The sequence below is a fragment of the Sorangium sp. So ce1014 genome, assembly GCF_051521505.1.
In the GTDB taxonomy this organism is placed as follows: domain Bacteria; phylum Myxococcota_A; class Polyangia; order Polyangiales; family Polyangiaceae; genus Sorangium.
In genome coordinates this window covers 4,187,573-4,245,243 of sequence record NZ_CP150356.1, presented here as the reverse complement: position 1 = coordinate 4,245,243, position 57,671 = coordinate 4,187,573, and the positions used below count along the sequence as shown (strand labels likewise).

Sequence of the window (57,671 nt, the reverse complement as noted above, 5' to 3'; positions counted from 1 at the left end):
CGAGGCCCCGCACGCGCTCGAAGAGCGCCGCCTCGCGCTCCAGCGCGCGCGCGCCGGCGTGCTCGATCTTGTCGGCGAGCTCGTCGAGCTCGTCGCTCGTGTACCGCTCGCCGGTCGAGACGGTCTGCTTGCGGCGGAAGCTCTCCGGGACCTTGGCGACGTGCGCGCGCGTCACCTCGATGTACCAGCCGAACACGCGCGTGTACTTGACCCGGAGCGACGGCGCGCCCGTCTGCGCGCGCAGCTTCGCCTCGAGCGCGAGGATGAGCTCCGTCGCGTTCTTCTCGACGGCGCGCGCCTCGTCGAGCTCCTCGTCGTAGCCCTCGCGGAAGATGCCGCCCTCGCGCGCGTTCGGCGGCGGCCGCTCGATCAGCGCGGCGGTGAGCTCGGCGCCGACGTCGGCGACGACATCCACCGCCGCCGCCTCGGCGAGCAGCGGCGCGGCGCCCACGTCGCCGAGGTCGGGGATCGACCGGACCGCGGCGACGGCCCCCGGGGCCGCCGTGAGGCCGTCGCGCAGGCAGCCGAGGTCGCGCGGGGTGGCCTCGCCGAGGAGCGCGCGGACGCTGAGGCGCTCGAGGTCGCCGACGCCGCCGAGCGCCTCCCGCAGCTCGCCCCGGGCGCGCGGGTGCGCGACGAAGAGCTCCACCTCGTCGAGGCGCCGGCGGATGGCCGCGACGTCCGCGAGCGGCGTGAGCAGGCGGCGGCGCAGGAGCCGGGCGCCGCCCGGGGTGACCGTGCCGTCGATGACGTCGAGCAGCGTGCCGCGGCGACCGCCGTCGGCGGCCCGCGCGAGCTCCAGGTGCGCCTGGGCGGTCTCGTCGATGCGCAGCGTGCCCGAGGTGTCGTGCGGGGCGATGCGGCGCACCGGGATGCGCGCGCCGGGGCTGCAGCGGCGCGCGAAGCGCAGCGCCCGCGCCGCCGCGCGCACCGCCGGGAGCGGGTGCTCGGCCAGCGCCGCCGCCGAGATCGGCTCGATCGCGGCGTCGTCGAGGATCGACGCGACCTGCGCGCTGTCGAGCTCGTCGTCGTCGCGCAGCGCCGCGCGGCAGGAGAGCGAGGTCGCGGCGGCGCGGATGTCCGGCAGATCCCGGGCGATCAGCGCCTCGCGCGGATCCGCGCGGGCGAGCTCCGCGAGCAGCGTCGTGGCGTCCGGGAGCGAGGTGGCCGAGAGCTCGCCCGTGGAGAGATCGAGCAGCGAGAGGCCGTACGGCCCGCCCGCGGCGCCGCCGTCGCCGCGCGGCACGCCGCCGCCGTCGACGGCCGCCAGGTAGTGGTTGGCGCGCGCGTCGAGCTGATCGGTCTCGGTCACGAGCCCCGGGGTGACGACGCGCACCACCTGCCGCGGCACGAGCCCCTTGATCTTCGACGGGTCCCCGATCTGCTCGCAGATCGCCACCTTGTGGCCGAGCGCGAGGAGCCGCGCGATGTACCCGTGCGCGGCGTGGTGCGGGACGCCGGCCATCGGGGACTCCTCGGGCTCCCCTTTGTTGCGGCTCGTGAGCGTCAGGTTCAGCGCGCGCGACACGAGGACCGCGTCGTCGTTGAACATCTCGTAGAAGTCGCCCATCCGGAAGAAGAGGACCGCGTCCGGGTGGAGCGCCTTCGCTTCCTCGTACTGGCGCATCACCGGGGTCAGCTTCTTCCTGGCCGCAGGCTGCTCGGACGGCTGCATCGCCGGCGTATTAGCCGCGGCGCCCGATGAGGTCTACGCGGGATTCGAGCGTTATTTCAACGCTCGCTCCACGTTTTCGCCACGTTTTCGTGGAAAAATTGGCGAGGAGATCGGAATGGCGCGCGGGCGGGGCGAGCGGCTCAGTGGAACCGGCGCACGACCTCGGCGCCGCTCCCGCCCAGCAGGATCAGGCCCTGGAGCGAGCCGTCGGTGACGGCGAGCTCTCCGGTCGCCGGGACGAGCCGGATGGCCTGCGGCTGGAGCTCCGCCTCGTTCACGAGCTCGACGAGCAGGGGGTCGAACGCCCCCTGGGTGGTGAAGCGGAACTGCATGTCCTGCTCGGGCTCGGGCGCGCCGCCCGTGATCGCGAAGCGGAACATCGGGTTGACGAACGCGCCCGGATCGCCGTCGGTGACCCGCCCGTCGCCGGGCGTGTGCACGACGCGCCCGTTGAGCCGCGCGAGGCGCGCGTCGCACGAGTTGCGGCAGGCGCCCGTGGCCGGATCGGCGATCACGTGGTGCAGGAAGCCGGCCGCGTTGCTCCGGACGACCCACTGGCCTCCGGCGCGGACACCGACCTGCACCTCTCCGGGGAAGCAGCACGCCGCAAACGCGACCTCGGGGTCGCCCTGATCGAGCTCGAGGTGGTCGTCGTAGGCCTCCACGACGCGGAGCCCCGGGCGCGACGTGATGACGTTGCCGTATTTCGCGTTGCAGCTGTCGAACGAGCACACGGCCTCGTCGACGTCGGCCCAGTACGGGGTGTCCTCGCCCGGGAGCTCGGACGTGATCTGCACGAAGTCGGCGAGCTGCGCGGCGTCGACGCCCGCGGGGACCGGCTGGTCCTTGACGCTGTTCAGGCTCTGCACGCCGCGACGGCAGAAGCGGGCGTCGCCGCTCCTGAGGTGGCCGTCGCCGTCGAAGTGGACGAAGGTCCGCGTGAACCCGGGGAGCACCCCCTCGTAGGTCACGGTCCACGTCTCGTTGACGAGGTGCACGCGGGGGTCCTCGATGTTCATCGTCAGCGCGTGGTGCGGCTCGCCGGACCTCAGCACGAGCCCCTGCTCGTCGAGCGCGCTCTCGACGCCGTCGACCGACGCGATCGCCAGGGGCTCGACCCCCACCGCGAGCGTGAGCGCCGGCGCGTCCGCCGCGTCGGACGGGAACGTGGCGCGCATCTTCGGGCTCGCCGCGGAGAGCTGCACGACCGCGCCGCTGCGATCGTAGAGGATCGGCAGGCCCTGCACGCCGGGCTCGCGCACACCGACGGCGTCGCTCGTCGCGACGTAGCTCTCCGAGCGGAGCGCGTGCGGGAGGACGACGTTGCAGGAGGCCTCGCCGCTCGTCTTGAGCCGCGGGTCGCCCTCCGAGGCGCCCTCGGCGCAGCCGGCGCGGAGGCTCGGCTGCTCGGGCCCGCGGCAGGCCGCGTCGAGGTCGTCGACGTCGACGACCGCGACCTGGCCGTTCGTGAGCACCAGGTACGCGAACGAGCCGCGGAGCTTCAGCGGGCCGGCGCCGGCGTCGCGGTTCGCCGACGTCCGGTACAGCGTCTCGAGGTCGCACGAGGAGACGTTGCTGTCGCACGGCTTGAGGCTCGGATCGGGATCGCACCGGAGCCCCTCCGGGGCCACGCCCGTCGCGGGGAGGATCGCGGGGGCGTCGCGCTGCACGATCACGAGATCGCGGACCGGCGCGGTCAGGCGGATCCGGTCGGGCGGCTGGAACGGGTTCCACTCCGGATGAGGGCGCACGAGCGGCGACTGGCCGGACGCGCCGTCGCTGACGTCGAAGACCATCACGCTGCCGTCGCCCGCGTCGACCGCGTAGAGGTAGCGGCGGAAGTCGGGCGGCAACGGCTGGCTCACCGCGAGGCGGGTCGTCGTGACGACGCGCTCGGGCTCGAGCGTCGACGCGGGCAGGAGCGGGGGCAGCTCGGTGGGCTCGCAGGGCGTCGGGACGTCGACGACGTGGATCACCGGGGCGTCGAGATCGGCGATGAACAGCCGGTCGCCGGCGAGCGCGAGCCCCCGGGGCCGCGGCGTCCCGAGCGCCTGCGCCGGGCTGGTCGCGGCCGCCGGCTGGACGCACGCGGCCGGGCCGTCCGGCGCCTCGTCGGGCGGCGCGGCCGGCGGCGAGAGCGGCAGCGAGGCCTGGAGGGGGACCCACCGCTCGACCTCGCACGGCGCGAACCCGCCCTCCTTGTACCGCTCGTCCTGGAGGAGCGCCTGCGCGTCGATCACGGCGAAGCCGCCGAGCTCGGGCAGGGTCACGAGGAGCTTCTGCCGGCCGAGCCCCTCCTGGCTCAGGTCGCCGCTCCCGCTGCCGCAGGCGTCGCCGCCGGCCTCGGCCTCGGCGGGGCTCGTCGGGTCGAGGTCGTAGTCGCTCGAGCACGAGGCCCGCAGCTTGCCGTCAGGTCCGGGCGGATCGGAGACGAGCAGCATCTCGCCGGGCGGCGACGGGAGCGAGCACGCCGGCCACGAGACGAGCGACGGGACCGGACAGCCGCCGCGCGGCAGCACCTTCGCCGACGGGAGCGCGAAGATCCCCGCGCGCCCCGGCTCGGCGACGGCGACGAACGACGCGGTGCCCCCGGGCGTCGCGGCGATGTCGACCGGCTGCGCGCCGACCGGGAGAAAGCTCGCGCCGGGCGTGCCCGTGTCCTGATCGAGGATCGGCGAGCTCTCGGTGGTCATGTCGACGACCGCGATCTCGCCGCGCAACGTCTGCGTCACGAGCGCGTAGAGGTGCGGCAGCGTGGCCTTGCCCCCGCTGCCCTCCTCGACGCCGAAGTCGCCGGGCGATTCGACCGTGCGGCTCGAGCAATCCGTGATCGGCAGCGAGCGCACCACGCCCGGCGCTTTCGGGTCCGGCCGATCGACGGCGAGGCAGACGAAGGCGCTCCGGCCGGACTGCGCCAGGGCCTCGACGGCGACCGGCTCGATCTCCTCGCCGCACCCGGCGAGCGCCAGGACCGAGGCGGGGGCGATGAGCGCAACGCGCAGCTTCATTGGGACTCCCGGGGCGGGACGGGGGTGCCCACCGTGAGGATCATCGTTCCGGACGTGTTCTTGCGCATGTCGAGATCGACGACGCCGAGGTACGAGTCGGTGAAATGTGCGATGTACATGAAGGAATAGGGCTCGCAGCCGTCGCTGCCCGGCGCGCAGTCGCAGCGCTCCTTCTCGTCGCCGCAGGTGTGGCCCGTGTCGAACGCGAGCGCCTGCGGTCCGCGCCCGGTGGAGATGACGGGGTCGAATTCGCGCGCTTCCGGGTCGTAGGAGAACACGCGGCTGGAGTCGAACGCGATCGCGAAGATCCTCCGGTGGCGCTCGTTGTCCTCGCCGATCACCTCGCCCACCTCGACCCGCGACGGGTAGGCCGCGAGCGGCACGGCGTCGCGGATCTCGAGCCTCTCGTACGCCGCGGCCCACGTGGTCTCGGGCCTGGCGGGATCGGCTGCATCGTTCTCGACAAGCGTCGTGCTCACCTCGCCGATGAGCAGCGAGTTCGGGAACCGATGCGCCACGAACACCTGGAGCGGGATCTCCGCGCACCGGGCGAGGCACGCGTAGTCGACGTCCCCGCAGCCCGCCTCGCACACCTGCCGGTCGTGCGCGTCGACCGCGATCCCGCGGTTGTCGGTGCCGCTCGTGAGCGCGGTGATCCGGGTCGTTGCCGACTGGTAGAGGAGCGGCGGCGCGCCCTCGAAAGGTTCCCGGTAACTGATCAGATCGAGCTGCGGCGCCGCGATGAACGTGAGCGCGAACGCGGGCTGGTAGTCGATCTCCTGGTCTGCTGCCTTCACCTGGGTGATGAGGCGCGGGGGCGGCACGGCCGCGAGCTCCGTGGGGCCGAGGGCGAGATCCGGGAGGACCGCGGCCAGCTGCGGCCTCTTCCCTTTCTCCCACGGGTTCACGATGACGCTCACGGCGTCCGTCGTCTGGTGCGAGATGACGACGCTCGTCCCGTCCGGGCCGGCGGCGATCCCGAGCGGCTCGAGCGGCAGCTTGCGCCGGAGGAGCTCCTGCCCCGGATCCTCACCGATGCGGTGGTCCCTGCCGCAGCGCCCGCCCGCCGCGGCCGCGCCGCAGTCCAGCCGAAAGCAGGCGTCCCCGCTGCAGCGCTGCGCATCGGGGGCGTCGAGCCGATCGTCGGCGAGGTCGAAGAAGGTGACCGAGGGGTCGCCGCGGACGGGCACGAACAGCCGCGTCTGAGGCGCGTCCGCGGCGCTGTCGGCGAGCTCGCCGACGAGCGGCCGGTGCACGAGGAGGACGTTCGACGCGAACGCCCCGAGCACGGCCGAGCCCCGCACGACCTCCTCGTCGCCATCGAGGGCGGAGAGGTCGAGGGGCGAGCACGGCCCCGGGTGGAGCAGCGGCGCAGGGTTGGTCGAGAGGCCCAAGGCCTGGCACGCCGCGCTCACGGCGCCGCCGGCGCCCTCGCCCGCCTCGCGCGGGGTGAGCGACCCCTGGAGAGCGAGCGCCCTCTTGCGCAGCCGCTGGAGATCCAGCGCCTGGACCGTGCCGCCGTTGTACCGGAGATCGAAGTCCGAGTTCGCGACGTAGAGGACCCGGCCGCCCGGAGACGCCGCCAGGCCTGTCGGGAAGTAGAACCCCTCGGCCGGCGGCGGGAGCCCCTCGCTGTCAACGAAGCAGCCGGCAACCCCGAGCCCGCCCAGGATCGAGGCGACGAGGCCCACACTGACGACGCGAGGTGTCTGGAGAAGTGCGCGGGCTAGCTTCATGCGGGCGCGGAGACTAGTCAGCGTCACGAGCACTGGCAACCCGCTCCACGAGTTCGTTTGCGGCGGACGCACGCCGAACACGCCGGGGCGAGCGTCGGCTCACGAAGCCGGCGCCGGGGCGCGCGCAGCGCCGGGCGGCGAAGCCTCCCGCGCAGCGTGCCGCGACGCAGCACGGTCGCGGCCGACCCCTGGCGAGCGCACACAGCACGGCGGCGCCGCCTCCTTGGAGGCGCGCCTTGGCGGGGCCGCCTCCTTTAAGGCGCGCCTTGGCGGACGCCCGCGGCAGCGTGCCCCGCGACGGCACGCAACGTCGCTCTCCTGCGCTGATGGGTACCCAAGGTGCGCCCTTCCGGCGCGGGGGCCGCCGGCCGAGGCCGGGGCAAGATCGATCGCCGTCTTCCGTCCCCCTGCATGTTGATCTCGGAGACGCGGCGCGCCTTTGCTACGTTGGTCGCCGGGACATGGCCGATCTCGCAGCCGCCCTTGTCATGGGAATCGCCCTTCTCGGGCTAATCTATTGGTATTTTCGTTCAAACAACGGCGACCGGGCCCGGCCCCGCGCGGCGACGACGCCGGCGCTGGGTGGCCCAGGAGCCCATGCCCTCGATGAGGGGGAGGCAGATCTCGAAGATACAACGACGAGGCCGGGCACAGCCGGCACGCAGGACGGCGCGCGTGTGCCCGCAGGCGAGAGCTCGCACGCGAAGACCACGGGTGGACATGGCCGCGCGGAGCGGGTCTCGGGCGCCGACTGGAAACGACCGAACGGGCCAGCGCGCCTCGACGACGACGACGGCGTCTTCGACGACGACGACGATCTGACGCTGATCACGCTCGCGCCGCCGGAGGTGCTGCAGAACGCGATCCGGCGCGCGAGCGCTCCGTCGTACGGGGGCGACGACGACGATGACGACGACGACGACGAGCGCGAGGAGCCCTCCGCTGTCCCGATCATCTACGACGACGATGCAGCCGTCGACGAGCCGACCAGCTCGTCGCCGCTCCTGCTCATCAGCGCCGTCGGGCAGACGGACCCCGGCCAGAAGCGCAAGAAAAACGAGGACTGCTATCTCTGCCTGGACGAGCACTACCTGTTCGCCGTGGCGGACGGCATGGGCGGCCACGCGGGCGGCGACGTCGCCAGCCGCCTCGCGGTCGACACGATCGCGCGGTCGTTCAAGGACCAGACGTTCGTGGACAGCGACGCCGAGAGCGCCTACCCCGACGTCCCGCGTCGCGGCAGCGAGCTCGCGGTCGCGATCCAGCGGGCGAACCAGGCCATCTACGACCGGGCCCACGCCGAGCGGAGCCTCAACGGCATGGGCACGACCCTCGTCAGCGCCCGGTTCTCCCCCAACAAGCAGCGCCTCTACATCGGCCACGTGGGCGACAGCCGCTGTTATCGCCTCCGCGACAACGAGCTGACGCAGCTCACCACCGATCACACGATGGGCGCCGCGGGGATCACCGGACCGATGGCGAACCACCTGAGCCGGGCGATCGGGATCTCCCCCGCGGTCAAGGTCGACCTGATCATCGCTCGCCCCCACCCCGGCGACGTCTACCTCCTCTGCTCCGACGGCCTGTCGAAGATGACGCCGCACGAGGCCATCCGCGACATCCTCCTCGCCGAGCCCGATCCCGAGAAGGCGTCCCTCGCGCTCATCGAGAAGGCGAACGCAGGCGGCGGGCGTGACAACATCACCGTCATCCTCGTCCGGGTCAGCGACCCCAAGGACCTCGCGCGGCTCGCCTCCCGCGCCAGCGCCGGCGCCGGCGCGAGCTGATCGCTCGGCGTCCTCTCTCCCGCCTCTCCCCCTCTCCCTCCATCTCCATCGAGACCGACCCCGCGCAGCGCCGACCGAGCGGTCCGCGCTGTGTCGGCGGAGCGCGCTCGCCCGCCGCGCGCCCGCGGTCGCCACGCGCTGTTCACGCGCCAGGGTTGCGCGTCGTTACGGACAGCGCGCTTCGATTGCCACGGATACAGACACCCTCGCTCGATGGCCCGCTCGACAGCCGAATACGGGCCACTGGCCAGAATCGTCACAGATACGGATCACACTCGCTCGTAATCGCGTTGACGCGCCCATTACGGTTCGCCCTCTTCGATTATCACACCATGACTGGCTTGCTGGGCTCAATCTCGCGCCAAAAAGAAGCGTCATGAGCTCTTGACGCGCTATGCCTCGAGCGCTCTCAATGGCCGCCGCAAGCAGCTCCTCGGCGGAGCCATTGAACCGGAATGCCTCGATCCTTTCTCTGCAAGATTGTTTTCGCCTCTCTCCTCTTCAGCGCGCCCGCGCTCGCAGCAGAGCCGACACGCCGCATGCTGCGGATGCGCTACAGCGAGGAGGCGCGAGCGACGTCGTGCTCTGTAGCGGGCGCGCTGCGCGAGCAGGTCCGTCAGCGCACGGGGTACGACCCTTTCCGCGAGGACGCGCCCGAGGAGGCCGACGTCGCGATCGGGAAGCGTGACGCGATGCTGGTCGCCACGCTCCGGTACCGGGATGAAGACGGCAAGACCTCCGCCCCGCGCTATTTCAGCGCTCCTGACAGCGACGCTGGCTGCGAGCTGCTCACCAGCTACATCGCGCTCTCGATCGCCTTCGCGCTGACGCCGTTCGGCAGCCATGTACAGGCTCCCGCAACGGCGCCGCCTCGCCCCGAGCTCGCGCCGCCCCCGGCTCCGCCGCGGTCACGACCGCCGCCGGCGCGCCCGGCCCCCGCGAGCGAGCCCGCCGGGATCTTGAGCACGCTCCGGGGAGGCACCGGCGTGTTCGCGCAGATCGGGCTGACCGATCAGCTGGTCGGCGGCGCCTCCTGGTTCTTCAGGGTTCACTGGTCGAACCGCCTCTCCTTCGCGCTGGAGGCCCGCACAGCGTTCATCCCCCTGAGCTCAGGCCCGAGCGGCCGGGGGTGGAGCCTGGACACATCGAGCCCGGGCGGGGAGCCGATGCACACCCGCATCCTCGTCACGAACGCCCTCGTTCCGTGCCTTCACACGAACGACGTGCTCGCCACCTGCGCCCTGATGGAGTTCGGCCTGCTGACGCTCACCGGGCAGCGCGCCAGCGACAGCGCGCTGTTCCTTGTGTTCGTGGCGCTCGGGTTCCGCACCGGGGTCGAGCTCGCGCTGAACGACTGGCTCTCGTTCACCACCCACGTCGATCTCCTCACGGCCGTCGGGCTCCAGGAGCGCCCGCACGTCGACATCCTGCGGGCTCCTCATCTCAGCGCGTCCGTCGGCGCCGGCGTGATCGCGGCGTTCTGAGCTCGCAGGAGCCGCACGCGGGATGGATGGTGGTGAGGACGGCGCGGCGGCGAGGATCGTGGCTGGAATTTTCGAGGACCAGCCCTCGCTCGTTCGGGCGCCGCGCGGCGCGCGGGACAGGCAGACGAGCGCCAGCCCAGGCCGCCCGCCGGCGCTCCTCGTGGCGCGGAACGCCTTCTCTCTGGCGTGAAGCCGCGCAATTCGCGTAGCCTTTCCTGACGGTGCTCCCGGAGTTCACCGATCCGACCGACCGCTTCATGATCGAAGCCCGCAGCCGAAGCGGCGGCATGGGCGATATTTTCAAGGGCACCGATCAGTCCACCGGCGCCCCTGTCGCGATCAAGGTCCTGCGCGCCGCGGCGTCGCCCCAGGAGCGCGCCCGCTTCGCGCGCGAGATCGCCATCCTGGCCGATCTGCGGCACCCGAACATCGTGCAGTACATCGCGCACGGCACCTGGCTCGACGGGCGCCTCTTCTTCGCGATGGAGTGGCTCGACGGCGAGGACCTCGGGCAGCGCCAGCGGCGCGCGCCGCTCGGCCTGCGCGACTCGGTGGAGGTCGTCCGGCGCAGCGCGGCCGCCATGGCGGCCATCCACGCGCGCGGCGTCGTCCACCGCGACCTCAAGCTCTCCAACATCTTCCTCGTCCGCGGCAAGGGCACCGCGATCAAGCTGATCGACTTCGGCGTCGTGCGGCTCGCGGTCCCGGACGACTGCCCCACCGAGCGCGGCACGATCATCGGCACCCCGCACTTCATGGCGCCCGAGCAGGCGCGCGGCGAGCCGGTGGACGCGCGGGCCGACGTCTACTCGCTGGGCTCCGTCCTGTTCCGCCTGGTCACCGGCAGGAACGTCTTCGAGACCGAGCACGCGATCGCCCTGCTCGGCCGCCTCGTCCTCGAGGACCCGCCGCGCGCGGCGCAGGTCCGCTTCGACGTGCCCGAGGCGCTCGACGAGGTGATCACGCGCTCCATCGCCCGCGATCGCGAGGTGCGGTACGAGAACGGCGGCGAGCTCGCGCGCGCGCTCGCGCGGGTCGGGGAGCTCAACAACGACCCCCCCGCGACCGACAGGTCCGCGTCGGCGATCCGCCGCGCGGCGGCGCCGGAGCTCCGGTCGGGCCCGGCGAGCCCCTCCGGGCCGATCGACGAGCGGCCGCAGGTGCGGCTCGCCACGAGCGAGCGGCGCGTGGTCGCCTGCGTGCTCTTCGAGCTGGGCGCCGGGCCGCTCCGCCCCGAGGTGGACGCCGCGCTCCGCGAGGTCCTCGGCGACGACGCGCGGCTCGAGCCGCTCCTCAGCGGGAAGATGGTCGCGGTGCTCGGGGTGGAGCGCTCGCGCGGGGACGAGGCGATGCGCGCCGCGCGGGCGGCGCTGACCGTCGCCAGGTCGACGCCGGGCGCGCGCGTCTCGGTCGCGGTCGGGCACGCCGTCCGCGGCCGCACGAACCTCGCCGGCGAGGCGCTCGAGCGCGCGGCGCAGCAGCTGGAGTCCGCCGTGCCCGGCGCGGTCCGGATCGACGGGTACGCGACCGCGGCGCTCGAGGGGCGGTTCGTGGTCCAGGAGGACGCGCGCGGCGGCGTGCTCCTGCACGAGGACGCGGCCGGCTTCGACGCGCGCAAGCTCCTCGGGCACCCCACGCCGACCCTCGGGCGCGAGCACGAGATCGCGCGGCTCCAGGGCATCTTCAGCGACGTCGCCGAGGACGGGGTCCCGCGCGCCGCGCTCGTGACCGGCCCGGCCGGCATCGGCAAGAGCCGCGTCCGCGCCGAGCTGATCCAGCGCCTCGACATGGCGCCGCACGCGCCGGTCATCCTGCTCTGTCGCGGCGATCCGATGAGCCAGGGGTCGGGGCTCTCCGGCCTCGGCCGCGCCCTGCGCGCGCTCATGGGCATCCACGACGGCGAGCGCCTCGAGGACCAGGTGCAGAAGGTGAACGCCCACGTGGCGGTGCGCCTGGCCCGCCCGCTGCGCTTCCTCGCGGGCTTCATCGGCGAGCTCGCCGGCGTGCCGTTCCCCAACGACGGCAACGAGCCGCTGCGCGCCGCCCGCGAGGCCCCGCAGCTCATGGAATCGCGCATGCGGATGGCGATCGAGGCGTTCTTCCGCTCGAAGTCCGAGAGCACGCCGCAGATCCTGGTCATCGAGGACATGCACTGGGCGGACAGCACCACCGTCGAGCTCGTCGACTGGCTGCTCGGCTGCGCCGACCTCCGCTTCGGCGTGTTCGGCTTCGCGCGCCCCGAGCTCGCGGGCCGGTTCCCGTCGCTGTGGCAGCAGCGCAACGTGACCCGCTTGGCGCTCTCGCCGCTGTCGCCGCAGGCCGCGGATCGCCTCGTGGCGACCGCCCTCCCCCAGGCCAGCCCGGCCACGCGCAGCGCCATCGTGCAGCGCGCCGGCGGCTACGCGCTGTTCCTGGAGGAGCTCATCCGGCACGCCGCGGAGGGGCGCGACGACGTGCCGCTCAGCGTGCAGGCGCTCGTGCAGCTCCGCGTCGACCGCATGTCGAGCGGGGTGCGCGAGGTGCTGCGCGCCGCGTCCGTCTTCGGCCAGGTCTTCTGGACCGCGGGCGTCGAGGCGCTGCTCGAGCGCGCCGTGGGCGCGGAGCTCGCCGAGCTGGAGGCGGGCGAGATCATCGCGCGCCAGCTGGAGCCCCGCGTCGCGGGGCAGGTGCAGTGGACGTTCCGCCAGGCGCTCGTGCGCGACGCGGGGTACGCCTCGATCCTCGAGGAGGACCGCGCCGCGCTCCACCGCGCCGCGGCCGCCTGGCTCGAGTCCGCGGGCGACGTCGATCCGGGGCTCGTCGCGCGCCACGCGGAGGCCGGCGGCGAGAAGACGCGGGCCGCGCTGCTCTACGCGCGGGCGGCCCGGGGCGCGGCGGCGAGCGGCGCGGAGCTCGACGCGGCGCTCGATCTCGCGACGCGCGGGCTCGCCTGCGGGGCCGAGGGGACCACGCGCGCGACGCTCCTTGTCCACCGGGGGGAGGTCTGCGAGCTGATGGGCCGCGTCCCCGAGGGGCTCGACGCCGCGGAGGAGGCCGCGCGCCTCGCGCTGCCCGGCTCGGATCTGTGGGGCGAGGCGCAGCTCCTCGCGGTGACCTGCATGATCGCGGCCGGCCAGAGCGCCGAGGGGGACGCGCGCGCCGCCTCGGCGCTCTCGCCGCAGTTCGCGGCGGCGCTCTCCCCGTCGATCCGCGCGAGGCTGCTCGCGTCGCGCGTCCGGGGCCTCGTGGACCTGAGCCGGCCCGCCGAGGCGCGGAGCGCCGCCGAGGCGGCGATCGAGGTCGCGCGCGCGAGCGGCTCGACGGCCGCGCTGCTCCACACGCGGGAGGCGCACCTCGCCGCGCTGATGCACGTCGGCGACCTGTCCGCCGCGGCCTCCGCGGGCGCGTCGCTCATCGCGGACGCCGACGCCGCCGGCGACGTGATCATCGCGGTGAAGGCCCGCCTGAACACCGGCTCGGTGCTGAACCACCTCGGGCTGTTCGAGGAGGCGCAGGCGCTGCTCGAGCGCGCGCTGCAGGGCGCGCGGAGCCGGAAGATCCGGGCGCTCGAGGGCTTCGCGCTCCACAACCTCGGCATGTCGTACGCGCGGCTCGGCAACATCGAGGAGGGCATCGCGCACGAGCGCCAGGCGGGCCGGATCGCCGACGACTGCCACGTCGCGCGGCTCAGGATCGTCGGCCGGCTGTACGAGGCGATCTTCCTCGTGTGGCGCGGCGCGCCCGGCGACCACGGGACCGCCCACGCCATCGCGCGCTGGCTCTGCGAGGAGACCGCGCGCCACGCGACGGCGCTGCAGGCGATGGCGAGCTTCGCGCTCGCCCGCGTCCAGCTGGCGCGGCGCGAGCTCCGGGCCGCGGTCGACGCGGCGCGCGAGGCCGCGCGCCACCTGGAGGGCGGGCCCATCGAGGAGTGGGACGACGCGATCCGCGTCACGCTCGTGGAGTCGCTCCTCGCGACCGGGGAGGAGCGGGAGGCGGACGCCGCGCTCGACGCCGCGTTCACCTCCCTGGCCGCGCGCGTCGAGGCGCTCCGGGATCCCCGCCACCGCGAGGCGTTCCTGCGCGGGAGCGACGACGTCGAGCGGCTCATCGCCCTCGCCCGCGAGCGCCTCGGCCGCTCGCTGCCCGCGCCCTCGGCGCTGCAGGCGCCGCGCGGCGCGGATCCATCCGCCAGGCAGGCCGCTGCGGCGCCGCCGCGGAGCAAGAGCGCGAAGACCGCCAGCGGCACCGTGTCGCGGAAGGATCGCGCCGAGGCGCCGGGCGGCGATCCTGCAGGGCAGCGCGGCGCGGGCCCCGCGCAGGACGACGAGGCTCACGCCGAGGGCGCGGCGGCTCCGGCGCGCGAGAAGGGCGCGCCACGTTCTTGACGTTGGGTGGCCGGGTAGCTAAGGCCATCCGCGATGCAAAACAACGCTCCTGAGCGGCCCGTCGTGCGCTGCTCCACGATCTCCGGCTCTGTGCGTTCGGTCGACGCGGGCCGGGGCGCTGCGCTCCGGGCCCGGCCGGTCGCGGGCCGGCGCTTCGCGGCGCGCTTCCTGCCGCTGCTCGCCGCAGCGGCGCTGGGCGGGGCGGCGCTGCTGTCGACCGCGCCGGCGTCGGCGCAGTCGAAGATCGCCGTCGTCGACGTGCGCCGCGCCATGCTGGAGACCGAGGAGGGGCTGCGCGTCCAGGCGACGCTCAAGAAGCTGTTCGACAGCCGCCAGGTGGAGCTCGACACGAAGCAGCGCGCGCTCGGCGACGAGCGCGACAAGCTCGACAAGGAGGCCCAGGCGGGCAAGACGCCGAAGGACGCGCTGCAGCGCAGGTTCGAGACCTGGCAGCGTCAGGCCGCCGAGCTCCAGTCGACGATGGTCGACTACCAGCGCGAGATGCAGCGCAAGGAGAGCGAGATGACCACGCCGATCCTGCAGAAGGTCCTCGGCCTGCTCCGCCGCCTCGCCGCGCAGGAGGGTTACGACCTCATCCTCGACAAGTCGGCAGCGCCTTATTACCGCGCCGATCTCGAGCTCACCGATCGCGCCATCCAGATGTACAACAGCGGACAGGTCGGCGAGGCAGGGCCCGCGAAGGGCGCGCCGCCGGCCAGGGGCGCGGCGCCTGCGAAGCCCGCCGGCCCGGCGCCCAAGCCGGCCGCGCCCGCCAAGAAGTAGCCGAATCACCTCGCGACGGCCCCGGAGCGGCCCGCCCGCGGCGCCGCTCCGTCGATGCTCCGCGCCGCAGGCGTCCGCTCCGCGTCGCGTTCACCCCGCGCGTCGCCGCGTCCAGCGGCCCGGGGTGCCCGAGGCGCGCGCGGCGATCGGCCGCCATGCCGCGATGGCCTCCTCTTGCACCACCACGAAGTCGTGCGGATCGAAGCGCACGAAGTGCCCGGTGCGGACGATGAGCTCGCGCTGGAGGTGCCGGCGCTCGGCCGGGGTGACCCGGCCCGCGTCGAGCTCGTCGAGCACGACCTCCGGGGTGTACGGGCGCCCGCGCCGGTACCGCGCGCCGAGGTCCCAGCCCTGGCAGCGCTCCATCCAGAAGGCCCGCCAGCGCGCGGCGTCCACCGTGGGCTGCTCGACCAGTTCGGGCGCCGGAGCCGCGGGCAGGTCGCGGGGATCGCTGACAAGCTGCGCGAGCTTGAGCTCGCGGGGCTCGCCCACGTCGGGGTCGGGCGGATCGGCGACGGCGATCTCCTCGTCCTCCACCGCGACCTCTTCCCACATCTCGGCGCCGGTGATCCGCTCCAGGGCGTAGGCCGCGGTGAGCTTCACCGCCTTGTCCCCGTCGCGCTCGAGCAGGTCGATGAGCAGGGGCACGGCCGAGGCCGCGCCCGTCCAGCCCACGGCGGCGATCAGGCCGCGGCGTGGCGCCTCGAAGGCGCGCGCGACGAGGTGCCGCGCGTCCGCCTCATCGCCCGCGATCGCGAGCAGGAGCGCCGCCGCGTCGCCGCCCTCCGTCCCCTCCAGCGCGTCGCGCAGCGCGATCGAGGCGTGCGGGTGGTCCGAGAGCGCCATGGCCGTCCAGGCGGCCTCGCGGAGCGCCGGGTCCTCCGCCGCGACGGCCCGCTGGATCAGCTCGGGCAAGCGCTGGCTCGACCCGCAGGCGAGGTGGTGGAGCGCGCGCGCCGCGACGGGGGCCGCCTCGTCCGAGGCCGCCGCGACGAGCTCGTCCTCGGTGGCGAGGCCGCGGTAGGCGAGGACGTCGATCGCCATCGCGCGGACCAGCGGCTCGGGCTCGCGGAGCAGTCCGCGGAGCGCGAGCGGCAGGAGCTCGTGCGGGACGAGCTTCAGGGCGGCGCCGAGCTCGTCGATGAACGCCCTGTCGCGGTCGCTCCGGAGCAGCGCGTGCTCGGCCGCGGCGAGCGCGTCGCGGCCCGCGAAGCAGCCGAGCACCATCGCGCTCGCGAAGGCGAGGCTCGGATCCTTCACGGGGGCCTCGGCCACGAGCCGCGGCACGTGCTCCAGCGCCGGCGCCCCGATGGCCGCGATCACGTCGATGGCCGCGAGCATGCGCCGCTCGAGGATCAGCGCCCCGCGGAAGGGATCGCCGAGCAGCGGCGCCCGCTGCATGCCGACCATCGCGACCTCCTCGAAGCACTCGCGGGTGCGGGCGCGGAGGAAGGCGAGGTCGTCGATCGCGGCGCCGATCTCCCGCGCGAACCCCGGCGGCGCCGGGGGCGCGGCGGGCTCGTCACGGCGCTCCGGGAGCGGCCGCGCCTCCGCCGCGCCGGGGAGCGCGCCGGGCGCGGGCGCCTGCTTCTTCAGCGCCTCGACGGCGGCCTTGAGCTCCTCGAACGTCCTCGGCCGCGCGATCGGCGGCGGCGGCTTCGCGACGAGCTCGGCCGGGGGCGGCTCCGGGACCTTGATCCTCGGCGCGAGCGACGCGCGCGGGACCACGTGGAGCCGCGGCCGATCGCGGCTCGCCAGGATGGGCGGCGGGTCGAGCGGCGGCGCCGGCGGCGCGGTGGCGAGCCGCGCCTCGGCGCGCTCGAGCCAGCCCCGCGCGCTCCGGAGCCGCTCGCCCACCGCCGCGAGGCCCGCGTCGAGCCCCGCCGCCCCGCCGACGGCGGCAGCAACGAGGTCAATTTCCGCGATGGCGTCACGCACGGCCACGATGCGATCGGCGCGGCCGTCGAAGGCGTCGTAGATCGCGCCGAGGGCCCGCTCCAGGGCGCGCGCGGGCGCGGTCAGGTCGGTGACGGGCTCGACGTCGTGCTCGAGCGACAGCGCTGCGCGGCGGAGCGCGGCGTGCGCGCTCTCCAGCGTGTCGTGGGCGAGCAGGTCCATGCTGGCCGGCGCGGAGTGCTGCCCGTCCTGACCGCCGGGCGCGACGAAAGGCAGGTAGGAGAAGGACACGCCCCATGGATACACCTGCGCGGAGGAGGCCCCAAGCCGCGCGCTGAGGTAGCCTGGCCGCGCGATGAAGGATCCTTCGCAGGACGTCGAGGTCTACGCGACGCTGGCCGCCCGGCTCGCGGATCCTGGCGCCGACCGCGCGGCGCTCCTCGCCGAGCACGGGCTCGACGAGGCGAGCTGGGAGGCGCTCGACGACGCCTGGCAGGCGCGCCTCGAAGAGGCGGACGAGGACGACGGCGAGGAGGTGGAGGTGCCGCCGCTCGTCGCCGCGTTCGCCGAGACGTTCGCCCGGGTCCAGCGCGGTCGCGCGAAGCGCGAGCTGTCGTTCGAGCGGTTCCTCGAGGCCGCGCGCGCGATGAAGCGGGGCACCGACATGGCGACGGTGCTGAGCCGGCTGGACCTGACGCTCGAGGACTACCTGAGCGCGCAGCAGCGATGGACCGCGGCGATGCTGGAGGACGACGAGCTCATGGCGCAGTTTCAGCGGGCGATGAGGTAGCGGGGATGGGCGCGCGGCGAGATCGGTCGGGGCAGGCGCCGCGCCGCTGAGCGGCAGAGGGGCGTAGGTTGGGGGAGGCATGATGGAGGGCGAGGGGACGATCCGATCGATCACGCTCGAGGAGCTCGCCGCCATCACCGGGGCCCTCGAGGCGGGCTTGCCGCGGGGCGAGGTGCTCGCCGGGGCGGGGCTGTCGGTCGAGGCGTGGGAGGCGGCGCGGGAGGGCTGGATGTCGAGGCTCGCCGCGCGGGCCGCGCGGGGGCAGCTGCGCTCGAGCCAGCGTTACCTGGAGCTCGTCGCCGAGCAGAAGGGCCGCGCCGAGGCGAGGGCGCGACACGCGCGCCGGAAGCCGGAGGGGCCGATCCCTGTGGCGCCTGCGGCGCACCTCTCCCCGTTGCAGGGGGCGCCTCGAGACCGGGCGACGCCGCTGCCCGCCGCGGGCGCGGGCGGCGAGGCGGCTGCGCGATCGCCGTGGGCCAGGCTGGGCGCGGCGGCGCCGCCGGGGCCGGGCCTCGTGGAGCCGGCGCCGGTGCGGCCGGCGATCGCGTCGTCGCTCCCGCCGGCCATGCCGTCGCCGCTGCCGCCGGCCATGCCGTCACCGCTGCCGCCGGCGATCGCGTCGTCGCTCCCGCCGGCCATGCCGTCGCCGCTGCCGCCGGCCATGCCGTCGCCAATGCCGCCGGCCATCGCGTCGTCGCTCCCGCCGGCCATGCCGTCGCCGCTGCCGCCGGTCACGCCCACCCCGTTCCCGGAGCCGCGGACAACGGCGCCGCCGAGCCGCGTGACGCTCCTCGGCACTCGGGCTGTCGCGCCACGCGAAGCGCTGCCCTTCCGTCAGGACGCCTCGAGCGCACCTCCGGCCGAGAGCGCCGCTACCCCGGCCGCGGAGAGGATGGATGCCACGCGCATCGGCACGGTCGGCGCGCTGCCGGCCGGCAGAGCCCTGCCCTTCTCTCGCACGGCTCCTGTGCTTCCGACCGACAAGGCCCTGCCCCTCTCTCGCACTGCCCCTGTGCTTCCGGCCGACAAGGCCCTGCCCTTCTCTCGCACTGCCCCTGTGCTTCCGGCCGACAAGGCCCTGCCCTTCTCGCGCCCTACCCCTGTGCTTCCGGCCGACAAGGCCCTGCCCTTCTCGCGCCCTACCCCCTCGCCCCCGGCCGACAAGGCCCTGCCCTTCTCGCGCCCTACCCCTTCGCCTCCGGCCGACAAGGCCCTGCCCTTCTCGCGCCCTACCCCTTCGCCTCCGGCCGACAGCGCTCTTCCCTTCTTGCGCCCCACCCCTTCGCCTCCGGCCGACAAGGCCCTGCCTTTCTCACGTCCCACCTCTTCAAGCCCCGTCAAGGACGAGACCGCACCGCTACCACCTGAGCGCTCGCATGGGAGCTGGGCTCTGCCCTTCCAGCAGCCGAGCTCCGCCTCCGGATCGCCCGCGAGCGCATCGACCTCTGAATCCGGCGTGCGGGCGCAGCCCAGCGTCGATGAGGAGGAGAGGCGGCGCGTGGAGCGGATCACCCTCGGAGAATACGCGCGCATCTGCGCCGACGTGCGAGACCGTTCAAGACACATCCAGCAGATCCAGAGCCATTACGGGCTCAGCCCGCAGGGCTGGGCCGCGCTCCACGCGATGTGGCACGAGCGCTTCCGGTCCGATCCGGCGCTCAAGGCGCGGTGGCAGGCGCTCGTCGAGCAGAGCGCGGAGAGCTGACGGCACATGCGGTCCGCTCGCACAAACCGGAAACGGTCCGGGGGATAGCTGGCAGCCTCCGCGCAACCGGACACGGTCCGGGGGAGGCAGCTGGCAGGTGGTGGCTGGTTTTGCCTGAGAGTGGCCGGATCCGGCCAGTCTGACGATCTCGTGCGCTAGGTTCGGCGCAAGGAAGTGCAGCCCGCGGCGTTGGCGCGCCCGGGCTGCGTGGCCGAACCCCGATCACGCGAGGTCCGACATGCTGACCGTAGTCCGTTCGCCTTCGGGCGAGCAAGAAGGCGGAGGTGCGCCCGCGCGCCGCCGCCCCCGTTCCACGTCCCTGACCGACGCGGAGGCGATGCGCTTCCGCGCCGCGCTGCGCAACCTGCGCGGCCTGTTCGGTAGCTGGAGCTGCCTGGCCGAGGTGATGGGCGTCCCGAAGACGACCATCACCAACTTCGTGTACGGGTCGCACCCGAGCACGACGCACGGGCTCGCCGCAAAGGCGGCGCGCGCCGCTGGCACCACGGTCGAGCGCTTGCTCGGCCGGCCCGTCGTCGCGGGCAAGTGCCCCACGTGCGGGAGGTTTGGGTGAAGACCCGGCGGAAGGGGGCGAGGAGCCAGCCGACCGCACGACATCCCAGGAAGCGTCCGACGATGGAGGCGATCCTCGCCGAGCGCGGCATCATCCTCGCCACGCTGGCCGGCATCCGGAAGCGGGACCGCGCCGACGTTGAGCAGCACGTGCTCCTCGGCGCGTGGAACGCCATCCGGCGCGGCAAGTACCGGCCCGACCCCAGGGACAAGCCCCGGGATGCGCTGAGGAAATGGCTGCACGGCATCGCCTGGCGGCAGGCGGCGCACTACTTCGACAGCGCGTGGACGCGCCGCGCCGTGCTGCACGCCGAGCCGCTCGGGTTGCTGCGCGAGCCCACCGGCCCGAGCTTGCACGCGCAGATCGAGGCGCGCGAGACCTTGGAGCTCCTCGCCGAACTCCCGCTCTGGCAACTGGAGGCGATCCTCATCGTCGACGCGCCGGAGACGCTCGTCGCGTACGCTGCGGCGCGCGGGATGAACCCGCACACCGCAGCGTCCAGGCTGCGGATCGCCCGCAAAGCCCTGGCGCTGAAGCTCCGACGGCGCCGATGAAGATCCTGGACATGACGAGGCGCGCCGCGAAGCGCCTCGCCGCCGTCTGACCCTCCCGCCTCTTCCCACGGCCCACCCGGGCGCTTGCTCCGCCACGAACCGATGAGCTAATGGGGTGTCGCCGAGCCCGTCGCAAGCAGGCCCGACGACGCCGATCACTTGCCGGACCGGGAACGGCTCGTGCCGCACGTCTGGCATGGTGCCCCACAGCGCACGGCCACCGCGCTGCGGTCGACCCCGCTCGGCCCGTCCGAAGCTGGAAGGAATCCGCTTGCTCTTGCCGATTTTTTGTGATCTTTAGCTACGCGTGACAGCCGTTCCCCTCGGACCCGAGCCTCGAACGTCGCGCACAGCCCCGTGGGCTTCCAGGAGGAGCGCGACGGAGCTCGAGGCGTGACATGCATCCCGGGCCGCTCACGACTGCTAACTTCTTTTCATCCGACGGCGCGCCCCTGAGCGGGCTCGTGCCAGTGCGAAGCGGATCGTTTGGCCCGTTGTCCATCGATGAGCAGGCCGCGGTCCAGGAGGCTGCGGCCTTCCGCCGGATTGATTATGTCTTCTTTCGCAAGCTCGACGGTGTCCGGTCCTCTCGTGTCGCAGCCTATGTCATCGACAATACCAAGGAGCCGCTGCGCACGGACGAACTCGCCGTGCTGCACAAGGAGCTCTGGCGACATGGCGCCGCTCCGCTCGTGTATGTGGCGTGGCAGACTCGTATCGACGTACTGACGTGCGCTCGGGGTCCAGACTTCTGGAAGGACGACCGCTGCGAATACAACCCCGCGGTGCAGTTCGATCTCGCCATTTCCACGGCAGCCGAAGTGCACGCCGAGCTGGCGTCCCGGTTCTCGGCGTATCGTCTGTCCGACGGTACATTCTGGGATGATCCTCGGAATGCGAAGCTGGCAAACTACCAGGACGCGGCCCATCAATCGCTCATCGGCGCGATCGTCGACGCGGACGAGGCATTGGGAGGAGAGAGAGCACCGGTGCTTCGCCGACTGCTGCTCCTCACCGTCCTGGTGAAATATCTTGAGGATCGCCGGGTGTTCCCCGAAGGCTGGTTCGGTAGGTTCACGCCGGGCGCAGTCGACTTTCTCGGTGTGCTCCGGGAAAAGAAGCCTGACCAGGTGCAGAGACTCCTCGGGGCGCTGGAAAGGAAGTTCAACGGGGACATCTTCGTATTACCGGACGCGGAGGGCTCCGCTGCGCTCACCCCGAAGGCCCTCGTGGAGTTCTCCACCCTCGTCGAGGCCCGTACCCTGCATCGCCAGCGGTACCTGTGGGAACAGTATTCCTTCGAGCACCTCCCGGTCGAGGTGGTCAGCCAGATGTACCAGCACTTCGTGCAAGGTGGACATGGCACGGTGTACACGCCGCCGTTCCTTGCCTCGCTCGTTCTCGACCATGTGCTGCCGTATCAGAACCTGAACGGGACGGAGCGAATACTGGATCCTTCCTGCGGCTCTGGTGTATTCCTCGTCGGGGCATTCCGGAGACTAGTGAATGCCTGGAGGGCGCAGAACGGATGGCAGAAGCCGGACGTCGCAACCCTCAAGACAATCGTCGGCCGATCGATCTTTGGGATCGATCTCGACTCGTCGGCCATCGATCTAGCGGCATTCAGTCTAACATTGGCAGTGTGCGACGCGTTGAAGCCCGACGTGATCTGGAACAGCCTTAAGTTCGACGGCTTCCGTGGCCGGAATCTCTTTCATGGCGATTTCTTCACGGGGGTCCTCGCGGCGAAGAGGGGCGAGCGTGTCAGCACCCCTTTCGATGCGCCGTTCGATGTCGTCGTCGGAAATCCACCGTTCGAGTCTAAGCTGACCGATCCTGCCAGGAAGGTCGACGCGCTCGCGCTGCGCACGAGGCATGACCAGAAGGCCGTGCCGGACGGGCAAGCGGCTTACCTTTTCCTGGAGCAGTCCATCGCGATGGTGTCGGAGGGCGGCAAGCTTTGTCTCATTCAACCTGCCGGGCTTCTCTATAACAGCAGTACTTACCAGTTCCGGAAGCATATCTTCGGCCTCGCGCCCGTGCGTTCCGTTCTAGACTTCGTGTCCATACGTGGTCTGTTCGCCCCTGCCGATACCAAGGCGCTGGCGCTTTTGGTCGATCGTGACGCGGAGGCGGCCGGCACACCGCTCAGCCACCTCACGTTTCGCCGCACCTTCAGCGTTCATCAGCGCATCGGCTTCGAGCTGGATCACTACGACTACCACGAGGTTTCCCGGGGAATCGCCCTCGATGACCAGTTCGTCTGGCGCGCGAACCTCCTCGGCGGTGGGCGCCTCGCCCACCTGTCGCGACGGCTGCGGGCCATGCAGAGGCTGGGGCAGCACATGGAGGATCTGGAGAAGCAGGATGCGCGGTGGGACTACGGGGAAGGCTTCGTCGTCAGTAAGAAGAGGGCGATCCATCCCGCCGAATTTCTGACAGGTTTGCCCTTCCTGCCGACGAAGGCCTTCACGGCGAACGGCATCGACCGCCGCAAGATCGGCAAGGTCGAGCAGAAGCGCTTTCGGAATCCCTACTCAGAGAAGCGCTATGCGAAGCCCTTGATCCTGATCAAGGCGCACATGTCGCTGCCCGTTGTTTTCTGGGACGAGAGCGATCTGGCTTATCGAGACAAGATCGTCGGCATCCATGCGCCTCCCGAAGACCATGCGCGCCTCCAGGAGATGTTTCGCCGCCTGAAACGCAACCATCGAACGTATGTATTCGCGTGCGTGCTCAACGGCTCTCAGCTCTTCACCAGCAAGGCAACCGCGATCCTCAAGCAGGACATCGATAATCTGCCCTATCCAGACGACGCTTCGGACCTGCGCCTCGCTTACTGGGAACGTATCCTGCGCGAAGACACTCTCCAGTTCATGACCGACTTCGTTCGTCTCGGTCAAGACTCCGTGCTGCTTAAGGAGCAGGCTACCCGGAAGGACCTGGCGAGGTACGCGGTCACGTTCCGCAGGCTGCTTGGCACTGTTTATGACAATCTGCGAGCGGGCCCGGCCGTCTTCATCGATGGGTTGATCTGTCAGTCTTTCCACTTCGGCGAAAAGCCCGAAGGCGTCGCGTTCGGCGACGAACTCGTCAAGGATCTTCACCGGCTGATCTACTGGGAGACCGGTGGAACCATGAGAACGGTGAGGTCGCTCCGCTTCTACGTCGACAACGTGCTCCACATCATCAAGCCCGATCGGCGCCGCTATTGGATTCGGTCCACCGCCGTGCGCGATGCGGACGAAACCCTCTTCGATCTGCGGGAACAGGGCTTTTGATCATGGCTGGTACGCGGACCTCTCATGGCCGGATCAGCAGGGGCATTTCCCCGGACACATTCCGGACGCACACGGTGCAGTTCGTGTGGGCACAGCTTCCGAGATGGCGCGACGACCCTCACCGCCGAGAGGGGAAGAACGAGGACGCGTTGAATGCGGATCTGTGCAAGTTCTTGAACATGCGGGCCCGCGACGAGTCACCCATGGTCCATTTCAGCCACGAGGAAGCCCAGACCGGGCGACATCGCGCCGACCTAGCGGCCAGCCCAGCGACGGAAGGCTTCGCCGCGGAAGTGTTCTCGGCCAGCATCTATGAACCCTTCCTGGTATTCGAGTGCAAGCGGCTGCCGGCGCCGGAGAAGGGCCGTGAGCGAGAGTACCTGACCGGCGGGAAGCGAAAAGACGGCGACGAGCGTAAGGCTCGAGCGAGCGGGGGCGTGCAGCGCTATAAGCTCGGCTTCCATGGGCCCCTGCTCGAAGTCGCCGTAATGATTGGTTATCTAGAGGCGGGCACGGCACCGCAGTGGTTCGCCACCATCAACGGCTGGATCACCGAGCTCGCACGGTCGAAGCCGGACGAGGATGGATGCGTCTGGGACATCTCGGAGAGGCTCTGCGAGCTTCAGACCAGGGCCGCGGAGCGAACGGCTCTCAGTGTGTCGTCGCACTCCAGGCAAAAAGCCATCAGCGCCAGCATCAAGCTGTTCCACCTGTGGCTGGAAATGACCCGCTCGTGAGCAGCGCCGGCTGCCATCACGGCCGGGCTCCTCGTGGAAGCGACAAATGCCGCAGTACAAACGGCTCTCAACTACGTCGTAACTGACGTACCATTTGACAACCGTTTGCCAGCCTCTCGATAAGCTCCGAGATGCCCAACTTGTGCTTTACGTTGGCCATCGTATTACCGATCACCTTTCGGCCAATTAGCAGCAACGCCTCTTCAAGCTCATCGTAGACGCACACATGGATCTCCCGAGATCCGGGCGCGTCGGGCGGCCCGTCCTTGGATGACGTCATCGCGCACCCCCTGCGCGACGCGACCAAGCCGCTATGACATCCACTGTCCTAGCCGCCTGCTTTTTACGGCGCTCGCAGCAGCTTTCGCCGCAGAAACCGCTATAATCACAGGACCTTAGACGAAAACGCCCCGCCCTCGGCTGGAACCCGAAGGCGGGGCGGCAGACACCGTGCGGAGCGACCCGCCCGACGTCGTGGCAGACGGGAGCCTGGGCCATCCGCCGGAGAAAGGCAAGGGTCCCGTGGCGAACGTGCTCCCGGCGGAGAAGCGCATGCGTGTGCTCGCGGCTCTTCTGGACGGCAACAGCGAGCGCGCCGTCGAGCGCATGACCGAGGTCAACAGGGAGACCGTGGGTCGGCTCTCGCTGGCCTTCGGTCGCGGTGCTGAGCGGCTGCATGACCGGCTGGTGCGCGACCTGCGCACCCAGTTGATACAGGTCGATGAGGTCTTTGGGTACGTGGGCAAGAAGCCGGCCCGTGTGACCAAGGATGACCCTGAAAGCATCGGCGAGGCGTACACCTTCGTCGCGATGGATACGCTGTCCAGACTCGTCATCGCGTGGCGCGTTGGCCGACGTGATCAGGAGACGACCGACGCCTTCATGGCCGATGTCCGCGCCCGGCTGCTCGTGATGCCGCAGATCACGAGCGATGGCTTCGCGCCGTACATCTCGGCCGTGGGCGCGCAGTTCGGGCCGAGCGTCGACTTCATGCAGACGGTGAAGAACTACCGCACTGGCTCCTACCGCGGGCCGGACCACCGCTACGAGCCGCCGCGCGACCCGTTCATTACGAAGACGACGATCTACGGCGCGCCGGACGCCGCCCGTGCCTCGACGGCGTACGTGGAGCGCCAGAACGGCACCCACCGGCACCAGAACGGCCGCATGCGCCGGCTCTGCTACGCGTTCTCGAAGAAGTTCGAGAACCACCGCGCCGCCGCTGCGCTGCACTACGTCGCCTACAACCTGTGCTGGGTTGTCAAGACGCTCCGCGTGACCCCGGCGATGCAGGCCGGCATCACCGACCACGTGTGGACCGTGGACGAGCTCGCGGACGCCCTGCTGACCGAGCCGGCCAGCGAGGCCCCGAAGGCGCAGCCGCTCAGTCATCGCGAGCCCTCCGCGCCTGCCCGCAAGCTTCCGAGCGGCCGTGGCTGGCTCCGCCTCGTGACCGAGCCGACCCCGGCGTTGAAGCGCCCGCAGCGCGCCCCGGAGCCCACGCCCCCGGCGTCCCCGGTCCAGGCTGCACCGCCACCCGCCCCTGTTGCCCCGGCCGGGCCGGTGCAGCTCGACCTGTTCTCGTGGAAACCCGACCCGTCCGACACGCCGGGCGGGTAGCTTCCAAATCCAGCCAGTCCAGGCCGGTGGCCGGATCCGGCCACCACCAGCTGGCAGCCTCCGCGCAACCGGACACGGTCCCGGGGAGGCAGCTGGCAGCCTCCGCGCAACCGGACACGGTCCCGGGGAGGCAGCTGGCAGCCTCCGCGCAACCGGACACGGTCCCGGGGAGGCAGCTGGCAGCCTCCGCGCAACCGGACACGGTCCCGGGGAGGCAGCTGGCAGCCTCCGCGCAACCGGACACGGTCCCGGGGAGGCAGCTGGCAGCCTCCGCGCAACCGGACACGGTCCCGGGGAGGCAGCTGGCAGCCTCCGCGCAACCGGACACGGGTGGTGCCCTAACTAGGGGATGTGCCCCCTCGAATCAGGGCAGCATCTTCTGGCGCACCTTGTCGATCGCGTCGGCGTTACTCTGTGCCGACTGCTCAGTGTTCTGGATCTCGCGCGTCAGACGCTCGACCTCCTCCAGGTCACCTGCCTGCTTCGCCGCGTCTCGCTGCTGCTTGAGGTGCGCTTTCCGCTCGGACAGCCTATCGATCGCTTGCCGGAGTTGCTCGATCTTCTTCTCGTTGTCTTCCATGGCACGGACGCTACTCCGCTGACGCTCGTCGGGCCACATGGATTCCGCGGCCGACGACAACCATAGAGACCTCCGTCCATTTGGGACGGAAGCGCAGCTGCCGGCCCTCAGGCTTGCGCTGCCCCGTCGCCAGCCGTTGACCATGTGACCTGTTCACACCACAGAAGCCCCGCGGAGAATGCCAACAGGTTTGAGACAGGCCGGACGAGAATCCTATGAGTGGATCTCGCTCAGGGGCGCGTTCCGGCTCTGCGCAGCATCCGGTCGAGGTCGGGGCGGCAGCGGCACGGCGGTGGGCGTGGCTCCAGGTCCGGGCGCGGCGCTGGTCGTGGCCGTGTGCGTCGGCGCCGCGGCCTCGGAGGCGGCATCGTCGACGGACAGCGGGTTGATGACTACCGAAGCGGGCGGCCTGCGCACGACGGGCGGACCGTTCGGGAAGCGTTCCGGATGCGCGGCGTAGGCCGTGTCCAGGGCGACCTGGCGCCGAGCCGCGATATCTTCGACTCGGCCGTAGAATACATCAGCAGGTGTGAAAAGCGCAAGTCCAGAATGCTGATGAATGTCGTTATACCACGTGAAGAACTCCTGGCACCACGCTCGTGCGTGAGCGAGCGAGGCAAAGCGGTCCGGATAGTCGGGTTGGTACTTGAGCGTCTTGAACTGCGACTCGGAGAAGGCGTTGTCGTCGCTGACGTGAGGCCGGCTGAAGCTACGAACGACGCCGAGCGAGCCGAGGAGCTGAGCGAGCCCCTCCGACCGCATCGCGGAGCCGCGGTCGGCGTGCACCGTGAGCGAGCCGGGCTCGACGCCGTGGCGGGCGACGGTCTCTGCGAACAGGTGCTCGGCGAGCTCTGCGCTCTCGCGCTCGGCGAGCAGCCAGCCGACGGTCATGCGACTAAACAGGTCGAGGACGACGTACAGGCAGTAGAAGACCCCAGGCAGCGGCCCGCGCAGCTTGGTGATGTCCCACGTCCAGATCTGGTTGGGAGCCGTGGCGGTGAGCGTCGGCTTGGCATGCGTCATCGGTCCACGCTGGGCGCGCCGCTCCACGCTCTCGCCGGAGGCGGCGAGCAGCCGGTACATCGTGCGGATGGAGGCGAGATAGACGCCGCGCGACAGCAGCGTCGCGTAGACTTCCGGCGGGGGCTGGTCGACGAACTCCTCGCTATGCAGCACGCCGAGCACGGCTTGCCGCTCGGGGTCACTGAGCCGGCGTGGGCTCGGAGCGGGCTCGGGCAGCGCCGGCGGCTTCGCGGGCTGGGTCTGCCGGTAGAGCGTGGCGCGGCTGACGCCGAGCGCTGTACACGCCTGCGCGATGGGGACGTGCGGGTCATCAAGCTCCTCGATGACGTCCATCAGCGCTCTTCGTCGCTCGTGAGATTGACGCCCAGAATGGCAGAGACTTTTTTTTTGGAGGTCGATGAGCTTCTCAGCGAGCGCGAGCTTCTCCTCGAGCCGCGCCGAGCGCTTCTCGAGCTCGGCGATGCGCCGGTCCTTCGTGTCGTGCTTCGGCTTGCGGCCGGGCTTGCGCCCCGCGAGAGCCTCGCTGCCGTGAAGGGCGAGCTGCTTGCGTCACGCCGTCAGGAGGGAGCTGTAGATGCCCTCGCGGCGCAGCAGCGCCTCGATGTCCCCGCGCTGGGTGCACGCGGCCGCCGCGCGAACGATGCGCAGCTTCTCAGCCGCCGAGAACTTCCGCCTCTTGCCCGGCTTCGGCACGCTCTCAACGGCGACGCCACTCGGACGGGGAGCAGCGCCCTGCGCCGCTGGGGCGGGGGTAGGATCGACGGATCGGAGATGCGAAGGCTTCGGCACCGGTCAGGTCCATTCTCCGCCCTCTCACCACAGATTTCCAGGGGAAGCCTGTCTCACCCGACGTTGGCACAGAGGGGCACCACCACCGCACGCGGAAGGGACGGCCGTCGTTCACGAATCGGCCGAGGATACGGGCACGTCGAGCTCTGCCACAGAGCCGCCATGCGCCGCCACATCGCGGACGAGGCGGCAGAGGCTCTATGAACAGGTGCATGCTCTCAATACTCAAGGCTTCTCGATCCATGCGATGAGCCGGCGGACGAGGCTCTCGCGGCAGACAGTGCGCAAGTATCTCCGAGCGGATCGGTGTCCGGAGCGCGCAAAACGACGAACCAAGATCGGCACCTGGACCGAACACGACAGCTTCCTGCGCACGAGGTGGAATGACGGCTGTCGAGACGCGGTCGTGCTCTTTCACGAGCTCGCAATGAGGGGGCTCCGCGGCACCTTGCGGACCATCTGTTACCGCGCCCTCCCAGTAATGGACATCCCCCAGATCTCGATCCCTGTTCGTGATGGATATCCACCCATTGCTCCCGGCCCCGCCATCATCGAGTCGGTGCGGACCCGAGAGATGGAGCCGGGGTGGACCCAGAGGGCGCGGCGTCGGCGAGCGTTCGCCAAAGTGCATTCCGGATGGGCGTCCAAAATTCTCACAAAATATCGCATCGATGCCCGCCGTCTCCCGGACGGCGAGCATTCCTGATCCGTTGCCACAATTACCACTGCACTGGGCGGCATGTCTCCGCTGCCGCTGGCGTAAGGCCAGCGGCAGCGGAGCGGAGCATCGGCGCGGGGCCGGCCACAAAATAGGCGACGAGGGGATGCGTGTTGTGGCGACTCGTCCTCCCCTCGTCGTGCTCCGAGGACCTTGGAGGAACGGAGCTCATGCAGGATCGTTCAAGCCGACATCGACATCAAGCGCTGGATGACCGCGCTGCCCTCGGTCGAGCAGATGCGGCCGCCGCGCTGCCCCTGCTGTGACGTGGCCAGCCGCCCCGTGAACGGCCCGCGGGTGATGCGCGGTCACGGCCTGCGCGAGCGCCAGGTGTGCGGCCCGCTCGACCCAGGCGACGCTCCCCAGCAGGTCACGGTGCGCGCTCGGCGCTACCGCTGCAGCGGCTGCGGCGCGATCACGCTCGTCGTGCCGCGCGGGGTGCTGCGCCGACGGCGCTACGCTGCATCGGCGATCGGCTGGGTGCTCGCTCGCATCGGACTCGACGGCGCGACCACGCCGGTCGTCCGCGCCGAGGTCTGCGGCGCCGTGATCGTGGGCGTCGCGGCGGCCGAGCGGTGGCTCGCGCCGTCGCGATGGATCGAAGCCAGTCGCCGCGGACAGCTCTTCCCCCGGCTCGGACGCCACAGCGCCGAGAGCCGCCGCGCGCACATCGCCGAGCGCACGGCGATGCAGCTCGTGGCGCTGTCTCCTCGGGGCGGCGCCGGCGAGCCCGCCGCTCACCTGGCGTTCCGCGGCGCCGCGCTCGCAGCGTGATGCCCATGCTCCGCGAAACGCGAGCTCCGGCGACTCCACCATCCAAGATCGGGCACGGCGGCGGGGCGCTCTGGCACTGGGTTTCCACGGGTCGTCGACACGCACCCGTGGAAAGGACCGTTCGTGGACATCCTCAAACCCAAAGATCACGCGGAGGAAATCGCCCTCTTCCGCCATGGCCTCATCGGCCAGATCTGTGCTCGCGATCTCGAGCATGGCGATCTCGTCGAAGCGCTGCGCACCCTCTCGAAGGAGCGCGTGCGCCCCGCCGGGGAGCGCGTGCACGCGCTCTTTCGCGGTGCCAACCCTCGAGCGCTGGCTCTACGCCTACCGTCAGCGGGGGCTCGAAGGTCTCTGCCCTCGCGCCCGCTCCGACCGCGGTCGTGGCCGGGAGCTCGACCCCGGGCTCCGGCAGCTTCTTTGCGACATCCGGCGCGAGCACCCGGCGGCCTCGGTGCCGCTCATCCTGCGCACCCTTCGCGCCGATGGACGCCTGGACGCCACGGTCAGCGCCTCGACCGTGCGTCGCCTCTACCGTCAAGAGGGACTCGACAAGATCGCGCAGCGCGACGGCAAGGGGCCGACGACCCGGCTCAAGTGGCAGGCCGAGCACCCGGACGCGCTCTGGCATGGCGACGTCTGTCACGGCCCGACGCTTCAACTCGACGGGCGCCGGGTCACCGTGCGGATTCACGCCCTGCTCGACGACGCCTCGCGCTTCATCCTCGTCGTTTCGGCCGAGAGTGACGAGAAGGAAGACACCATGCTGCGGCTGCTCGTCCGGGCCCTCCGGCTCTACGGCATTCCGACCGCGCTCTACCTGGACAACGGTGCAACCTACCGTGGTGATGCCTTGCGCCTCTTCTGCTCGCGGCTCGGGATCACCCTGCTCCACTCGCGCCCCTACGATCCGCAGGCGCGCGGCAAGATGGAGAGATTCTGGAGGACGCTACGGGAGAACGTGCTCGACCACCTGGGCTCGATCACATCGCTGGAGGACATCGCTTCTCGCATCCAGGCCTTCGTCGACGTCCACTACCACGCGTCCCCGCACGCCGGTCTGATGGGGCGCGCGCCGGGGCTCGTGTACGCGCCCGGACAGCGTGAGATCGACGCCCTCTCCGAGGCCCGCTTGCGCGAAGCGCTCACGCTCCGGCAGCGTCGGCGCGTGCGCCGCGATACGACCGTCTCCGTCCGCGGGCAGCTCTTCGAGTTGGATCACGGCTACCTCGCCGGCCGCACCGTGACGGTCGCCTATTGCCTGCTCGACGAGCCTCTGGCCCCGATCGTCGAGGTCGAGGGGCAGCGGATCCCGCTTCGTCTCGTCGATCCGGTGCACAACGCGCACGTGAAGCGGCCGCCGCGCCATGTCACGAGGACCGGCGCGTCGCCCAGGGGAAAGCCGGTCGCCTTCGACCCGGGCGGCGCGCTACGCGACAAGGCTGCGCGCGATCAAGTTGCGGCGGACGACGCGGACGCCGTCGACGGAGAGGAGGACCTCGATGCGATCTTCTGATGTTATCTACTACGGGCTTAGCAAAGCCGCCTTCTCCAAAGAGCAAGAAGATGCCGAGCTGTGGTTGCCCACCTCGAAGCAGGTGCTCGTCGACGACCTCGAAGCGGCGCTCCACGAGCGTGCCAGCGTGCTTCTCGTGGGGGAGCCCGGTGTCGGGAAGACGTGTGTGCTACGAGCCTTGCGACATCGGCTGCCTGAGGCCGGATTTCGCCTGACCTACTGCCACAATGCGACGCTCGGGCGCCGCGACTTCTACCGCTACCTCTGCCACGCGCTCGGGCTGCAGCCGACCTCGAGCGCGGCGAACCTGTTCCTCGCGGTCGAGCGGCATGTCCACGAGCTGCGTAGAGATCAGGTGCATCCGGTGTTTCTGCTCGACGAGGCCCATCTGCTGCACCCGGACATGATGGCGCATCTGCATATCCTCTTGAACCACGAGTGGGACAGCCGCGCTCTCTTGTCGATCGTCCTTGTTGGCCTTCCGGAGCTCGAGGGCCGAATGGCGTTGCGCTCCCACCGCTCGCTGCTCACGCGCATCCATCACCGCTTCATGATCGAGCCGGCGACGGTGGAGGACACGACGGAGTACGTGGCATTCCGGCTGAAGGGCGCCGGCGCCGACCACGAGATCTTCTCGCGCGAGTCGCTCACCGCGCTGCATGAGCTTGCGTCGGGCTCGCTGCGCGAGATCGACCGCCTCGCCTCGGCGGCGCTGCGGGAATCGGCGCGCCGGAAGCGGAAGCTGGTCGACCGCGACGTGGTTGTCCGCGTCGCGGAGACGCTCACGCTCTCCTCGGCGCTCGGCTGAACGGCGGCGCGCGGCCCGCGAGGAGCGTCGGCCTCGCGGGCCGTATCGCGCCAGGCCCACGATGGCCATCCCCTCGCCACGCCGGCGGTGGCCCGCACGATGCTCATCGCGCCGCGTGGCGCCGGGGCAGCGACTACGCGATGGCCATCACCCGATAGCGCCCTGCCGAGCGGCCGCCAGATGGCCATCAGCCAGCCGGCGCGCGGTGCCATCAGCCAGCCGGCTCGGTAACAACCATCCAGCGTCACGTCGCCTCGTGGCGCCGTGGTGACGACCCAGGCGTTCGGACGCGCCGGCCGTCCTGTGGCGTTGCGGCCTCGACGACGGTGCGGTGTTGACGCTCACGATGGTTCCTGCTCGATTGCGCAGGCTGGTTGCTGCCCATCGCGAGGGTGAGCGCTCCCGGTCACGGCCGTGATGGTCGGCCCACCTCGCGACCGAGGCTGCCGGAGTGCTCAGGCGCGTCAAGGGTGCCCGCGCCGGGAGCGGGACGGCTACACCGCCCTTGACCCGCCCTCCGCGCTCCGGCAACCGTCCCCTGCGGGCGATGGGCGAACGGAGCCTCCGGCGGGGCTTCCGGGCCCCGGATGGCCATCAAGCAGCGCGAGCGAAAAAAGGCCCAGAACCATCATCTAGCCAGTTCGGAAACAGTCTCGCGCGGGCAGCCGCACGTGCAGACCAGGCTCCAGAAGAGCTTGCGCTCGGTGTCGTTCTGGATGCCGACGGTGCCCGTGCGTACCATCCCCTCGCCGAGCTGCTGGCCGTGGGCGAACTCCGGCGAGCGGACATGACGACGAGGGCGATGACGCCCGCGACCAGGAGGGTGATGCCGTGGATGAGGTTTCGCGTGCGGTTGTCGTGACGGAAGCTGTGTTAAATGCCTGAATCGAGCGTTCTCGACCGATCGCCTGAGACGGCGCCGAGGAGCTTGGCAGGCGGGCCGGCGAAGTCGGCTTGGATCTACATCTCCTCTCCTGAGGGAGAACCAGCGGACATCGTCTGCCGTAGCAATTCGGCGTGGAGATCTGGTGCCTCGTGGCGAAGCAGCTCGCGAAACTTCTGCACGGGTCTGGTGAGCTTGACGGGGGCAGGGCGCGCGTACCATTGCTGAAGCGCGTGCACTGCGTGCTCGCGCAGCGCACGAAGGCACTCCGGCGGGCCCGGGAGCGCTGCGGAGCCGATCGTTGCGATCTCGTCGGCTCTCCCACTCGCTTCGGCGCTATCTGCCGACTCCGGCTCGTCAATGCGCCTGTTCAGCCTGTCCCATAAGGCCTCCCCAGCCATACGGCCGCGCCGCTCCAGCCACGAGGACGTATAAGCTATCGCATGTGAGAGATCCAACAGTCCCGTGGATAGATCATCCGATGATTTCATCAGCCGCAGTAGCGCGGCGAGATACACGTCAACAAGCTCCGGCTCAGTTCGCGCGAGCATATCGAGCCAGGCATCGCCGGCCTTCGACACGACGGCGATCAGGGAATCGGCTGCCCTCAGCCCACACCACGCCCACAACCAGAAATCACGCTGTACGTTGGTGCGGAGGTACTCGATCGTCGCCCCGCTGTCCAGCTCCGCCCAGCGTTCAATCACGAGGACCTTGAAAGCGAGACGCTCTGCGATCCACCGAACGTCCTCCTGCTCGCCGAGCCCGAAGTGCTTGTAGGAGCGAACCAACCGGGCGGCGACCTCCAGCGGCAGATCGGCGACGATCCGTCGGACCAGAGCCGGCGCCTCGCTGCAGAGGTGCACCATGCTCGTCGCCCATGCTTCGAGCGCGTCCTCCGCGTTGCCCTCGGGAGGGCGGAGTGGCGTGACGTCGATGCTATCGAGGATACGAGCGATGGTCTCGTTTCGCGCCGAGCCAGTACTTATAAGATGGTGGATCTCATCCGCGCTTCGCGCTCCGGTCAAGCGTCGGACGATCTCCGCCTCATAGATATCTGATTTTTCCAGGACTTCTGTTAACCAAGAAATGCTCTCATTCTTGAGGTACTGCGACGGGATCCGCGGGAGTAGGACATGCAGCAGGCTCGTCGCGAGTCGCCGTCCTTCGTCGTTATCAGTGAGGTGAAGCTCCTCGATCCCCGTGAGCACGGCGACCGCCATCGTGCCGGAGGCAGATCGAAGCCGAGCCAGGAACGAGGGATGCGCAAGCACGGATCGCAGAACGTCGTCGATGCACGGGTTCTCGGCGAGTCGAAAGCGGCGAAGATAGTCAAGCGCAAACTCCGGGCTAGGCTGGGCGAGCACCAGATATGCCGCCGCTTCACGATCCAGCCCTCGCAACACGCAGGCTGGATCGAAATCCGGAGGGTCGAATTGGTGTTTATCACCGAGTGGGGTGTGAATCGAGCTCGTACGCATCGAGCCAAACATCGACATGGATACGGTCGGAAGTTTCCAGTGCGCCACCGAATGGTGAGGTGGATCCCCGTGAGACGACAATAGATCAAGGACCAATTCGTGGTTGCTCGGTCGCGCGTTCAGATAAGCGGTAAACAGGGAGCACATCTCTTCGGTGTACCTTTGAGCGCTCTCGATCAAGCTCCAGAGGCGATGTGCACGGTCGAGATCGCGCGTATGAAGGCAAGCGCGGAACGCGGCGAGGAACTCTTCTATCCGCTCTTTGGGCGGCAGTTTCCCGGCGATCCTGTGTGAAGGGATGTTCCGCGGGGGACCTGCAAGCAACTCTGCGAGCACCTGGATCACTTCAGCGAGCCGCGTGTGTGGGGACTCCATCCATGCGTCAGCAGAAATGGCAGACGCGACGCTCACGTCCAGGTGCGCCAAGGCGATAGCTAAATCGAACTCGTATGCTTCGAACAGATCAAGACTGCCCAGCGAGCTGAAGAGGCCCTTCAAGAGCCACGCAGGCATTGGAGCAAGTAGTGATGTGAGCTCCAGCGCATTCGAAGCGGTCCTTCCGGCAAGGCCCGTGAGCGTCACGAGTAGACGCAGCTGGCCAAGCCATGGCGTTTCGGTGTCGCCTTCCAGAGGGGGCTGCCTCGGTGCTGCCGATGCCAGTTGCTCGCCGGTACTGAGGATCGCGGGAAGAAGCTTGTACTGGGTCGGACGGTGGAGGAGCGTCCGGAGCAGGTCGATCTTTGCGTCCAGAAAAGTCAATTGCTTGACGATCACATCCAGCCGTTCAGCCGTCATGCCGCTGAGAAATGGATCCGCCACGCGCTCGATCCAGCCACGCCGAGCGCCGAAATCGTCGCTATCGCGATCGTTGTCTCGCTCATGGAGCCACGTTTCGACCTGCTCGCAGAACGACCGGAGGTGAATGGCTGCCTCTTGCCCCGACTCCTCTAGCGCCTTGGCCAGCTCTTGGCGATTCCGCTGGGTCCACGCCGCTGGCCCCCCGGCCACAACCTGGCCCAGGTTTTCGCGCGGGGAGCTCATGGCCTGCCCGTCAAGATGTGGCGGCGTGCATCCTGCGCCCACGTGTCGCGGGACAACGAGAATGTCTCCCAGTAGAGGCGAGCCAACGAGGAGTGCCAGTAGCGCGTGGTGCCGCGCCGTTCGTCTAGGGACAAGATACCGTCGCGGGCTGCTTCTCGGGCCAAGTCGAGGATGCTATTCTGTGGGCGATCAAGCATCGCGGCGGCTGCTTTGAGATCAGTCTCCAGATCGTGCTTCCCAATAGCAGCGATCACGTAAAGGAGGTCGTCCACGCCTGGAACGCGTTCGATCAGCGGCGAGAGCCTCTTCTCAAGCTCGCCATGGACGGCCCAAGCAGGAAGGACGTGCCCGGACCAGTCATAGGCATCGAGGGCGAGGCGTAGCACCCAGAGATCGCGAGCGAAGTCTCCCCAGGGCGCTGAGGCGAGAATACGCCGTCGTTCCTGCTGCGACACGCCGCGGCGTTCGAACCACCAGGTCAAGATCGCCTGACCTCGATGGTTCATGCCCGTGGTAAGATCCACAGTCGCGGAAGCAAGTCGCGGCAGGAGGCTGCGGACCTGGGAGAGCTCTGTCAGCCGGTCTGGGCTGACGCGCGATGTGAGCACGGCAGTGGCGAGCAGCATAGGCTGTTCACAGAGCCCAAGCAGCTCACGCACGAGCCGCGGCGCAAGATGGATGTTTTCGAGGACCAGCAGGGGTGTCTTTTGGTTGATGGACGCCAGCTTACGAACCGTCGCAAGGTAGTGGGCTGGGACTTCAGGCAAGGCAGACCCGTAATTGTCAAAGTCCCAATGAACTGCGAAATGTGTGCTCGATCGCCGGTACGCCAGCAGGCGGGCGACCGTCGTCTTTCCGCATCCTGGCGGTCCGACGATAACTGCTAGCCGGCCATAGAGCATGCTCTGCTCGCACTTCCCGACGCTCGCTTCGTCGATCCAGAGGGCCTCATGCTCAATGTCCTTCCACGAGGGCCAGTTCTGGCTGTTCGGCGGGATGCTTCGCAGGTACGGCTCGTATGGCAGAACGGCCGCGTGCGTCGGCTCGTCCGCCTCGATGACCGGCATTGGCTCGGGCAAAAGCGACGCCGTGCGCTCCAGGATATCGCTGATCGAGGAGGCGTACAGCGTGCCGCCGACGCTGACTAGCTCTCCGGCGTCCTGCTCTCGCGAGAGGCTCCGGCGCAGAACACCGACCAGCGCTCTGCCTACGAGACAAGGCGCACCCGAGAGTCCCTCGACCTGCATGCCGATCCCAGCGCCGGCCTGCTCGCAGTAAAGCTGGATGGCTGGCACGTTTTCATGCTCACTGCGCGCCATGATGATCTTCCCCGTGACGGCGAGCCCCTCCGGATTGGCCCCCGGAAATCCAAAAGACTCGAACGACGGCGAATCCCTGTCCGCAAGTCTGCGGAGCTGAAGCGGCCGGATCGACTCGGGGCATGGCTCTTTCAGGCGGAGGACAACAAAGTCGAGATCCTTGTCCCATGCGCCGTCGACGACCTCCGCGGTCGTCTCGAACGTGGGGAAGCAGACTCGGATGTCGCTGTAGAAGCGCACGGGGTCGACCTTTCGATCGGCCACTACGTGAAGGGCCGTCAAGACGAGCGCCGGATCGCAGAGACTGCCTGCGCCCCGCGACAATCCGGCTCCTCCCTTCCTCGCGGTGATGCGAGCGATGGCGCTTCGCGCTCCCTGGTCCATCTCCACTCCGCCTTAGCTGGTGTAACGAATCAGTTCCGCATGCTTCACAGTATCATCGTCCACGTCGAGCCGAACATACGTCGGGGCGAACTTGATCCACTTTTTATATCCATCCGTCCTCAGGTCATGGACGAACGTACGGAGTCCAGCCATCGCCTGCTCCGTGGAACCCGACAGGATCTCTTTGGGGAAGCGGATGAGATCCGCCCACGTCCCGGTGTTCAGGTACGTCGCATCTCCGAGAGAGACCTTCTTCGCTAGGTGCGTGTGCCCGAAGATGATCCAGCGGAAGCCGACGCTCGCCAGCCGTGTCGCAGCGTCAAGGAAGGCTCTGTCCGTTTCGCTGTCCTCCTCGAACGTCTTGTCGTTTTGCAGTGTCCGAACCGCCGTGAGCAGCACAGGAAGTCGCCTCTCAAGCGACTCACTCTTCATCCCGGCGAGCCGCACGAGCGACAGCGCCGTCGACTTCCCGCCTCCCGCGATGTCGCTACTGGTCGCGATCCTCTCTGGATCGTTCTCCAGGGTATCGACGAAGCTTCTCGCGTCCTCCGGTCCCATCACGTCCGCGAGCGTGCTCACGAGGAGATCCTCGTCCGAGGGAGCGCCATTCGCGTTCTCCACCGCGTCGATCGGGACGGTGCTCGCGGCCATGTCGCTCGCGTACCTCGGTCGACCGGGTGCAACTGGAGCATGCTTGTTCGCTTCGCGATGGAGTCGCAGCACTGCAACAAAGTGCCTGCGAAGGCCCGGGTCGATGGCGAGCAAGATAGGTATAGTCGCTTCGGTCTCCGGCTTGAGCAGATCGACGAACGGATAGTCGCCCTTGATCTCGTTCATGATGTTCGTGACAAGCCGACTGCCCGCAGGCGGTTTGAAGGCGATCCCGTTGTCCGGCCAGAGGAGACGCGACTGGACCGAGCGCAGTTGCCGGAGCTTGTCATGATCGACGATGTTGAAGCCGTCGTATCGGTTGCCGTGCTCGATCAATGCGTCGCCGATGACGTATGCCTCCCCGTCGTAGACGAACGAGAACGTGCTTGCATCAAGGGCGCCGATGTGCTCCTTGAGCCTGCGCCGGACGAGCGGGAGCGAAAGCTCGATGTCGTGGTTGCCGAGAAGCACCGTGAGGCGGTGACCCTTGTGCACGAGATCGCGCAAGGCGCGGAAGAAGGGTGCGTCGCGCTCCACGATTCGGTCGAGGCGGCGCGTGGCTTCCTCCGGGTCCGAGACAAATGGCACCCAGCGGCCGGGGCGATCCTCCTCGGCGAGGAAGTCGACGAAGTCTCCGTTGATGACGAGCTCGGTCGGCTCGCTCCTTGCGAGTACCTGCTCTACGAAGGCCGTCAGCACATCGGTTCGGGTGAGGATCCGGAAGCCCCTCGGATGCTCGACGCTGGGATACGCGCCGCCGAGGTGCAGGTCAGAGATGATGAAAACTTGTCGCCGTGCCATCGGTCTTTGGCGGACACGCTAGCATAGCCGTGGAAATTTCGCCCCCGGACGAGGGCGCTATGCGTCGACGCGTCACATGATGGCGGGCCGTTCTCCCGTGCCGACCGGCAGGTAGACACCGAGCGCGCGAGAGGAGACTCCGTTGCGGCAGGCGATGCGCTGCCCGAGAGCGTCAGCGCCGGACGTGCCCAGTGGTGCCGAGCCGCCCGGCGAACACAGCCGGCCCCGGCCTTTCCGACGTACGGCAGCGGCGGTCCAGAGGGGGCTCTACGCTGCGTCGAGGAACCGGAAACGGCCGTCGCCGGCGGGTTGTGGCAATGCCTCCTTCGCCAAAGCGTGATCGTGCCGGACGTCATTGTTAGCGCGCAACTTGCTGATTTTACACGAAAAATAGCACCCTATGGGCGCAAAGGTATCGCTCCAGGCGCGGCGTAGCTGACGTCCCAGGTCCCAGCGCTGCCGCGCACAGCAGCATCGACCCAGCGCCCTCCGTGGAGCGTGGCCGCGCCCGCCAGTGCCAGGTGACCCGGAGCCGGTCCCTTTCGATGCGCGTCGATGCCACAGCCCGCGGGCGCGCGCGGCTTCGTTCCGCGCCGCGGACCATTATTTCCAATGGCAAGCCACCACAGCGCACGATCGCACACCACCGCAGGCCGATCCTCGTTGATGTAACACTGGCCGCGGATTTCACGAGAAAAGTGCCCAAGTTGAGACTGGGAACTGGCCGCAGAAGCATCGGAGAGCGACCATGTCCCAGAAGACGCGGTCCAACGCGGCCCCCGCGACGCCGCCCCGGCGCGGCGTCAGTTCAGCCGCAGCAGCCTCCCCACGATCCGGAACAGCCCCCGTGACGCGGCGCTGATCCGGCTGCCCACCACCTCGATGTCGCCGTCCTCGCGGATGCGCACCGCGCCCCGGCCGGAGCGCAGCAGCAGCTCCTGCTCGCCCTCGATGGTGATGGTCGTCGCCTTGAGGTGGAGCGCCTTCGGCCGCTGCGTCGTCAGGGCCCCGACGATCAGCGGCAGCGCGCCCTCGCAGAGCTCGACGAGCACCGCGTCGCCGCGGGCGTGCGCGTCGGCGATCACCTCGGGGTCGACCTCGGGCGCGACGAGCGCCTCGAGCGGCTCCGCCGAGCCCCGCACGACGATCCGCGCCCCCCGCCCGGCGATCGCGGCGACGCGCGCGGTCCGCATCGCGGCGCCGAGCGGCTGCGCGCTCCGCACCGGGAGCGGCGCCGCGCCCGCCGCGGCCGGCTCGGCGAGCACGTCGTCCAGGGTCACGCGCGGCGCTCCGGACGCCCCCGCCGGCTCGATCGCGGGCTCCAGCTCCTCCACCGCGGTGGAAGCGCCGGACTGCCTGGGCTCACCGTCGAACGAGGACGCCATCACACCTCCGAGACCTTCTTCGGCAGCTGGATCTTCGGGGCCAGGAACGCCACGAGCGGCGAGGTGATGGTGACGCCGCCGCCGTCGATCACCACCTCGCTGGCGCCGCACTTGAAGACGATGGCGCCCTTCGCCTCCACCTTGTGGAAGGCCCCGATGAACGTCGCAGGCCCGACGGCCTGCACGATGTGCGACCCCTTGAGCTTGTCGACGACCGCGCCGCCCACCATCGCGGTGCGCGAGCCGGTGATCGTCTCGCTCTCACCCGCGTTGCTGAGGACCACGAGCCCCGTCGCCTTCTCGGTCTTCGAGCCGGTGACGCTCTCCGCGTAGCTGCCGAACGCGACCTGCACCGTCGCGGCGCCGACGTCGATCGTCTTCTTGCCGGTCACGTTGTTGTCGATGTCCTTGATCGCGCCGAGGACCTTCATCGATCCCACGTCCTCCTTGTGGGTGCCCGCGACCTTCGCGGTCGAGTGCCCGGGCCCCTTCTCGCGATCTGTCGCGTCGACGCCATCGACGTTGCCCTCCGGTCCGGCGGCGTTCGCCATCGACTCGCCGCCGCCGCCGCTCGAGTCCATCCCGAGCGCCGAGGCGAGCGCCTCCGGCTTGACGAAGACCCGACCGGCGAGGCTGCTGTGCGCCGCGTTCGCGGCGATCGACGCGAGCATGTTGGGCGGGCCGGACCCACCCGGCGCGCCGCCGCCACCACCACCGCCGCCGCCGCCGCCGCCCATCGAGGCCGCGAGCTGGCCCGCGCCGGGGATGCCCGACGCGCCCGCGATCATCGCGGGCATGCGGCTCATGTCCCCGCCGGCGACGGCGCTCATCGCGCCCGCGACCCCCTGCGCCTTCTGGGTCAACGCGTTGATCGGCCCCATCACCTGGTGGATGGCGCCGTCGACCTGCCCCTGGAGCGCCGAGATCGCGTTGTTGGCCATCACGCTCGCGAACTGCACCGCCGCCTGCGCCGCGAGCGCGAGCATCGCCTCGAGCGGGTTGCCGTCCATCTCGAACTGGTTCCCGCCCACGGTGGTCGTCGCGCTGCCCTTCGCCGTCACCGCCGACACCGCGTTCACCTCGACGGTGCGGTTGCCGCCCACGCTGATCGTCTGATCCGCGCCCACCGTGTTCGACGAGCCCTTCGTGATCTTCGTCGTCTGGTTGCCGCCGACCTCGAGGGACGCGTTGTTCCCGATCACCGTGGTCTCGTTGTTGCCGATGTTCTTCTTGGCGTTGTTCGCGGCGGCCGTCTTCATGTCGTGCTGGGCGTGCATCATGATCTCCTCGGCGCCCGCCTTGTCCTCGAAGCGGACCTCGTTGGCGCCGCCGCCGCCCGGCGTGCTCGCGGTCCGGATCGCCGTGCGGGTCTTGCCCTCCGGCAGCGCGTACGGCGGCATGTAAACGCCGTTGTAGAGGCGGCCGGTGACGATCGGACGATCGGGGCTCCCCTCGAGGAACTCGACGATCATCTCCCAGCCGATGCGCGGGAGCATCATCGAGCCCGAGGTCTGGAGCTGCGCGACCCGCATCCAGCACGAGGCCTTGTCGTCGGTCGCCTCGCCGCGATCCCAGTGGAACTTGACCTTGCAGCGGCCGTGCTCGTCGGTGTGGATCGCCTCGGGCTGCGAGCCGGCCGGCGCCACCACCGTCGCCGTCTGCGGCCCCTCGATGACCGGGATCGGCGTGATGCGCCGCGGCCTGTACTTCACGTCGGCCGGCACGAGGCGCGCCCGCGACCGCGATCGCGGCGCGGCGCCCTCGCGCTCCTCGCCGTCGTCGTGGACGAAGGTGTGCGTCACCGCGAAGAGGAAGTACTCGCCGTCGAGCTCACCGGCGTCCGTGATCGTGAGCTTCTGGCCGACCGCGAGGCGCGGGCAGACCGCTTCGATCTCGAGCGTGCGCCGCTCGACCTGCTCCTCCTCGAGCCGGATCTGCGCGAGCCGCTGCCCGTCGCTCGGCTCGAAATAGCCGCCCGGGTAGTCGTAGCGCGCGAGCTCGGCGTGCTCGCTCGACGCCGCGGTCGCGGTGAGGTCGAGCTGCGGTCGCTTGAAGTCGAAGTCGCGGAGGACGAACTTGCCGGAGCGCACCCGCTCGAGCTCGCGGATCGCGTAGATCGCGTCGCGCTCGTCGGCCGCGCTCAGGCCGGTGCGCCGCCGGAACGGCAGCGCGGGGTCTCCCGGGATCGGCGCGGCCACGGTGCTGTCGTCGTCGAAGACAAGGAGCTCCCCGTCGGAGTCCACCTCGACGAAGCTGTAGATGCCCTCGTGCTCCATGAGCCGCGAGATGAACGCGAGCGCGCTCTCCTGGTACTGCACGCAGTACTCGCGCTTCGGGCAGTCGCCGCTGAGCCGCCACGCGACCCGCGCGACCCCGTGGTCCTCGAGGACCTGCTGGGCGATCTCCTTGGCGCTCATCTCCTGGAAGATGCGCGAGTCGACGCTGCGCGCGAGGAGCGCGAGGGAGGAGACGACGCGCACGGCGTAGCGCGCGCCGCTCGCCTCCATACCGAGCTCGGTGGAGCCGATCGAGGTCGCGGCCTCCACCGTGCCGGCGAGGACGCGCGGCGCCTCGCCGGGCGCGCCGAAGGAGAGCACCGCGCTCTTCCCGATCATCGCGTCGAGCTCCTGGAACATGTGGAGGACCACCTCGACGTCGAGCACCAGCGGCCTGCCCGCCTCGTGGATCGACTCGAAGCGGAGCACCCGGGCGGCGGGGACTTCCTCGATCGTGAAGTGCGCAATCGTCTCGCGTGCCACGTTCGCCTCCTGCTCCTCAGTTGTCCATCACCAGCGCGGCGGTGTCGGCGACGTCGCCGTCGAGCTTCGCGGACAGGCCGATGATCGCGACGCTCGCGGGCGTCAGCGACACGATCGACGCGCCCATGACCAGCGTGAGCGCGCCGGTCGCCTCGAAGACGACGTTGTTCGCCTTGACGATCTGCGCGCCCCCCGCGAGCTCGGTGTAGGCGCCGAGCGAGCTCTCCACGCGATCCCCGTTGGCCACGTTGACGATCGCGCCGCCGACCTTCACGTTCATCGATCCGCCGACCTGGACGCCGCGCCCGGCCTTGACCGCGATCACCTTGGCGCCCGTCGCCGTCTCGCTCCGGTCGCCCTGCACCGTCACGGAGCGGTGGCCCAGCGTGAGCTCGACGAGCGCCGCGCCGACCTCGTGGTTGAAGGCGGCCAGGGTCTGGTCCGTGACCGAGCCGACCACGAGGTCGATCTGGTTGCCGGAGACGTTGAGCGTGCTGTCGCCGGCGACGTCGCGCTTGTGATCCCCGCCGACCTTCATGTCGCGGTTCCCGCCGATCGCGAGCGTGTGGTCGCCGCCGATGTCGTTCACGTGGAAGGTCTCCACCTTCATCGCCTGGTTGCCCGAGACCGAGACCTTCTGGTTGGCCCCGACGCTGCTCGTCATGCTGTTCGTGACGTTCGTCGTCTGGTCCGCGCCGATCTTCTTCGAGTGGTTGTTGCCGATCGACTCGGTGGCGTTGTTCTTCACCTCGGTGGACATGTCCTTCGAGGCGTTGATGAACATCTCCTCGCCGCCCTTCGTATCCGACATACGAAGCTCGTTGCTGCTGCCCCCGCCCGGCGTCGTCGCGGTCTGGAGGGAGCTCTTCCCGGCCTCCTTCGGCAGCGCGTAGGGCGGCGGCGTGAGCGCGTTGTACAGGCGACCCATCACGAAGGGCCGGTCCGCGTCGCCCTCGACGTGGCGCACCGTGACCTCCCAGCCGACGCGCGGCAGCAGCATGGAGCCGCCGGTCGGCACCTGGCTCGTGCGGATCCAGCGGCTCGACGTGTCGTCCTCCTTGCCGGATCGATCCCAGTGGAAGGAGACCTTCACCTGCCCGCTCGCGTCCGTGTGGATCTCCTGCCCCGAGGGCCCGGTCGTCATCGCGGTCTGCACGCCCGGGATGACCTGCTCGCGGGCGCGCCGCGGCGGGCTGTAGCGCGTGGTCCCGGTCGGCACGCCCCAGAACTCGCAGACGAAGCGCAGGTCGCGCGCGCCCTCCTGCACGGCGGCGCCGCCGGAGAGCTCGAAGTTCCGCGGCCGGCTGCCGGCGATGCGCGAGCGGACCACGAGGTACTCCTGGTTGAGCGGGTCGTAGGGGTGGCCCCCCACCGAGAAGCGCCGGCCCGGGAGCAGCGCGAGCGAGCCGGTCTCGCCGCGCACGACGTCGCGCTCGGCCTGCACGGCGTCGAGCAGCACCCTGGCGAGCCGCTCGGCCCCGCTCACGTCGGCGGTGCGCGCCGGATAGTCGTAGATCTCGAGCACGTGCTCCCCGGGGTCGCTCCCCTCGGCCGACGCCTCCAGCTTGAGCGACGGCTTCTCCGGGTTGTAATCGCGGACGAACACCTTGTCGCTCCGCACCGAGACCTCGCGGGAGAGGCGCACCACGCGATCCGCCGAGCCCTCCACGCCGAAGTCCTGGAAGAACGGCAGCGACGTCGTGCCCTCGATGTCCTCGAGGCCGGTCGGCGAATCGCTGAAGACGGCCACGTCCGCGTCGTCCTTCGTGTGGATCGCGAAGTAGATCCCCTCCTCGGCGAGGAGGCGGTGGACGAAATCGAGGTCCCGCTCGCGGTACTGGGCCGTGTAGACCCGCGCGGGGTGCGGCTCGGTCACGCGCCAGTCCTGCTGGCTCGCGGGCACGCCCGCGCTCTCCAGGACCTCCTTCGCGATGTCGACCGCGCTCTTCTCCTGGAAGATCCGGCAGTCGGCGCGCTGCGCCAGGTTCCATAGCGCCGGCGCAACATGGAGCCGCAGCGTGGGCACGTCGTCGGGGTCGGGCAGGAGCTCGGCGAGGACGATGGTCCCCGCGAAGGTGCGGGTCTGCGTGTCGTCGCTGCGCGACAGCGTGAACACCGCGCGCTTGCCGACGACCTCCTTCGGCCGCGGGAGCGCCGCCTCGTCGTCGAGCAGCTCGCATTCCAGGCGGGTGAGCTCCGAGAGCTGCTCGGTGAGCTCGAAGCGCAGCACCCGGTAGATCTTGCCCTCCACGCTGACGGCGGGGACGGCGAGGAGTTGATGTTCAGCCACTCTTCACCTCACAAGCGACCCTGGACCTCACGATCCGAGCTTCATCGACGCGCCCATCTTGACCACCAGCGCGCCCTTGACCGCGATCTTGGTCCCCTTGATCACGATGGGTCCGCCGCCGAGCTTGAGCTCGCTGCCACCGCCCTTGAAGGAGCCGACCGCGCCGAGGAGCGTGATGAGCGGCGCCTGCACAACGAGATCGCCGTTCAGCTTCTGGTAATGGAGACCGCCCACGAGGTTCGTGACGCCGGCCGCCACATGGGAGAGGGAGCCCTTCGTGAGGTGGAGCTCGGCCGCGATCGACGTCTGGTCCTTGTTCGCCGAGATCTGCTCTCCGTGGCTGCCGTTGATGAGCTGCACCTTCACGGCGCCCACGGTCTCGGTCATGCCGCCGAGGACGTTGTCGTTGATGGAGGCGAGGCTCCCGGAGAGCTGCAGCGCGCCGACCTTGCGGCTCATGTCGCCGGTGATCGACTGCTCGATGCCGTTCGAGATCGTGATCTGGTTCCCGCTCACCGTGTAGGCGCGGTTGCCGGTGATCTTCTCGACGTAGTTGCTGATCGCGTTTGTCGTGTCGTTGCCGCCGATCGAGATGCTCTGGTTGCCCGTGATCTTGTGCGAGAGCACCGCGCCGACGTCGAGCGATTGATCGCCGGCCACGGAGATCGACTCATCGACCTTGACCGACCGGGAGCCGTTCACGCTGATGTGCTGCTCCTCGTTGACCGCGACCTCGTCGACCTTGTCATTCTTGACGGTGACGTTGAGGTCCTTCTGGGCGTGGACGCCGAAGCCCTGGCTCCCCGAGCTGTCGGACATGCCGATCTCGTTATGGCCGCCCGCGCCCGGCGACGACATGCTCTTGAGCGTCCCGGAGGCCTTGGCGGCGGGGAGCGCCGCGGGCGGCGTCTTCTCGGCGTTGTAGGTGCGCCCGAGGGCGAGCGGCCGGTCCGGGTCGCCGTCGAGGAAGGCGACGGAGACCTCCCAGCCGACGCGGGGGAGGACCATCGAGCCGCCCATCGCGACCTGCGAGACGCGCAGCCAGCAGCTCGCCGTGTGGTCTTGCTGGCCTTGCCGGTCCCAGAAGAAGCGGACCTTGATGCGGCCGTATTTGTCGACGTGGATCGCCTGCTCCTGGGTGCTCGACCCCGTGACGACCGCGGTCTGGATGCCGCGGATACGCGGCCTCCGCGCGCGGCGCTCGGCCGCAAAGGGCGCGCCCTTGGGGACGCCGCGAAAATGGTTCTCGACGTCGACGTTCGTCTCTCCGCCGGTGAGCGTCTGGTTGCCGCGCGAGCGCAGGTGGGTGACCACGAACTCGCCGTTCAGGCACGGCTCCGCGGCGCCCTCGACGAGGAACGGCTCGCCCACCTTGAGCCCGGAGGCGCGGCTCTCGCCCTCGCACACGTCGGCGTCGGCGGAGAGCTCGCGCATGCGGGCGTCGGCGCGGCGCGCGCCCACGCTCCCCTTGGTGAAGCCGGCGGGGTACTCGAAATAGGGCAGGTCGAGGGCCTCCTTGCGGGGCAGCGAGGACTCGGGCTTCACGTCGGGCTTCTCGAAATCGTAGTCCCGGAGAACCACGCGGTTCGTGCGCAGCGCGCGCGTCCTCGTGAGCTTGGCGAGCGGCAGGCTCCCGGGGAGGCCGCCCTGCGCCATGCGGAAGAGCACAGGCGTCCCCTCCTCGACAGCGAAGGAGGCGGGGTCGTCGGTGATGATCATCGTGTGCCCGTCGGCCTCGTGCCGGAAATAGTAGAAGAGGCCGTTGTCCTCGAGGAGGCGTGAGACGAAGTTGAGGTGCGACTCGCGGTACTGGACGATGAACTCGCGCGGCTCGTACTCCTTCGCGTTCCGCCACTCGACCTTGTCGCCGAAGCCCGCCTCCTCGAGGACCGTCTGCACGACCTGGACGACGCTCTTCTCCTGGAAGATGCGGCACCCCTCGCGGTGCGCGAGCGCCGCGAGGGCGGGCCGCAGGCGGACGTCGAACTGGCGGGCCTCGCCCACGATGCGCGCGAAGCCGGCGCGGTCGACGATGCCGTCGAACAGGCGCTCGTTGCCGGCGGTGTCGACGACGCGCAGGCAGAGGCGGCTGCGCAGGCAGTCCTCGACCCGGAAGGCGGCGTCCATCGTCGCGAAGCGCACCTCGACCGTGTAGGGGGTCGAGACGGCCTCGATGGCCTCGAAGCCGGTCACGGCGGTGTCCGCGGGGATCTTGTCGCCCTCGAGGGAGAAGGTGGCGAAGGTGGCGGCCATCGGGGTCATGGTAAGCGATCGGCGGGCGGCGCCAAGCCCGGCGCTGGGCCGCGGCGCGGAACCGACGCGGGGAACGCGGGGTGGGGTCGGATTTTTCGGCGCTCAGAGCGCAGGGCAGCGCGTGACGGTTTCCTGCCCACGCACCGATGAGGAGAGCCCCGCGCCGGAGTCTGAGCCTGAGCCTTTGAGCAACGACATGAGCATTGAGCACGTGATGTTCACGACGCGGATCACCCGACCCCGCCGGCAGCGAGCTCGGGAGCGGGATATTGATGCGCTCGCCCGCGACCTCGATTCGGCAGCACCTCGGCCACGCTGCGTGGAAACGGCCGCGCTTGCGCGGGCTGCGGGGGCCGCGGCGGTTGAACAGCGCAACAGCGTCGGGTAGCCTCGATCTCAACCCGATGCCACCCCGAAATTCTGATACGGGTACGCGGTCGCGGTCGCGGTCGCCGTCTCTGGCCGGCGCGACGCGGCCTCCCCATCCAGCGACCGTGGTGCAGCAGAGACCCTCACCCCCTGCAACGGCGGGCCAGCCTCGCGCCGCGACGGGCGCGCAAACACCTCATCCGGCCACCGCCGCCCGCTCACCGCGCCCTCCCCACCCGGCGACGGTCGCCCAGCCGGCGGCGGGCGCGAGGCGTCCCCCGCACCCCGCGACCGTCGGGGTGGCGCAGAAGCAAACCGCTCTCCGGGGGCCCGCGCGGCCGTTCCCCCATCCAGCCACCGTCGCGCAGGCGCGCCCGGCGTTCGGGCGAGCGGCAAACGACGCTCCGGGCGCGCGCGGCGACGCGGCCGAGCCCGCGGTCGCGCAGCCCATCGGCCTCGCCATCGGCGGCCTCGCCGTCGCGGCAGGCGCCAGCTACCTGCTCTACAGGTGGTTCACCGGGAGCCGGTGGGTCCAGGGCGTGAGAACGCAGCGGCTCGGCGTCGCCGTCCCCGGCGCGCTCGCGAACGCGATGGCCGGGGCCACCGCCGCCGAGATCCGGCAGAACCTCGTGGGGCTCACCACGGTGCGGCTGCCGGCGTACATCGACGGGCTGTCGGCGTACAACGGCCAGTTCAACGGAGCCAATTACCTCAGGACGAACAACTGGGCCAGCGGCGGAGCCGCGGACCCCCTTACCGGCCTCCGCACCCTGGACGACGTGGCCGTGAGGGCCTTTTTCATCGCGGTCTTCGAGAAGGTGAGGGTCATGACCGCCTCCCGGTTCTCGAGGGCAGACCTGTTTCACGGTCACATCAACCTGTGGAACGGCGACGTCATCATCGTGTTCCACGCGAAGGAGTACCCGTCGGACCTGGAGCCGAACAAGTCGCAGTTCGCGGCGCAGGTCGAGGGGATCCCCGCGTTCAACAGGCACGATCCCGCGTTCAGGTTCAGGAACGCCGTGTACTCGTTCAACCGGAATGCGGTCGACTCCCTCGACACGCCGAACGTCGGAGCGCACCCGGTGTACGGCGCCTTGATCCGCGACGGCTACACGCTGGCGGAGGAGCAGATGGGCACGCCGGTCGCGGGGATCAACTACTTCCCGGGCGAGAGTCCGGATCTGCTCTTCCTGAAATAACGAACGCCGCGCACTCCCCGGGGATGAGCGCGTCGAGGTTGTCCGGCCGGAAGATCCGGCCCGCGGCGTCGAGCGCGAAGCGGTCGACGTTCGACCGAGACGACTCTTGCCGGTACTACGAGCCGCGATGACGACGACGGTAGCGATCGTCCTCGTAATCGGCGTGTTTTCCCCAGATGTACACGTGGCTCGTCATAAGCTCTTCGCGGGTGGGGGCCGGGAGCGTTGCCAAGAGATCGGCATCCAGCGCCTCCGGGCTCGTGATTCGGGCCGTGCCGCCCCCGTCGAGGGCCTGCGTGGCGGCGAGGACGATCCCCTCGGTCGTGTCGGAGACCACGTCGGTGCCGCGCTTAAACCCCGGGATATCGAGCTCCACCGCGTGCAGGCCCGGCCCGATCCACGCCCGCGTGGCACCGCGCGAGGCAGGCGCGAAGGAGGCGAGCCCCAGCTCGCGCGCGATCGCCTCGCCGGCGAGGCTCGACGTCTCGAGGCGCGGGCGAGGCATCGCAAGCGGGCGCATGAACGCCACGACGAAGCCGTCCAGGAGCGCCAGCACCTCCCAATAATGGCGCACGTCCTCGAAGGCGAGCGCGAGGTATGCCGGGCCGTCAATGTGGCTGCCGTAGTAGACGCGCCCATCGAGCGCGAGCCAGAGCCGCGGGTCGTGTACCAGCCACACGGGAAGCAACCACGACGACGCATCCCGCGGGTCGGCGCGCAGCCCATAGCTCTGCAGGTCGTCGCGGAGCCACGGCGCGTCCCCGCGCAGGTAGCGCAGCGACGCGTGCACGCCGAAGACGCCGTTCGGAGGATGGCTGAACCCGCCCACCGCCTCTTCTGCGCGGACCACCGCCTCGGAGCAGGGCCACCCCATGGCGGAGAGCTCGCGCTGCAGATCGTCGCGCGGGACGGTCCACTCCGCGAGGCGGCGCAGGTCGAGCCGCTCCAGGAGCTCCCGGGCCAGCGCGCTCAGCTCGTTCGAATTGCCTGTTTGCTCGACCATGGAGATCAGCTCCACCTCATCGATATCGTTTGCGAGGTCCGAGGTAATTGGGTAATGGCGGGGTATAGTTGGTCATGCTACCCCTGCCGTCCGCGTTGTCGTAACCGGGTTGCACGGACGATGCCGCGGGAGCTCCCCAGCGCCCTTGAAGGTTGCCGATGAGCTGCGAGCAGTTCGGGCAGGGCGCGCGCGGCGTGCCGTTGTCGTTGCGTCGTACTCGAAGCGGGTGAGGGCGCCGTTCGGCATCTCAGCGGAGAGGCGCAGGCCGCGCGCGTCGTACGTGCACCGCAGGAGCAGCCCGAGCGCATCGGTCGTCTCCAGGAGGTCCCCCGCGCCGTCGCGCACATAAGACACGGCATCCCAGAGGAGCCGTGAAGAGCCGCAGCCGATCCCTCCGTGGCGCATCGCCCCCAGCCAGCGCCCCCGCCGCGCTCGCCGTCAGCCCGGCGCCACGACCACCAGCGCCGCGCGCTCCCCGCCGTCGCTCCCCGCGACGGAGACCGCGCACGGGTGAGGCGCGAACCCGCGCGTGAAACCCTCCGACACGATGGAGAGGTGCAGCGGCATGGCCGCGGCGCCGAGATGGCCTATCCGCTGGGCGGGGCTCTCCACCTGCTGCGGATCGCAGAAGAGGTGCTGTGTGCGCACCGAGGCCGCCTGGAGCTCGAAATGGCGGAACGTCTCGAACGTCAGGTCGGTGAGCATCCAGCCGGCGCGCAGCCCGCGCTCGGACAGCGGCGCGAGCGCGGAGCGGAGCGCGGCGGTGAGGCCCGCGGCCTGGAACGCGGATTCATCGTTGTCCGGGCGCGCCCGCTCGTGCGCTGTCGCCACGCCGACGATCTGCCCCTGCTCGCGGAGGAGCGCGCGGCGCGCGACGTCGGGGCGCATGAGCACCACGAACGCCGCGCACTCCCCGGGGATGAGCGCGTCGAGGTTGTCCGGCCGGAAGATCCGGCCCGCGGCGTCGAGCGCGGCGATGCGCGCGGGATCGTAGTCGGTGTGCACGCCGCCGAGCAGCGCCGCGTCGATCGCGCCACGCCCGAGCGCGTCGCACAGCTCCGGCAGCACGAACCCCGCCGCGGCGGAGCCGCGCGTCGAGACCTTGACCGCGAGCTCCGGCGCGTGCGCCTGCGCCCGCGCGGCGAGCTCGGCGGCGAGCCACTGCGCCGGGGCCTCCCCCCCAGGCGGCCGCTGCCCGAGGTGCTCGTCCAGGCACAGGGTCATCTGCATCCGCAGCCCGCGCGCCGCGGGGCCGAGCTTCTCGAGCGCCTCGCCGAGCGCGCGCGCCGCGAGCAGGGCGGCGCGCGGCGCCCCCGTGACGAGCGGATCGAGCGTGGGGAGGAAGCACATCGTGACCGGCTCGCCGGCCCCATCGACGAGCGGCGCCTCGCGCATCGCCGCGGCCGCGGCGCGGTGCGAGAAGGCGCTGTCGATCGAGCGCAGCCCGACGGGCGTGACCGCGCCCGCGGCCACCATGACGGCGAGGGGCCTCACGCTCGCCCCCGCTCGCGCACGATCACGCGCGCGTCCTTCATCCGCCGCGGCGCCTTGACGTGCGCGCGCCAGACCATCTCGACGGCCACCGGCTTCTGCGGGCCGGTGGCGTAGAGATCGACGAGCACCGTGTCGAGGTGGGGCGCGAAGCCGACCGGCGCGCGGTCCTTCACCTGGAACTCGATCTCCACCTGCACCCGCGGGAGCTCGAAGCTGAGCGCCCCGTCGGGCGTCAGGTTGAGCACCCGCACCGGCTCGCCGCCCGCGAGCGGCGGATCCGCGATCAGGCCCGGCGAGGCGCAGAGGTTGTAGCGAGGGTCGAAGTCCTCGGGCAGCAGCGGCGCGCGGAGCTCTCGCCAGGTCGCGTCGTAGGTCCCGGCGTACCGGCGGCGCGGCTCCCAGTGCCGGCCGACGACCCCGATCCCCGCGGGCGGCGGCGCGGTCTTCGCGGTCCTGATCGGGTAGGCAGGGTCCTCGATGCTCGGCGCCGGCTGATGGGTGAGCGAGGCCGGCGCGCGCGTGACGCCCGTGCCGATCGGGTTGCGCGGCTCCTCGACGAGCGCCGCGGGATCCTCGTCGTCCCTCCCGCCCCAGGCGTGGTCGTAGCGCATGTCGATCTCCTCGATCGGCGCCGGCGCGGTGAGGCCGGCGCCCTTGTCCACCCAGAGCCGCCTGCCGAACACGACGAGCGACTTCCGGAGCGGGCCGATCTCGACGCGCACGTCGAAGGAAGGCACCGCCCTGCCGCTCGGCGCGCACGCCCGGGCCACGAAGATCACGTCGGTGGCCGGCTTGAAGAGGCACACGTCCGCCGGGTACGCGATGCTCTCCGGCTTGTCCTCCTCCCAGGGCAGATCGGCGAAGCGGACCCCCCGCGCGCGCTCGGGCGGCGACAGCTCGAAGCCGCCGTCCTCCTGGAGCTCGAAGCTCGCCTTGACGATGGCGACAAGCTTCTCGCCGTCCCGATCGACGAGGAGCTGCGGGTGCACGGCGAAGTCCGTCTTGTTGTCGAGCGGGGGCTGGTCCATCGCGGGCGCATTATCGACAGGATCGGCGGCCGTGTCTCTCCAGCGGCGCGATCATCGCGCCCCGGCCATCTCGACGGCATAGGCGTCGAGCCCGTGGCCGCGCAGCATCGCCTCGACGAGGGCGAGCGGCTCGGCGCAGGCCGGATCGTCCGCGTCCGCCCCGGCGACGATCATCGGCAGCGCCCGGGCCACGACGAGCCGCGCCGCGCGATCGCGCAGCGCGAGCGAGAGCGGCAGCGCCCCGAGCAGGCGGTGGCCGTGCAGCGCCGCGCGGAGGTAGAAGCGCTCGCGGTCGGGGGCGCGCGCGGGCGCGAGGAGCAGCGCGCCGAGCAGGTCGGGCTCGGCCAGCGCGAGGGTCGCGGCCGCGATCCACCGGGTGGCGCGCCGGGCGAGGTCTCGCTCGCTGCGCCAGGCGGCGTCCTCGCGCGCCCGCCGCGCCGCGCGCCCGTGGAGCGCGGCGAGCCACGGCCCGAGCGCCGCCGGAGCCAGCGCCTCGGGCCGCTCGAAGCGCGCGATGGCCCCGCCCGTGAGCCCCTCGGCCTCGACGGCGTCGGCGAGCGCAAAGAGGCCCGCGGCCACGTCGGGCGGCGGCGCCGCCGCGGCGAGCCGCCGCGACCACGCGACGAGCTCGGCCCGCGCCGCGGTCGCGCCGGGCGCCACCGCGGGGCGATCCGGCAGCCGCGCGACGTCGATGCGCCCGTCCAGATCGCCCCGCACCCGCAGCCGCGGATCGAGCAGCGGGGCGCCGCCGGGGCGGCCCGCGCTGGCCAGCACGCACGCGCACTCCACGGCGACCGAGACCCGCACCGACTCGCCGTCGTCGACGAAGCTGGCCGGGAAGGTCCGGCACCCGAGCGGCTTGGCCTCGGGCCCGCCGAGCGCGTGGAGCGCGCAGCGCCCCTCGCCCTCCAGGTAGGCGCACCGGCCGTCGCGCATCGCCACCACCGACGCCGCGCACGGCCACGTCCCGCGCTCCGGCATGAAGGCCAGCTCGTGCCGGGCGCCGCCGCTCAGCACGTCGGGCCGCAGCGCCCGCGCCCGGGCCGCCTCCTCGGGGTCGAAGAGGATCGAGGCGTAGATCCGGCAGCAGCTCCCGCGGCCGTCGCAGTGCAGGCTGAACTCGGGCAGCACCTCCAGCGGGCGCTCGCGGGCATCGGGCTCCTCCGGCGCGGGCGCGGGCGATGCGGGCGCGGGCGACGCGGGCGCCTCCTCCGCCGGCGCCGGCCGCGCCGCGTCCTCGCCGGTGTCGTCGGCCTCGAGCAGGCCCGCGGCGTGGAGCTGCGCGAGGAAGGCCTGCACCGCGGGCACGCGCGCGTGCGCGCCCTCGCGGGCGGCCGCGATCGCGATGCCCTCGACGTCGCGCGTCCCGTCGGCCGCGGAGACCAGGGCCCACTCCCGCGGGCCGAGCTGGAGCAGCTGCCCGGAGCGGAGGTCGTGCAGGATGACGCGCTCGTCCTCGCCGACGAGGTGGCGCCGCGCGAGCACGTGGGCGGCGAGGCGAGGGCGCGCCGGCAGCGTGTTCGGGCTCACCCGGGCACGCTAGCCGACGCCGGCGGCCGCGCGCCACCGAAACGAGGCGCGTGCTCGCGCACGACAACGGTACGGAGGGGATCTTGAACTTGCGCGTGAAGCGCGCGACGAGGTGCTCATCGAGGCTCAGTGTCACCCTGCGGTGGCGCAGCGCGCCCCATGACTCGGTGCATTCGCCTGGGTCGTCGCCGTGTCCGTCGCCATCGTCCCCTCCTCAGCACGGCAGTCGCGCTCGCCTCGTCTCCACGACGATTCCACTCGGTCGCAACATTCCACTCCTGCCGTTCCTTCGGGGTGCGCCACAAGAAAAGCGAATGGACGCCTCAGAGTGGTGACCGAAAGCCAGCACCTCATCCAACATACCCGTCGAGCTCTGGAAACGATGATCTCGGGCGTTCCGTAGCGGGGGCTCAGCGGCCCCTCGGTCGCGGAGTGATCCGCGACCAGCTCACGCACGCCAGGCTCCGGGGGCGCCGGCGCCGGCGCCGGCGTCGGCGTCGGCGTCGGCGTCGGCGTCGGCGTCGGCGTTCAGCTTCTTCTCGATTGGCTTGAAAGGCGAGTATTGTAATGAGAGACATTGCTTACGGGACCCTGGCCCTGGTCGTGGCGGGAGCCCTGAGTGCGTGCAGCGGGGTTGAGTTGGGTGATGACGGTTCCGGTGGCGCTCCGAATGAAGGCGGCGCGTCGGGGCCGACGTCCAGCGGCGCGTCGGCGCAGGCTTCCAGCGGCGCGTCGGCGCAGACATCCAGCGGCTCGTCGGGGCAGACATCCAGCGGCGCGTCGGGGCAGACATCCAGCGGCTCGTCGGGGCAGACATCCAGCGGCGCGTCGGGGCAGACGTCCAGCGGCTCGTCGGGCGATGGATCATCCGGCACGGGCGGCACCAACAACCCAGGCGAGTCAGTCTGCGGAGTGACGCCGGCCGCCGCGACTGGCCACGTCACGCTGGAGAACCTGTGCCGCGGCGTGGTGGCCGTGCGCTCGGGCGAAGGCAACTTCATCAGCTGGCGGTTGATGGGCTACGAAGATCCCGAGATCGGGTTCAACGTCTACCGCGACGGCACCAAGGTGAACGACACTCCCATCACCGACTCGACCAACTACTTCGACTCGGGGGCCCCCGGAGGCGCGAAATACACCGTCCGCGCCGTGATCGACGGCGCCGAGCAGGGCGACTCGGCCAACACGCGTGACGGGGACCCGGGCACACCCACGTGGGAGCGAAACTACCTCACCATCCCGCTCCAGACGCCCAACAATTACGACGCCGGGGACGCCTCTCCCGGCGATCTCGACGGCGACGGCGACTACGAGCTCGTGGTCAAGGAGCAGAACAGCCCGCGCGATCCGTCGCAAGACGGCCGCACCGGTCAGGCCAAGCTCGCGGCCTACGACACCGACGGCACCTTCTTGTGGCGCATCGACCTGGGCATCAACATCCGCGAGAGCGAGCACACCACGCCGTTCGTCGTGTACGACCTGGACGGCGATGGTCGCGCTGAGATCGCCGTCAAGACCGCGCCCGGCACGCGCGATGGGAAGGGAGCGTTCCTGCACACCGGTCCCGCCGCCGACGATGACGACTCGCGAGACTATCGAAACGGGGCGGGCAAGATCTTGAGCGGGCCGGAGTATCTCACGATCTTCAGCGGCGTCGACGGCGCGGAGCTCGCGACCATCGCGTACCACGCCCCCATCACGAGCGGCAGCTTCGGCGACAACAACGGCAACCGCTCGGATCGCTACAACGCCACGCTGGCGTTCCTCGATGCGTCAGGCCAACCGAGCGTCGTCATGCAGCGGGGCTACTACGCCCGAACGACGTTTGGAGCGTACAACTACCGCGACGGCAAGCTGAGCCTGATGTGGAGCTTCGATTCGTCCGCGAACGGCAACGGTGCCTACGCCGGCAAGGGCGTTCACAGCGTCATGGCGGCGGATACGGACGGCGACTTGAGGCAGGAGATCATCCCCGGTGCCGCGACGATCGGCCCCGACGGCAAGGGCAAGTGCGCCGTCAACTTCTACGGACACGGTGACGCGCTCCACATCACCGACCTGGTCCCCGCGCGCCCCGGGCTCGAGGTGTTTCAGCCGACCGAAGCTGGCGGCGTGCCCGGGTACTTCGTTCGAGATGCGGAGACCTGCGAGGTCCTGTGGCGCGGACCCAACAGCGACGGCGAGGGGCCGGGCCGCGGCGCTGCCGGCGACATCACTCCCGACAACCCCGGAGGTGAGGCTTGGACCAACACCGCCGGCATGTTCAATGCGGCCGACGGTCGCAACATCGGCTCCCGTCCCCGCCAGGTGAACTTCCTGATCTGGTGGGACGGCGACGAGAGTCGCGAGCTGCTCGACGGCAACACCGTCACGAACTTCGACGACGAAGGTCGGGGCTTCACCGCGAACGGCTGCACCTCGATCAACGGCAGCAAATCGGTGCCGACGCTCAGCGCGGATCTGTTCGGGGACTGGCGCGAGGAAGTCGTGTTCCTTTGTGGCAACAGCCTGCGCATCTACACCACCGACCAGATCACCGAACGCCGCATTTACACGCTGATGCACGATCCGCAGTACCGTGCCAACGTGTCGGCGCAAAACGCGAGCTACAACCAGCCGCCGCACACCAGCTTCCACATCGGCGGCGGCATGAGGGAGCCCCCCAGACCCAACATCACGGTGCGGTGATGCCGTCGTGCCGTCGTGCGGCCGGAGCGCTGCCGTCAGCGGCTTCGCTCCGCCGCATCGACGGGCTGAGGCTGCGATGCGTGGCTGCAGAGGGGCGGAAACGGTGTCAATCGACGCCGCGTGCCCAGGTGGAGGTCCGATATGAATCTTCGAGCTCTCGGCTGGATCTGCGGTCTAGGTTTAGGGGCGCTCGCCTGCACCGGGCAGCTCGGCGATCCGTCCTTGGAAGCGGCGAGCGGCGGAACCGGCAGCGACGTTCCCCCGCCGCAGGCCGACGGCAGCTTGCCGTACGCGACGCCGCAGCCCGCCTCCGCGGCGCTGCGCGCCCGCACGTGGCTGCTCACCCCGGAGGAATACGGTCGCTCCGTACAGAGCGTGCTCGGCGTGCCGGTCGACGTCTCCGACATGGAGCCCGTGCCGGACAACGGCGTCTATCCGAACATGTCCACCAGCGGGCTCGTCCGCGTGACCCTGGCCGAGCAGTATGGGGCCAAGGCCGAAGCCGCGGTGCTCGCGCTCAGCGATCAGCAGCTCCGCGCGTTGATCCCGTGCGGCAAGGTGGACGCGACGTGCAAGGCGGACTTCCTGCGTGCGGCGGTCAGCAAGGCGTTCCGGCGGCCCGCGACGGAGGAGGACCTGACCCGTTACGGCGAAGTCTTCGATCTCGCCGCCGAGTCCGGGGATCCGGCGCTGCCGTTCCGCTGGGCGCTGAAGGGCGTGCTGAGCTCGCCCTATTTCCTGTACCGGACCGAGATCGGCGCGCCGAGCGACGAGGCGAAGGCCGCGTTCCGGCTGACGAACCACGAGATTGCGACCTTCCTTTCGTACAGCGCGCTCGGCGCGCCGCCCTCTGCGACGCTTGTCGCCGCCGCCGATCGCGGTGAGCTGGCCGATCCCGCGCTGCT

The 57,671-nt window shown here is 70.3% G+C and carries 36 protein-coding genes and 1 pseudogene (2 of these 37 running past the window's edge); 18 read left to right on the top strand and 19 right to left on the bottom strand.

Features of this window, described 5'->3' with window-relative positions; genetic code table 11:
- From mutS to WME75_RS16080, 3 genes are all read right to left on the bottom strand, one after another.
- On the bottom strand, nucleotides 1-1,675 hold the 5' portion of the coding sequence (mutS, locus tag WME75_RS16090) for a DNA mismatch repair protein MutS (protein WP_437491651.1). The gene continues 1,019 nt to the left of window position 1, outside the view; only the first 1,675 of its 2,694 coding nucleotides appear in the window; its start codon is at nucleotides 1,673-1,675; the stop codon falls past the left edge of the window.
- Nucleotides 1,676-1,815: 140 nt separating this feature from the next.
- Entirely contained in the window at nucleotides 1,816-4,683 is a 2,868-nt protein-coding gene (locus WME75_RS16085) for a hypothetical protein (RefSeq protein ID WP_437491648.1), read from the bottom strand.
- Nucleotides 4,680-6,419 carry a hypothetical protein gene (locus WME75_RS16080; protein WP_437491646.1) on the bottom strand — a complete coding sequence of 580 codons (1,740 nt, stop codon included), beginning with the start codon at nucleotides 6,417-6,419 and terminating at the stop codon, nucleotides 4,680-4,682. Before WME75_RS16080 ends, WME75_RS16085 begins: the two co-directional genes overlap by 4 nt.
- A gap of 677 nt (nucleotides 6,420-7,096) precedes the next feature.
- Between WME75_RS16080 and WME75_RS16075 the strand changes: the two genes are divergently transcribed.
- From WME75_RS16075 to WME75_RS16060, 4 genes are all read left to right on the top strand, one after another.
- On the top strand, nucleotides 7,097-8,206 hold the full coding sequence (locus WME75_RS16075; protein ID WP_437491643.1) for a PP2C family protein-serine/threonine phosphatase: 1,110 nt from the start codon (nucleotides 7,097-7,099) through the stop codon (nucleotides 8,204-8,206).
- Between the two features lie 539 nt (nucleotides 8,207-8,745).
- Nucleotides 8,746-9,690 carry a hypothetical protein gene (locus tag WME75_RS16070; protein ID WP_437491640.1) on the top strand — a complete coding sequence of 315 codons (945 nt, stop codon included), beginning with the start codon at nucleotides 8,746-8,748 and terminating at the stop codon, nucleotides 9,688-9,690.
- A gap of 221 nt (nucleotides 9,691-9,911) precedes the next feature.
- Complete coding sequence (locus tag WME75_RS16065; RefSeq protein ID WP_437491637.1) at nucleotides 9,912-14,057, top strand: serine/threonine-protein kinase; 4,146 nt, start codon at nucleotides 9,912-9,914, stop codon at nucleotides 14,055-14,057.
- 33 nt (nucleotides 14,058-14,090) lie between these two features.
- Entirely contained in the window at nucleotides 14,091-14,840 is a 750-nt protein-coding gene (locus tag WME75_RS16060; RefSeq protein WP_437491634.1) for an OmpH family outer membrane protein, read from the top strand.
- A 90-nt stretch (nucleotides 14,841-14,930) separates the two neighbouring features.
- Here the strand turns inward: WME75_RS16060 and WME75_RS16055 are convergent, their stop codons facing one another.
- Nucleotides 14,931-17,027, bottom strand: a complete 2,097-nt coding sequence (locus WME75_RS16055; protein WP_437491631.1) for a hypothetical protein — start codon at nucleotides 17,025-17,027, stop codon at nucleotides 14,931-14,933.
- Nucleotides 17,028-17,091: 64 nt separating this feature from the next.
- On the opposite strand from WME75_RS16055, the gene WME75_RS16050 reads away from it, so the two are divergent.
- A complete protein-coding gene (locus WME75_RS16050) occupies nucleotides 17,092-17,526 on the top strand; it encodes a hypothetical protein (RefSeq protein ID WP_437491628.1) in 435 nt (144 codons plus the stop codon).
- Nucleotides 17,527-17,808: 282 nt separating this feature from the next.
- On the opposite strand, the gene WME75_RS16045 is transcribed toward WME75_RS16050, so the two are convergent.
- Nucleotides 17,809-18,324, bottom strand: a complete 516-nt coding sequence (locus WME75_RS16045) for a hypothetical protein (RefSeq protein ID WP_437491625.1) — start codon at nucleotides 18,322-18,324, stop codon at nucleotides 17,809-17,811.
- A 700-nt stretch (nucleotides 18,325-19,024) separates the two neighbouring features.
- On the opposite strand from WME75_RS16045, the gene WME75_RS16040 reads away from it, so the two are divergent.
- The 6 genes from WME75_RS16040 (at nucleotide 19,025) to WME75_RS16015 (ending at nucleotide 25,997) form a co-directional block, all read left to right on the top strand.
- Nucleotides 19,025-19,231, top strand: a complete 207-nt coding sequence (locus tag WME75_RS16040; RefSeq protein WP_437491623.1) for a hypothetical protein — start codon at nucleotides 19,025-19,027, stop codon at nucleotides 19,229-19,231.
- Nucleotides 19,232-19,469: 238 nt separating this feature from the next.
- Nucleotides 19,470-19,805 (top strand): transcriptional regulator, encoded by a 336-nt coding sequence (locus WME75_RS16035; protein ID WP_437491620.1) that lies wholly within the window; start codon nucleotides 19,470-19,472, stop codon nucleotides 19,803-19,805.
- Nucleotides 19,806-19,867: 62 nt separating this feature from the next.
- Entirely contained in the window at nucleotides 19,868-20,359 is a 492-nt protein-coding gene (locus tag WME75_RS16030) for an RNA polymerase sigma factor (protein WP_437491617.1), read from the top strand.
- Between the two features lie 398 nt (nucleotides 20,360-20,757).
- Nucleotides 20,758-23,640 carry an HsdM family class I SAM-dependent methyltransferase gene (locus tag WME75_RS16025; RefSeq protein WP_437491614.1) on the top strand — a complete coding sequence of 961 codons (2,883 nt, stop codon included), beginning with the start codon at nucleotides 20,758-20,760 and terminating at the stop codon, nucleotides 23,638-23,640.
- 203 nt (nucleotides 23,641-23,843) lie between these two features.
- A complete protein-coding gene (locus WME75_RS16020) occupies nucleotides 23,844-24,377 on the top strand; it encodes a hypothetical protein (RefSeq protein WP_437491612.1) in 534 nt (177 codons plus the stop codon).
- A gap of 552 nt (nucleotides 24,378-24,929) precedes the next feature.
- Nucleotides 24,930-25,997, top strand: coding sequence for a transposase (locus WME75_RS16015; protein ID WP_437494835.1), 1,068 nt, complete (start codon nucleotides 24,930-24,932; stop codon nucleotides 25,995-25,997).
- 364 nt (nucleotides 25,998-26,361) lie between these two features.
- Here WME75_RS16015 and WME75_RS16010 read toward each other — a convergent pair whose 3' ends face one another.
- The 3 genes and pseudogenes from WME75_RS16010 to WME75_RS16000 form a co-directional block, all read right to left on the bottom strand.
- Nucleotides 26,362-26,577 (bottom strand): hypothetical protein, encoded by a 216-nt coding sequence (locus tag WME75_RS16010; RefSeq protein ID WP_437491609.1) that lies wholly within the window; start codon nucleotides 26,575-26,577, stop codon nucleotides 26,362-26,364.
- A 213-nt stretch (nucleotides 26,578-26,790) separates the two neighbouring features.
- Nucleotides 26,791-28,116, bottom strand: a pseudogene (locus tag WME75_RS16005) (IS3 family transposase); the annotation flags it as partial.
- A gap of 33 nt (nucleotides 28,117-28,149) precedes the next feature.
- Complete coding sequence (locus WME75_RS16000) at nucleotides 28,150-28,293, bottom strand: hypothetical protein (RefSeq protein WP_437491606.1); 144 nt, start codon at nucleotides 28,291-28,293, stop codon at nucleotides 28,150-28,152.
- Nucleotides 28,294-29,260: 967 nt separating this feature from the next.
- Here WME75_RS16000 and WME75_RS15995 point away from each other — a divergent pair.
- The 4 genes from WME75_RS15995 (at nucleotide 29,261) to WME75_RS15980 (ending at nucleotide 32,996) form a co-directional block, all read left to right on the top strand.
- The gene (locus tag WME75_RS15995) at nucleotides 29,261-29,881 is read left to right on the top strand and encodes a hypothetical protein (RefSeq protein WP_437491603.1); all 621 of its coding nucleotides are present in this window, start codon (nucleotides 29,261-29,263) and stop codon (nucleotides 29,879-29,881) included.
- 298 nt (nucleotides 29,882-30,179) lie between these two features.
- Nucleotides 30,180-31,397 (top strand): DDE-type integrase/transposase/recombinase, encoded by a 1,218-nt coding sequence (locus WME75_RS15990; protein ID WP_437491600.1) that lies wholly within the window; start codon nucleotides 30,180-30,182, stop codon nucleotides 31,395-31,397.
- A gap of 82 nt (nucleotides 31,398-31,479) precedes the next feature.
- Nucleotides 31,480-32,205, top strand: a complete 726-nt coding sequence (locus tag WME75_RS15985; protein WP_437491597.1) for an ExeA family protein — start codon at nucleotides 31,480-31,482, stop codon at nucleotides 32,203-32,205.
- Nucleotides 32,206-32,792: 587 nt separating this feature from the next.
- Nucleotides 32,793-32,996, top strand: coding sequence for a hypothetical protein (locus WME75_RS15980; protein ID WP_437491594.1), 204 nt, complete (start codon nucleotides 32,793-32,795; stop codon nucleotides 32,994-32,996).
- A gap of 169 nt (nucleotides 32,997-33,165) precedes the next feature.
- On the opposite strand, the gene WME75_RS15975 is transcribed toward WME75_RS15980, so the two are convergent.
- The 7 genes from WME75_RS15975 to WME75_RS15945 form a co-directional block, all read right to left on the bottom strand.
- Entirely contained in the window at nucleotides 33,166-35,610 is a 2,445-nt protein-coding gene (locus WME75_RS15975; protein ID WP_437491592.1) for a hypothetical protein, read from the bottom strand.
- Nucleotides 35,607-37,313, bottom strand: coding sequence for a hypothetical protein (locus tag WME75_RS15970; protein WP_437491589.1), 1,707 nt, complete (start codon nucleotides 37,311-37,313; stop codon nucleotides 35,607-35,609). Before WME75_RS15970 ends, WME75_RS15975 begins: the two co-directional genes overlap by 4 nt.
- 12 nt (nucleotides 37,314-37,325) lie before the next feature.
- A complete protein-coding gene (locus tag WME75_RS15965; protein ID WP_437491586.1) occupies nucleotides 37,326-38,765 on the bottom strand; it encodes a metallophosphoesterase in 1,440 nt (479 codons plus the stop codon).
- An 803-nt stretch (nucleotides 38,766-39,568) separates the two neighbouring features.
- A complete protein-coding gene (locus WME75_RS15960) occupies nucleotides 39,569-40,150 on the bottom strand; it encodes a hypothetical protein (RefSeq protein WP_437491583.1) in 582 nt (193 codons plus the stop codon).
- Nucleotides 40,150-42,909, bottom strand: a complete 2,760-nt coding sequence (locus WME75_RS15955) for a type VI secretion system Vgr family protein (protein ID WP_437491581.1) — start codon at nucleotides 42,907-42,909, stop codon at nucleotides 40,150-40,152. Before WME75_RS15955 ends, WME75_RS15960 begins: the two co-directional genes overlap by 1 nt.
- A 16-nt stretch (nucleotides 42,910-42,925) precedes the next feature.
- Nucleotides 42,926-45,199, bottom strand: coding sequence for a type VI secretion system Vgr family protein (locus WME75_RS15950; protein ID WP_437491578.1), 2,274 nt, complete (start codon nucleotides 45,197-45,199; stop codon nucleotides 42,926-42,928).
- A gap of 27 nt (nucleotides 45,200-45,226) precedes the next feature.
- Nucleotides 45,227-47,452, bottom strand: coding sequence for a type VI secretion system Vgr family protein (locus WME75_RS15945; protein WP_437491575.1), 2,226 nt, complete (start codon nucleotides 47,450-47,452; stop codon nucleotides 45,227-45,229).
- A gap of 668 nt (nucleotides 47,453-48,120) precedes the next feature.
- Here WME75_RS15945 and WME75_RS15940 point away from each other — a divergent pair.
- Nucleotides 48,121-49,023, top strand: coding sequence for a hypothetical protein (locus WME75_RS15940; RefSeq protein ID WP_437491572.1), 903 nt, complete (start codon nucleotides 48,121-48,123; stop codon nucleotides 49,021-49,023).
- 115 nt (nucleotides 49,024-49,138) lie between these two features.
- Here the strand turns inward: WME75_RS15940 and WME75_RS15935 are convergent, their stop codons facing one another.
- The 4 genes from WME75_RS15935 to WME75_RS15920 all read right to left on the bottom strand — a co-directional run bounded on the left by WME75_RS15935 (nucleotide 49,139) and on the right by WME75_RS15920 (nucleotide 54,078).
- The gene (locus WME75_RS15935; RefSeq protein ID WP_437491569.1) at nucleotides 49,139-50,026 is read right to left on the bottom strand and encodes a hypothetical protein; all 888 of its coding nucleotides are present in this window, start codon (nucleotides 50,024-50,026) and stop codon (nucleotides 49,139-49,141) included.
- Nucleotides 50,027-50,464: 438 nt separating this feature from the next.
- Nucleotides 50,465-51,520 carry a beta-ketoacyl synthase N-terminal-like domain-containing protein gene (locus tag WME75_RS15930; protein WP_437491566.1) on the bottom strand — a complete coding sequence of 352 codons (1,056 nt, stop codon included), beginning with the start codon at nucleotides 51,518-51,520 and terminating at the stop codon, nucleotides 50,465-50,467.
- A complete protein-coding gene (locus WME75_RS15925) occupies nucleotides 51,517-52,548 on the bottom strand; it encodes a DUF2169 family type VI secretion system accessory protein (RefSeq protein ID WP_437491563.1) in 1,032 nt (343 codons plus the stop codon). The genes WME75_RS15930 and WME75_RS15925 overlap by 4 nt, the downstream gene beginning before the upstream one ends.
- A gap of 51 nt (nucleotides 52,549-52,599) precedes the next feature.
- Nucleotides 52,600-54,078 (bottom strand): YkgJ family cysteine cluster protein, encoded by a 1,479-nt coding sequence (locus tag WME75_RS15920; protein WP_437491560.1) that lies wholly within the window; start codon nucleotides 54,076-54,078, stop codon nucleotides 52,600-52,602.
- Nucleotides 54,079-54,645: 567 nt separating this feature from the next.
- Here WME75_RS15920 and WME75_RS15915 point away from each other — a divergent pair.
- Nucleotides 54,646-56,766 (top strand): rhamnogalacturonan lyase, encoded by a 2,121-nt coding sequence (locus WME75_RS15915; RefSeq protein WP_437491557.1) that lies wholly within the window; start codon nucleotides 54,646-54,648, stop codon nucleotides 56,764-56,766.
- A 141-nt stretch (nucleotides 56,767-56,907) separates the two neighbouring features.
- A protein-coding gene (locus tag WME75_RS15910; RefSeq protein ID WP_437491554.1) for a DUF1588 domain-containing protein crosses the window boundary here: on the top strand, nucleotides 56,908-57,671 show its 5' portion. Its footprint extends 919 nt past the window's final position; the window shows 764 of its 1,683 coding nt (coding positions 1-764); it begins with the start codon at nucleotides 56,908-56,910; its stop codon lies beyond the right edge, outside the window.

Excerpts from the sequence above, each read along its gene's own strand:
- WME75_RS16085 (WP_437491648.1), bottom strand. The coding sequence starts at position 4,683 with ATGAAGCTGCGCGTTGCGCTCATCGCCCCCGCCTCGGTCCTGGCGCTC.
- WME75_RS16080 (WP_437491646.1), bottom strand. The coding sequence starts at position 6,419 with ATGAAGCTAGCCCGCGCACTTCTCCAGACACCTCGCGTCGTCAGTGTG.
- WME75_RS16070 (WP_437491640.1), top strand. The coding sequence starts at position 8,746 with ATGCTGCGGATGCGCTACAGCGAGGAGGCGCGAGCGACGTCGTGCTCT.
- WME75_RS16060 (WP_437491634.1), top strand. The coding sequence starts at position 14,091 with ATGCAAAACAACGCTCCTGAGCGGCCCGTCGTGCGCTGCTCCACGATC.
- WME75_RS16050 (WP_437491628.1), top strand. The coding sequence starts at position 17,092 with ATGAAGGATCCTTCGCAGGACGTCGAGGTCTACGCGACGCTGGCCGCC.
- WME75_RS16035 (WP_437491620.1), top strand. The coding sequence starts at position 19,470 with ATGCTGACCGTAGTCCGTTCGCCTTCGGGCGAGCAAGAAGGCGGAGGT.
- WME75_RS16030 (WP_437491617.1), top strand. The coding sequence starts at position 19,868 with ATGGAGGCGATCCTCGCCGAGCGCGGCATCATCCTCGCCACGCTGGCC.
- WME75_RS16025 (WP_437491614.1), top strand. The coding sequence starts at position 20,758 with ATGCATCCCGGGCCGCTCACGACTGCTAACTTCTTTTCATCCGACGGC.
- WME75_RS16020 (WP_437491612.1), top strand. The coding sequence starts at position 23,844 with ATGGTCCATTTCAGCCACGAGGAAGCCCAGACCGGGCGACATCGCGCC.
- WME75_RS16015 (WP_437494835.1), top strand. The coding sequence starts at position 24,930 with ATGCGTGTGCTCGCGGCTCTTCTGGACGGCAACAGCGAGCGCGCCGTC.
- WME75_RS16010 (WP_437491609.1), bottom strand. The coding sequence starts at position 26,577 with ATGGAAGACAACGAGAAGAAGATCGAGCAACTCCGGCAAGCGATCGAT.
- WME75_RS15980 (WP_437491594.1), top strand. The coding sequence starts at position 32,793 with ATGGCCATCAAGCAGCGCGAGCGAAAAAAGGCCCAGAACCATCATCTA.
- WME75_RS15975 (WP_437491592.1), bottom strand. The coding sequence starts at position 35,610 with ATGAGCTCCCCGCGCGAAAACCTGGGCCAGGTTGTGGCCGGGGGGCCA.
- WME75_RS15970 (WP_437491589.1), bottom strand. The coding sequence starts at position 37,313 with ATGGACCAGGGAGCGCGAAGCGCCATCGCTCGCATCACCGCGAGGAAG.
- WME75_RS15965 (WP_437491586.1), bottom strand. The coding sequence starts at position 38,765 with ATGGCACGGCGACAAGTTTTCATCATCTCTGACCTGCACCTCGGCGGC.
- WME75_RS15960 (WP_437491583.1), bottom strand. The coding sequence starts at position 40,150 with ATGGCGTCCTCGTTCGACGGTGAGCCCAGGCAGTCCGGCGCTTCCACC.
- WME75_RS15945 (WP_437491575.1), bottom strand. The coding sequence starts at position 47,452 with ATGGCCGCCACCTTCGCCACCTTCTCCCTCGAGGGCGACAAGATCCCC.
- WME75_RS15935 (WP_437491569.1), bottom strand. The coding sequence starts at position 50,026 with ATGGTCGAGCAAACAGGCAATTCGAACGAGCTGAGCGCGCTGGCCCGG.
- WME75_RS15925 (WP_437491563.1), bottom strand. The coding sequence starts at position 52,548 with ATGGACCAGCCCCCGCTCGACAACAAGACGGACTTCGCCGTGCACCCG.
- WME75_RS15915 (WP_437491557.1), top strand. The coding sequence starts at position 54,646 with ATGAGAGACATTGCTTACGGGACCCTGGCCCTGGTCGTGGCGGGAGCC.